Consider the following 57,671-nt stretch of genomic DNA (forward strand, 5'->3'; position numbering starts at 1 on the left):
TATTGATTCAGTAGTATCTGGTGAAGTAACTCAAGCCAATCGTGATACTGTGATTGATGATATTGAAATTCATAATAATGATTACTTAGGTATTGTAGATGGCAATATTCGTGTTGATAATCCAGATCTTATCAAAGCTACTGTTCAAATGATTGAAAAGATGCTTGATGAAGATTCAGAAATTATCACTATCATGTATGGTCGTGATTCGAATAAGAGTGAAGCTGAAGAAGTTGTAGCTCAACTTGAAGAAAGTCATGATGATTTAGAATTTGAAATTCATGATGGTGGCCAACCAGTTTATAATTTCTTAGTTTCAGTTGAATAAAAATGAGTAATGACGCATTATTTGCTCCTGTAACTGATTTAAAGGGTGTAGGAACAAAAACGGCTGCTTCTCTTGGAAGTTTGGGAATTTATAGTATTTATGACTTATTATTTTATTTTCCTTTTCGTTATGACGATTTAGAAGCATTACCTTTAGATCAAATCATGGATGGTCAAAAGGTAATGTTGAAAGGAATTGTGGCTACAGAAGCTTATGTGAGTCGTTTTGGCTATAAAAAAAGTCGATTAAGCTTTAAGCTGAGAATTGACCATGATATCGTCATGGTCAATTTTTTTAATCAGCCGTGGTTAAAGTCTAAAATTGAAGTTGGTAAAGAAGTAGCTGTATACGGTAAATATAGTGTTACAAAGCAAAGCTTGACAAGTTTTAAATTTGTTGCAGCTAAAGAAAATGATAGTGGAATGGCTCCAATTTATTCAGTGAATAAAAATATTCATCAAAAAACGTTGCAAAAATTAATTGATTTAGCAATTGATAAATATTTAGATGAATTGGTCGATATCGTTCCTGCTGAAATTAGAAAAAAATACCGATTAATGTCGGATCAAGAAATTGTTAAAAATATGCATCATCCTAATAATGGACAAATAGCAGAATTAGCTAAAAGAAGTGCAATTTTTAGAGAATTTTTTATTTTTCAAATGCAATTGGCACTTTTATCAAATACCAATTCTAATAACACTCATGGAATTGCTAAAAAATACGATTTAACTGAAATTGCTAAATTAACTAATTCTTTACCTTTTGAACTTTCTGATGATCAAAAGCATGTTGTAAATGAAATCTTTGCTGATATTCATTCAGATTTTCAAATGCAGCGTCTTTTGCAAGGAGACGTTGGCTCAGGGAAAACCATCGTTGCAGTTTATGCAATTTATGCTGCGATTACGGCAGGTTTTCAAGCTACATTGATGGTTCCAACTGAAATTTTAGCTACGCAACATTTCAAAAAAATTGATGAACTTCTTCGTCCTTTAGGAGTGCGCGTGGCACTTTTAACCGGAACAACTAAAAGCTTAGAAAAACGAGAAATATATCAAGAATTACAAGATGGAACTATTAATGTTGTAATTGGTACTCATGCTTTAATTCAGGATAATGTAATCTTTAAAAATTTAGGTTTAGTTATAATTGATGAACAACACCGTTTTGGGGTTGGCCAACGCAAGAGTTTGATTAATAAAGGACTTGCTCCTGATGTTTTAGCAATGACAGCAACTCCAATTCCAAGAACTTTAGCTTTGACTGTTTATGGAGAAATGACAGTTTCAGAAATTCGTCATTTACCAAAAGGACGCAAGCCAATAATTTCTACATGGAAGACAAGTAATCAAATGGATGAAGTTTATAATCAAATGAAGCAGCAACTAAATGCGGGTTTTCAAGTTTATATTGTTACACCATTGATTAAAGAATCAGAAAATCTGGATTTACGTAATGCAGAAGAAATTTTTGCAAAAATTAAGCATGATTTTCCAAAGCAAAATGTGGTACTTCTTCATGGTCAGATGTCGGGTGCACAAAAAGATGAAATTATGACTGATTTTTCTGCAGGGAAAATTAATATTCTGGTAGCGACTAGCGTGATTGAAGTTGGTGTAGATGTTCCAAATGCAAATATGATGGTAATTTATAATGCAGATAGATTTGGATTGAGTCAGCTTCATCAATTGCGAGGAAGAATTGGTCGTGGGCAAACACAAAGTTATTGCGTTTTTCTAGCTGATCCTAAAACTGAATCAGGAAAAGCAAGAATGAAAATTATTGCCTCAACCACTAATGGGTTTAAGCTTGCTGAAGAAGATTTAAAAATGCGTGGTGAAGGTGATTTATTTGGTAAAGCACAATCTGGTTTGCCAGAGTTTCAAGTTGGAAATGTGGTAAATAATTATAATACCTTAGTTGTTGCGAGAGAAGTTGCAAAAAGTTTAGTTAATTATGATCCACAATTGGATAAAGCAGAACATTTTGCACTTAAACAAATTCTTGATTATAATCAATTAAAACAAAATAGAAGTTAGAAGAGAAAAATTATGAAAAAAATAGCAATTGATGCAATGGGAGGAGAAAATGCTCCTAAGGCAGTAATTGATGCTGTCTTAAAAGTTAGAGATGAACTTCCAGATACCAAATTTATTTTATTTGGTGATAAAGAAGAACTTCGTAAACTTTTACCTGTTGATAAAATAAATAGTCAATTAGAAGTTGTACCTACTACTGAAATAATTGATGATGAAGATGAGCCTGTGAGAGCTATTAGAAGTAAGAAAAATTCATCAATGGTTGTAGCTGCAAATTATGTTAAAGAAGGTAAAGCAGATGCCTTATTTTCAATGGGAAATACTGGTGCGCTTTTGGCATGCGGGATTTTTATTATTGGTAGAATCAAAGGAATCAAGCGTCCGGGTTTAATGCCAACTTTGCCTACCGAAAATAATCATGGCTTTAATATAATTGATGTTGGGGCAAATGCTAAATCAAAGCCAGAATATATTTTGCAATGGGCTCAAATGGCAAGTTATTACGCAGAAAAAGTTCGTGGAGTAGAAAATCCAAAGGTCGCACTTTTAAATAATGGCTCTGAAAGTGATAAGGGTGATGAACTTCATCAAGAAGCTTATAAGATGTTAAAAGAAAGTAATTTGAACTTTATTGGCAATATTGAAGGAAATGAAATCATGACTGGTAAAGCTGATGTAGTTGCAAGTGATGGATTTTCTGGTAATATTGCTTTAAAGAGTGTAGAAGGGATGTCTAGCGTCTTACTTCATTCTTTAAAAGATAGTTTGCTTAATAATGGAATGATGACTAAGTTAGGTGCGCTACTTATTAAGAAAGCTATTGGGGATATTCGTACCAAATATGATACTGCAGTTCATGGCGGTGCCGTTTTAATGGGAATTAATGCTCCAGTTGTTAAAACTCACGGTAGATCTAATGAACGTCCAATTTATTACACGCTTAAGCAAATTGATAAGATTTTGGATGAAAAGTTAATTGATAATTTTAGAGAAGAATTTTCAAAATAAGGAGTAAAAAATGACAGAAGAAGAAATTTTTAATAAAATTGCTGGAATGATTGCTGATAACTTTGAAGTAGATAAAGCTTCAATTACTAAATCAACTAATTTTAATAATGATTTAGATGCTGATTCAATTGATTTAGTTGAATTCATTCTTCAACTTGAAGATGAATTTGGATCAGAAATTCCAGATGAAGATGCTGAAAAAATTAAAACAGTTGGTGATGCAGTCGCTTATATCAAGGCTCACCAAGAATAATTTTATAAAAAAGCCGGTTCTCAGTTTGCATGAGACCGGCTTTGTGTTTATAATTAGGAAATAAATTAAAAATATTAATTGTCTTTTAATAAAGATTGGTTTTGAAATGGGGGAATGACCTTTGGATAAACAGAGCGATCTCTTGTTAGATATTCAACATCTCCATACTGCATACCGTTTGCAAGGCAAATTTTATGATGCGGCAGATGATGTGAATCTAACACTCAAGCGTGATGAAATATTAGCCATAGTGGGAGAGTCAGGTTGTGGCAAAAGCACCATTGCTTCAAGTATTATTGGCTTATACGATCACAAAAATACAAAAGTTACTGGGGACATTCTTTATAATGAATTGAACCTGGTGGGATTAAACGAATCACTTTTTAATAAAATTCGTGGTGATAAAATCGGAATGATTTTTCAGGATCCATTGGCAAGCTTAAATCCCTTGATGAAAGTTGGAGATCAAGTTGCTGAAACCCTCTATTATCATACTGATATGAATGAAAGTCAGCGTCATAGTTGCGTGATTGAATTATTTAATCAGGTAGGGATGCCTCGTCCAGAAGATATGTATGAAATGTATCCTCATGAGTTGTCTGGCGGATTACGACAACGTGTGGTAATTGCGATGGCAATTGCATGTAAGCCAGAAGTAATTATAGCTGATGAACCAACTACAGCACTTGATGTTACTATTCAAGCTCAAATTTTGGACTTGTTAGAAGATATTCAAAAGCAAACTCATTCGGGAATCATTTTGATTACTCATGATTTAGGAGTTGTTGCTGAAACTGCTGACCAAGTAGCTGTTATGTATGCTGGTCAAATTGTAGAAAAGTCTGATGTTAAAACGATTTTTGAAAATCCACTTCATCCATATACTCGTTCTCTTTTAAATTCAATGCCACAATCAGATGATGAGACTGAGGATTTACATGTGATTCACGGTACAGTACCATCTCTTAAGAATATGCCACGTACAGGAGATCGCTTTGCTGCAAGAATTCCTTGGATTCCTGAAAGCGCGCATGAAAAAGAACCAACGATTCATGAAGTAGCACCCGGTCACTGGGTAAGATGTACTTGTTGGAAAGAATTCCATTTTGAAGATGATCCAAGTTCAAAAACAGAAGTTAAGAGAACGGGGGAATAGTTTATGTCTAAAGAAATAATTCAAATAAAAGATTTAAAAGTCTATTACCCTATTCGTTCTGGATTTTGGAATAGAATTACTGATTATGTCCGTGCAGTTGATGGAGTAAATTTTTCCATCAATGAAGGCGAGACTTATGGTTTGATAGGTGAATCGGGCTCAGGTAAGTCAACTACAGGTAAGGCTATAGTTGGTGTGGAAAAAGTAACCAGTGGTCAAATTATTTACAAAGGTATGGATGTAACTAAATCATCCAATCGTAAAAAATTAAATTATAACAAAGATGTTCAGATGATTTTTCAAGATTCAATGTCAAGTTTGAATCCAAGAAAGAGAATTGAAGATATTATTGCAGAACCAATTCGAAATTTTGAAAATTTAACCACTGATCAAGAACGAGATCGTGTGCAAGAATTACTAGATATTGTAGGAATGCCAAGTGATGCAATTTATAAATATCCTCATGAATTTTCTGGGGGTCAGCGTCAAAGAATTGGTGTTGCACGTGCAGTTGCAACTAATCCTAAATTAATTGTTGCAGATGAACCAACAAGTGCTCTAGATCTTTCTGTTCAAGCGCAAGTTTTGAATTTTATGAAGCATATTCAGCAGCAATATAACATTGCCTACTTATTTATTTCTCATGATTTGGGCGTTGTAAAGCATATGTCAGAAAATTTAGCAATTATGCACCGCGGACGATTAGTTGAGCTTGGTAGTCGAAAAGAAATTTATAAGCATCCAATTCATATTTATACTAAACGTCTTTTATCAGCAATTCCTGTAGTGGATGTTGCTAAGCGTGCTGAACATAAAAAGCATCGTCAACAAGTTGAAAAAGAGTTTGAAGAAAATCAAAGCAAATGGTATGACAAAAATGGTAGGGTATTTCCACTTCAAGAAATTACTCCTAAACATTTTGTTGCTGTGCCTAAAGATGAAGTTCAAGAAGCTGAGCTAGAAGAAAGAGAGGGTAATTAAGTATGTGGAAAACGATACTTAGACGTTTATTAATCATGATCCCTCAATTGATCATTTTAAGTATTTTAGTCTTTTTACTTGCTAAGATGATGCCGGGTGATCCATTTAGTGGTTCAATTAATCCGAATACTGATCCAAAACAAATTGCGGCACTGAGACAAGCCGCAGGACTAAATGATCCAGTATGGGTTCAATATTGTAGATGGGTAGGAAATTTATTCCATGGAGATTTAGGAACTAGTTATATTCAACATGTTCCAGTAAGTTCATTAATTGCTGATCGTGCGGTTAATACTTTCTGGTTATCCCTTTTAACTACAATTTTAACTTATGCAATTGCTATTCCAATGGGAATTACAGCAGGTCGCCATCAAGATCAATGGCAAGATACAGCAGTTCAAATTTTTAATTATATTACTTTTGCTGTACCAGGTTTTGTATTTTACATTTTAGGTCTTTGGCTATTTGGTTTTACTTTAGGTTGGTTCCCAATTTCAGGTTCTGTGTCTGCTAATGCGTCTGGTTTTTGGGGAGTCTTAATTAGTCGATTAGACCATATGATTTTACCAGCTATTCTTTATGCAGCAATTACTACAACTACAATTGTTCAATATTTAAGAACAGGAATTGTTGATAATAAAGTAGAAGACTATGTAAGGACTGCCCGTAGTAAAGGTGTTCCAGAAAATGTTGTTTTTCATAAGCATATTTTAAGAAATTCTCTTTTACCAATTGCGGCTTTCTTTGGTAATACGATTACAGGTCTTCTTAGTGGTTCAATGATTATTGAAACTGTATTTAGTTATCCAGGTATGGGTAAATTATTCCTTGATTCTATTGGACAACGTGATTATACAACTTTAACAGCCTTGATTCTTATCTTTGGTATTTTAACGTTAATTGGTAACTTGTTATCAGATATTATCATGAGTATTATTGATCCACGTATTAGAATCCAATAGAAAGGAAGAGAAAAATGGCTAAAGAAACTAAGAAAAATCAAGAAGTTAAAAATGACAAGCCAAAAGCGTCTCTTCCACCTTCTGGATTTAAAGTAGTGGTTAGAGAAATTGTTCGCGATAAAACAGCTCTAGTTGCGTTTATTTTAATCGTTTTAATATTATTATTTACTTTTGGTGGATCTTTATTTTTAAATAAAGCACAAATTACGGAAATTAATATTGTAGACGCTTACTATGGTTGGGGTGAAGGTGGTCACCTTTTAGGAACTGATGATGGTGGACGTGACATCATGAAATTGCTCATGATGGGCGGAAGAAACTCAATCTTGATTGGTCTATCAATTACTGTAATTACTGAAATTGCTGGATTAGTTGTAGGATTGGTATCAGGATATTATGGTGGAATTGTTGATTCAATTATTATGAGAATAGTTGATTTTGTGCAAATTTTACCAATGATGCCAATTATTATTGTATTGACCACAGTTATTCCAAATTATAATGCTATAACTTTAGTATGGTTGATTGCGATGTTTGGTTGGACAACGACTGCTCGTTATTATAGATCTTTCATCTTATCTCAAAGAGATCGAGATTATGTTTTAGCATCTAAAACCTCTGGTTCAAGTGATCTTAAGATTATGTTTAGAGAAGTATTGCCAAACATTACATCAATGATTATTATTGATGCTGTTTTAACAGTTGCAGGTAATATTGGTATTGAAACTTCATTATCATTCTTGGGCTATGGATTACCAACAACTACTCCATCACTTGGAACTTTGATTGGATTTGCTAATGATCCAGTTAATGTTATAAATCGTCCATGGTTATGGCTTCCGGCAACAATTTTACTTTTAGTAATTTCATTAAGTATTAATTATGTTGGACGAGCATTACAACGTGCAGGGGATGCAAGACAACGTCAAAATTAAATTATTAAAATTAATGAAGAGTCTTCTATTTGCAGAAATAGGAGACTTTTTATTATAAAAAATATTTAAGATAATAATAATATTAAAATTGTTCTCATAAATATGTTGATTTTCTCATAAAAAGTGATAATATTTAATTATTAAATTAATTTTAGAAGCTTAAAGACTTGTTTTTATCAAACGGGGGACTTAATATGAAAAAATCTAAATTATTGGGCTCAGTTGGCGTAGTTGCTGCTGCAGCTTTGGCACTTGTAGCTTGTGGTAAGAGTGGACAAAATAATAACTCTGGCGCAAGTGATGCTAAGAAGTTTCCATCCTCAACACCTAAAAAGGCAGTTAAACAAGGTGGTTCTGTAAATGTTGCTCTTGAAACTGATACTCCATTTACAGGTATCTTCTCAGATGAATTAGCTACTTCAGCTTACGACTCACAAGTAGCAGCTCCAGCATCAGAAGCACTTTTTGATACTGATGACCATTACCAAATTAATGACAAAGGTCCAGCAACTATGAAGATGGACCGTCAAAATAAAACTGTTACTATCACTGTTAAAAAGGGCGTTAAATGGTCTGATGGTAAGCAAGTTAATGCCAAAGATTTGGAATATCCATATGAAATCTTAGCAAATAAAAAGACTAATGCTCAAAGATATAGCAGTCAATTTGAAGAAATTGAAGGTATGAAAGAATACCATGAAGGTAAAGCTAGTTCTATTTCTGGTATTGAAATGCCAGATGGCGAAAATGGTAGAACTATTGTAATTCATTATAAAGAATTGAAGCCAGGTATGAAATTTAGCGGTAATGGCTACTTCTGGGAAGGAGCTGCTCCATATCACTATTTAAAGAATATTCCATTTAATAAGCTTCAATCTTCAGATGAAATTAGAAAGAAGCCCCTTTACTTTGGACCATATAAAGTTTCTAAAATTGTTCGTGGTCAATCTGTATCTTATGTTCCAAACAAATATTATTGGCGAGGTAAACCAAAGCTTAATAAAGTTACCATTCAAGTTGTATCTCAAGATTCAGCTTCACAAGCTATTAAGAGTCACAAGTTTGATATAGCTGAAGTAATCAATTCTCAATGGGATCAAGTTAAAGACACTAAGGATGTAAACTTTGTAGCTCAAATTCCGTTACAATATAGCTATTTAGGCTTTAAAGTTGGTAAGTGGGATGCTAAGGCTGGCAAAAATGTCATGGATAAGAATTCTAAGATGAATAATAAATCTCTTCGTCAAGCTATTGCCTACGCTATGAATGTTGATGCGGTTAATAAGCGTTATACTAATGGTTTAAACTTTAAGGTTAATACTTTGATTCCAAAAGGCTTTGGAGAATATCATGATAGTAGTGTGAAGGGTTACAATTATAACTTAAAGAAAGCTGAACAACTTCTTGATAAGGCCGGCTATAAGAAGAAGGGAAAATGGCGTGTACAACCAAATGGCAAGCCACTTAAGATTAAATTTGCTGCAATGAGTGGTAATCCAAATGCAGAAGCTATTGCTCAAAACTACTTACAACAATGGCATAAAATTGGATTAGATGTTTCACTTGTTGGAGGACGTTTAACAGAATTTAATTCGTTCTATGATAAAGTTCAAAATGATGATCCGGGTGTAGATATGTTCCAAGCTGCTTGGAGTTTAGCTTCTGAACCTTCACAAAACTCAATGTATGGAGAATATACTTCTTCAAATTATGAGCGTTTTGTAACTAAGAAGAATAATGAACTCTTGAAAGAAATGGATTCACAAAAAGCCTTCAATACTAAATATCGTGTAGAGAAGTTCCATGAATGGCAACAATACATGAATGATGAAGCTTATGTTGTTCCACTTTCTAATTCATATCAAATTCAAGCTGTTAATAGTAAACTTACTGGTTATTCAACTAAACCATCTCAACAAAATAAACTCTGGAGTCAAGTTGGCTATGTTAAGTAGTAGTTTATGAAAATAATAAAAATGAGGCAGGTTGCTCAAATGAGCGAACCTGTTTTTTCTTATAGTGTTACATCATTATTAGATAAGTAATCATAATAAAACTGGTATAATGTTAAACATAGGAGGGTTATTATGGTAAGCACAAAGTTTATTAAACAATTAAATGAAAAATATGGAATTAAGTTCCATTCAAAAAAGTTATTAGAAGAAGCGTTTACTCATTCATCTTATGCTAATGAACATCCGAATGATGGAATTAGAAATTATGAAAAGCTAGAATTCTTAGGAGACGCAGTTCTTGAATTAGCAGTGTCAGATTATTTATACCGTCATTTTCCTAATTTAAATGAAGGTGAATTGACTAGACTTCGTTCCAACATTGTTAGAACCGAAGGATTTTCTGAATTTGCCATTGAATGTGGTTTTCAAGATGAAATCAACTTAGGTAACGGTGAAGAAAAATCAGGAGCTCGTCATCGTAAAACACTTCTTGAAGATGTTTTTGAAGCTTTTAATGGTGCCTTATTTCTTGATCAAGGGATGCCAGCTGTGCAACACTTTTTACATTTAACAGTTTACCCATTAATTGATCAAGGAGAATTTACAGCTTCACGTGATTATAAGACCGATTTGCAAGAATTTTTGCAACAAGATGGTCCAGTTAAAATTGAGTATACTGTATTAGAAGAATCTCAATTGCCATCTCATTTCTTGGTTGAGCTTAAAGTTAATGGTAAAGTTCAATCAACTGGTGAAGGTAAGAATAAGAAAGCTGCTGAACAAGAAGCAGCTAAGGCTGCTCTTGAAAAATTGGAGTAGGAAGGTGACGACGTGCCATTAACAGAATTAATTATTGATGGTTTTAAATCATTTGCTGAAAAAACAACTATTCACTTTGATACAGGAATTACAGGGGTCGTTGGACCAAACGGAAGTGGAAAGAGCAATATTACTGAAGCTATTCGTTGGGCAATGGGAGAAACAAGAGCTAAGAGTTTGCGCGGAAGCAACATGAAAGATGTCATTTTTGCAGGAAGTGAATTTCGTAAGCCGCTTAATCGTGCAATCGTAACTTTAGTGTTTGATAATAAAAAACATGAATTAGATTCTAATCAAGAAAAAGTTTCTGTAACTAGAAGAATTTTACGATCAGGGGATAGTGAATATCTAATTAATAATCGTCCGGTTAGATTAAAAGATGTTAGAGAATTATTTTTAAATTCTGGAATTTCACAAAATAGTTTAGCAATTATTTCTCAAGGTAGAGTTGACCAGATTTTAAATTCTCGTCCTGAAGAAAGACGGGTAATTTTTGAAGAAGCAGCGGGTGTGCTTCATTTTAAAGAACAAAAAGAAACTGCAGCTCGTGAATTAGCTCGAACCAATGACAATTTGATTAGAATCAATGATTTGGTTAAAGAACTAGAAAAGAGAGTTGAACCACTTCATGAACAAAGTTCTCTTGCTAAAGAATATAAATTCCAAAAAGCTAGTTTAGATAAGAAATTAAAAACTTTATTAGCTTTTGAAATTGAAGATTTAGATAATAAAAAAGCTGAAATTCAAAAAAGTGCTACAAAAAATCAGGTTTTATTATCTAAGTTAGATAAAGAAGTAAAAGATTCTCAAGCGGCTGTTGCTAAAAAGCGTCAAGAATATCAAGAAGTTCAAAGAAAACGTGAAGTTGCTCAAAATCAATTGTTGCAGTTGACTGATCAAATTTCAAAATTAAATACAGATTTACAAGTTACTGAACAATCTAAGCAATTTGATGAAGCAACAAAAACTGAATATAAGAATCAAGTCGAAGAACTTAGTAAGCGAATTTCTAAACTAAATAAAGAAATTACTACTATTATAGAATCTAAAGAAGAATTAGATTCTGAACAAACAAAATTAAAGCTTGAGCGTGAAAACTTGCTTGGTCAATTAAAGGAAGATCCAGCCAGTCTTGAGCAAAAATTGGAAGACTTAAGAAATACTTATATCCAATCGTTACAAGACCAGACTACTAATAATAATCAAATTGTTTATTTGGAATCTGAATTAAAGAAAACTCAAGATGACCAAAGTTATAAAACTAACGATGTTTCTGAACAGTTAAAAAAATCTAATGAAAAATTAAAAAGCCTGAAAAAAGCAGGTAAGAATCTAACTATTAAACGTACTGATATTCAAAAAAAGCTAGATGGTTTATCTGTTAAGAAAACAAATATCGAAGAAAAACTATTTGCTTTGAGAAAGACTGTTAATGATGAACGCTCAAGCTTGCAAAAGATAACTGCTCGTTATGAGGCCTTAGTTAACATTCAAAAGCGTCACGAAGGTTACTATTATGGGGTCAGAAGTGTTTTAAATAATTTAGATGATTATCCTGGAGTAATTGGTGCGATAGGGGAGTTAGTAAGTTTTTCAGCAGAGTATGAAGCAGCAATGACTACTGCTTTAGGTTCTAGTGTTCAAGATTTGGTTACTGACTCACGTGTGAGTGCTAGAGATGCAATTAATAAGTTGAAACAGACTCATGCAGGACGTGCTACCTTCTTACCTCTTGATGGTTTGCGTCAATATAGTATTCCTGCTTCAACGATTATAACTTTGGAATCATTTGACGGTTTTAAAGGGGTAGCGAATCAATTAATTAAAAGCACTAGCAAATATGATATTTCTTCTGCTATTAATTATTTATTAGGTAGTGTGATAGTAGTAGATAATATTGATAATGCTTTGACAATTTCTCGTCGAGTAAATCGTTATCGAATTGTAACTTTAGATGGAGATATTATTTCTCCGGGAGGCTCAATGACGGGAGGGATGCGTAATCAGCGCAATAATTCTCCTCTCCAAACAACCGGTGAAATTAATCGCTTAAAAGTTAAAATTGCTAATTTAAAGAAGCAGTTTGCTAATGATCAAAAAATGCTCCAAACAGTCATTGAAGATAGTGATACTTTAGCTGATGAATACAGTAGAACTAATACAGAGTTGCAAACTGTTAACCAAGAATTCAATGAAGCAGCTCTTTCTTATCAAAATCAAGAAAAAGAAGTTAAGAGATTATCAGATGCAAACCACTTATTTGATTCACGAGTTAAAGAACGTGCAATTCAAATTAAAACAATTCAAAATCAAATTCAAGAAGCAAATAAGCGTAAAAAGGAATTGGCCAGTCAAGCTGATAGACAAAAGAATCAGATGGCAGAAGTTCAGAATGCAATTAAGGATTTCAATTCTCTTAATCAAAAAATTCAAAAACAACTATCAAATCTTGATCCTAAGTTGGCTGTTGTTTCAAATAAATATGAAAATTTGCATAATCAAGAAATTGAAAAGCAGCAACAATTAAAGAATAATCAAGATCAATTAGATGATTTAAAGCAAAAATTGTCTAGTTTAGGTCAAAACAATAAAATTTCTGAACAAAAACGTTCTGAACTTGAAAAGCAAGAAAAGAAAGCAAAAGCAAAAAAGTCGAGTTTAGAAGAAATATTAAGCAAGCTATCCTCTAGTTTGGGTCAAGTTGATGCTCAGATAACCCAATTAGATCAAGTGGCAACAAGAAATTATGATTTACGTAAAACTGCTGCAGAAGAACAAGAAGAGTATTCTGTTAAAATTGCCAAATTCAATACAGAAATCAATCAAAGATTGAATACATTAAGTGAAGATTATTCACTTACTTATGAAGCAGCTTTGAATCAAGCTAACTTAGAAAATAATTCAGAAAATAGAGCTGAATTAAAGAAAAATGTTAAGTTACATCGCATGTCACTTGAAGATATTGGTCCGGTCAACTTAAATTCAATAGATGAATATGAAGATGTAAAAAGTCGTTATGAATTTTTGCATGGTCAACAAGACGACCTTTTGAAAGCTCGTGAAGATTTAAAGCAATCAATGAATGAGTTAGATGTTGAAGTTAAAACTCGATTCCAAGAAACATTTACAGCAGCTAGTGAAAACTTTACCAAGATTTTCCCAGTTGTATTTGGTGGAGGAAATGCTAAATTAGTTTTAACAGATCCTGAGGATATGCTAAATACAGGAATTGAAATTATAGCACAACCACCTGGTAAAAAACTTCAAAGACTAAGCTTATTATCTGGTGGTGAAAGAGCCTTAACAGCAATTACACTTTTGTTTGCAATGCTACAGATAAATCCAGTACCATTTTGTGTACTTGATGAAGTTGAAGCTGCTTTAGATGATGCAAATGTAAGTAGATTTGCACAATTTTTACAAAAATATGATATGCATACGCAGTTCATTGTAATTACACACAGGCGAGGTACTATGCAACAAGCAGATCAATTATATGGGGTTGTGATGCAAGAATCAGGTGTTTCGCAGGTTTTATCGGTGTCATTAAAAGATATTAAGGATGAGGTGGATTAAATTTGGGTTTATTTGATAAAATTAAAAAATCACTTTTTGGAAATAAAGATGAAGAAAAACAAGAACAGCACGAACAAGAAACTTCTCAAGAAGAAGTAGAAGAACAAAGTAATGAACAAGAATCTGTTAGTCATGATAATGAAGAAAGCACAACAGAAAGTTTAGAAAAAACAGAAGATCCTGAAGTAGAAGAAAAGTCTGATGATTCAGAATCAACTCTGGACGTAGATGACAATAGTTCAGATCTTAATCAAACTGAAAATTCTGAAGATAAAATTGAAGAAGAGAGTAATTCTTCCGATGATACTGTTCTTGATAAAAAGCAAGAACAGAAAGCTCAAGATGAAAATCAAACGGAAGTTACTACTGAAGAAGAATCAGAAACTGATTTAGATGAAAAATCTAATGAGGATGAAGAAGAAACTTCCGAAGAAGACCAGACTAAGTTATATGAAAAAGGTTTGGAAAAAACTAACAAAGGCTTTGGAGCTCGTTTAAACGCCTTTTTTGCTCAATTTAGAAGCGTTGATGAAGATTTCTTTGATGATTTGGAGGAATTGTTAATTGAGTCTGATGTCGGTTATGAAACAGCAGAAGAATTAACTGAACAATTGCGTGATGAAGCTAAACTTCAAAAAGCAAAGACACATGATGACTTAAAACGAGTAATAGTTGAAAAATTAGTAGATGTTTATGACCAAAATGGTAACAGTAATGATGAAAAGTTAATTTATCATGATGATAATAATCCAAATGTTTATCTTTTTGTTGGGGTAAATGGTGCTGGTAAAACAACTACAATTGGAAAACTTGCTAAACGTTTTAAAGATGAGGGTAAATCGGTTATTATGGCAGCAGCAGATACTTTTAGAGCGGGTGCTGTAGAGCAATTAGTTGAATGGGGCAAGCGAGTAGATGTTCCTGTAGTAACCGGTGCTGAAAAAGCAGATCCTGCTTCTGTTGTATATGATGCAACTGAAAAGGCAATCAAAGAAAACGCTGATATTTTATTAGTTGATACCGCCGGTCGACTTCAAAATAAGAAGAATTTGATGAACGAATTGGAAAAAATTCAAAGAACAATTAAAAAATTGTTGCCAGAAGAACCTACTGAAACGTTACTTGTTTTAGATGGATCAACTGGACAAAATGCTCTTTTGCAAGCAAAAGACTTTGACAAAACTACTAAGTTAACAGGTTTAGTTTTAACAAAGCTTGACGGTTCTTCAAAGGGTGGGGTTGTCTTAGCAATCAGAAATGAAATGAACTTACCAGTTAAACTTGTAGGACTTGGTGAAAAGCCAGAAGATCTTGCAGATTTTGATGCAGGAAATTATGCTATTGGTTTATTCCATGGTTTGGTCTAAAATTAAGATAGTTATTGATTTTATATAAGGAGAAAATTATGAAAGAATACAGTGCTTGTACCACAATTTTAGTGGGAAAAAAGGCTTCAATTGATGGCTCAACAATGATTGCACGTAATGATGATACTTTCAGACCAATTACGCCTCAAAAGTTCATTATCGAACCTGCAGCTAAAGGTGAAAAGGGACGCCACATCAAGTCTTGGCTTAATAAGTTTGAAATGGACTTGCCAGAAGATGCACAAAGAGTTCCTGCAGTTCCTAATGTTGATTACAAAACTCAAGGTTACTATGATGAAAGTGGTATTAATCAAAAGAATGTCGCTATGTCATGTACTGAATCAACTTATGGTAATGAAAGAACTTTAGCTTTTGATCCACTTGTTAAAGATGGATTAGACGAAGATTGCATGCAAACTGTTGTTTTGCCATATATTGATTCAGCTAGAGATGGTGTTAAGCGTTTAGGTAAGTTAATCAAAAAGTACGGTTCACCAGCTGGCAACTCTGTATTATTCAGTGATAAAGATGAAGTATGGTATATGGAAATTGTTACTGGTCACCACTGGGTAGCACAACGTATCCCAGATGATTGCTATGCTGCAACAGGTAACCGTGTCGCAATTCAAGAAGTAAACTTTGATGATCCTGACAATTTTATGTGGAGTGAAGAAATTCAAGAATTTGTTGAAAAGCATCACTTGAATACTGATCATGAAGGTTGGAATTTCCGTCATATTTTTGGTACTTATACTGAACAAGATCGTCACTATAATACTAGTCGTCAATGGTATATTCAAAAACTTTTTAATCCTGAAATTGAACAAGATCCACAAGATCCTGATATTCCATTTATCCGTAAAGCTGCAAAGAAGATTAGTCGTGAAGATATTCAATATGCTTTAGGTAGTCATTATCAAGATACTCCTTATGATCCATTTGGTAAGGGTACAGATGAAGAAAAGCACATGTATCGCCCAATTGGCTTGAATAGAACACAAAATTCACATGTTCTTCAAATTAGAAGTGATGTTCCAGAAGATAAAGCAGCCATTATGTGGTTATGTATTGGTGGTCCAACCTTTACACCTTATGTACCATTCTTTACTAATATGAATGATACTGACCCTTCATATAACAATACTTCTATGGAGTATAATATGAATGACGCTTGGTGGTACTACAAGTCATTTGCAGCGCTTGTTGAAAGTCACTATCCACAATTTGTTCAACTTGATACAACTTATCTTACTGAACTTAACCGTTTTTACAGAGGTCGCGTTGAAGAAATTATTAAGGGTGCAGATGGTAAGCGGGGCGATGAGCTTACTGAATATTTAACTAAAGAAAACCAAAAGACAGTTGCACATACAAAGAAAGAAACTGAAAAACTTTGGGGTCAAATGTTTACCGAATCTATTAATATGTCTAAATTGACTTTTAATATGGACGAAAATCTTTAATAAACTTAAAAATAATCTTATCTTGTTAGGTAAGATTATTTTTTATTTATCTAAAAAAAGACTAAACTATAAGTAGTTAAGGAGGCATGATTTATGAAGATTGACGCATTTAGCCATATTTTGACGCCAAATTATTATCAAAAGATGTTGCAAATTGATCCAAATATTCCAGAAAAGTATCCCTTTGTAAAAAATAAGGCTCTCACTGATTTGCAATTTCGATTGAATAATTGGCCAGAAAATCATATGAAGCAAGTCTTATCTTTTGCAAATATTAGTCCAGAAGATTTTGTTATTCCTGCAGAAGCTGCTGATATATGTGAATTAGCAAATAATGAATTAGCTGCTATAGTTCATGATAATTCTGATAAGTTTGAAGCAGGAGTAGGGATGCTTCCAATGAATAATATTAAGGCTGCCCAAGAAATTTTAGAAAAAATTTCACAATCTAGTATTTTGGTCGGAGCACAAATTTTTACTCGTCATTTAGGAAAGAGTATTGCAAATCCTGATTTCAGACCTGTTTTAGCTAAAGCTGCTGAATTGAATGTTCCTTTATGGCTTCATCCTGTTTTTGATAAGCGTAAGCCTGATAACAATTTAATATTTTCATGGGAATATGAATTGTCTCAAGCGATGCTTCAATTAGTTCAAAGTGATTTATTTGAAGAATATCCAAATATGAAAATCTTAGTTCATCATGCAGGAGCAATGGTACCATTTTTTAGTGGTAGAATTGATCATATTTTGGATGAAAAACATGCTGAAGCTTTCAAGAACTTTTATGTTGATACGGCGATTTTAGGTAATACTCCTGCATTACAATTAACTTTGGATTATTTTGGTATTAATCACGTTTTATTTGGAAGTGATGCCCCATTTGGAGTAGAGCCGGTAGGAGCTGATAAAATCGTATTGAGAGCAATTGATAATTTAGATATTTCAGATTTATATGAAAATAAAATCCTGAAAACAAACTATGAACATTTTATAAGATAGGAGATTAAAATGAATATAAAAAATGCACCTATTATGAACTTTTATCATTTAACTATTAATCCCGACGAAAAAGATAAGTTTCTAAAGGCCGGTAAAGAAAATATGTTTACTTCTATTCAAAAAGAAGATGGAGTATATTTTATGTCTTCAGCTTCTGAAGGAAAAGATAGTAACTATATTTTTGAAGTTTATAAAGATGAAGAAAGTTATCAAAATCATGTTAATTCAAAGCAATTTAAGGATTATCAAGAAGTTGCCAAAGATATAGTTGATGAAACAGATTCATTTAATTTAACACCACAATTTATTGGTACTAATTATCAAGACTTACGAGTTGATAAAAATAATAATTATGTAGTTAATATGGCTAAGATTACATTAGTAGATTATGACTTGGAAAAGTTTGGTAAAATTGTTAAAAAAGAAATGACACAGTCACTTGAAAAAGAAGCTGGTGTGATTGCAATGTTAGCTGGAAATATGTTTGACATTGAAAATGAGTGGCGCTTTTTTGAGGTTTATCAGGATGAGGCTGCTTATGAAGCTCATACTCGAACAGAACATTTCATAAATTATATTACTCAGACTAAAGAAATGATTTATGAAAAGAATTTATTAAGTTTGCATGGGGATGTTATTGTCGATCGTTCTAATATGAATTATGAAGCATAAAAAAATAGTTAAGTACACAAACAAATGTACTTAACTATTTTTTTAGATAATATTATTTTTTAATTCCAGTTGTTGAATGACGCATTCCGTAAGTAAGATAAATAATTACACCAATAATAAACCAAGCTAGTGCGTAAACTTTAGCTTGAATATCTAAACCTAAAAATACTACTAGGGAAGCAAGAAAAGCTAAAATTGGTAAAATTGGATAAAGCGGCATTTTAAATGATGGATCAACTATATCGTTTCCTTCACGCTTTCTAAGTGGAATGATTGCGATAGAAACAAACATGAAGGCAATCAAAGTTCCCGCAGAAACTAATTGAGAAATTGCTGAGAATGGGAACAGAGTACCGATAATAATCGCAGCTACAGTAATGGCTAATACCGCATTATTAGGACGATGATCTTTGTCGATTTTACCAAGCCACTTAGGGAGCATTCCGTCACGACCAAATGAATAAATTAAACGAGACCCTGCCATAGTCATACCAATCAAAGCCGTGAACATTCCAAAGACTGCAATAGTTTGAACAATTACTGCAACTACAGGGTGTCCAGCATAGCGAAGAGCTAAACCAACTGGTTCAGCGTTTCCAGCATATTTTTGATAAGGAACTACTCCAACTAAAACTAAACTTACACTAACAAAAAGAATTACTGCAATGACTAATGAACCAATGATTCCACGTGGCATTGTTTTTTCTGGATCAATTGCTTCTGCAGAGTTTGCTGCAACTGAATCAAAGCCTATATATGATAAGAAAATCATTGCCACTCCTGCATAAATTCCTTGCCAGCCACCAAATGAACCGTTAGCAGTTTCATGATATTTAGGAATAAATGGAACAAAGTTTGAATGTTTGATGGCAGTGGCACCTACAACTACAAAAAGTAAAATTGCAATAACTTTTAAAACTACTAATGCATTTTCTACTCGAGCTACTTTTCCTAATCCATTAGAAACTAAGATAGAAACTAAAGCAATAGAAACAATAGAAATAATGTCAACTATTCCGCCATCAGTTCCAAAAGCATTTGAAAGTGAAGCTGGTAATTTCCATCCCAGTGGAGCAATTAAAGCGCGGAAGTTAGCCGATAAGCCGGAGCCCACAAAGGCTAAAGCAATAAAGTATTCTGCTAGTAGTGCCCAGCCTGCGACCCATCCCCAAAATTCTCCAAATATTACATTGATCCAGGAATAAGCACTTCCAGCAAAAGGCATTGCTGCTGACATTTCAGCATATGCAAATGCTACAAGTCCTGCAGCAATTGCCGCTAAAATAAATGAAATAGCCACTGCAGGTCCGGTATGCATTGCAGCAACTTCCCCTGGAAGAGTAAAGATTGATGCAGAAACTATAGTTCCAACACCTAGTGCTAAAATATCGCGTACCTTTAGTGAACGAACTAAATGGCCATCTTTATTTTCGTATACGCGTGGATCTTCTTTGCGGTTCATTTTTTTCCAAAGATTCACTAAAACGTCCTCCCTTATATTTTTAGAAATAATTTATAATTAAATCTAAGTTAAATGAATTATTAAAATCCATTTAATTTTAACAACAAAATCAAATATGGTCAATCGTCAATCAGTTATATTTTTGTTATACTAATAAACGGTGAAGTTTTATGGATGAACTAACAAAAAATGAAAAGTTAGGTGATCTTTATGCTTATTATGGGAAGTTATTAACCAAAGGTCAGCAGAGTTATTTTGAAGATTACTATTATAATGACTTATCTTTAGGTGAAATAGCAGATAATCATAATGTTTCAAGACAAGCAATCTATGATAATCTTAGAAGGTCAACTAAAAGTCTAAAAAAATATGAATCTACCCTGCATATGCAAGCAGATTATAATAAAATAGAAGATAATCTAGAATTGGTTGATACATTGCTTGATCAAGGAAAGATTACTCAAGCTAAAGAAAAAATTCAAAAATTATTAAATAAAATGAGAGGGGAATAAACCCATGGCTTTTGAAAACTTAAGTGAGCGAATTCAAAAAGCATTAAAAAACTTAACTGGTAAAGGTAAGGTTTCTGAAGAAGATATCAATCGTGCTAGTCGAGAGATTCGATTAGCATTATTAGAAGCTGATGTTAACTTTAAAGTTGTTAAGGATTTTATTAAAAAAATTAAGAAAGAAGCTCTTGGAAAAGAGGTTCAAGAAAGTTTAAATCCTGGTCAGCAAGTTATTAAAATTGTTAATGAAGAATTAACTGAGATGATGGGAGAAAGTGCTGTTGGTCTTAATAAGTCAAAGCACATTCCAACAATTATCATGATGGTTGGGCTTCAAGGTACTGGTAAGACTACAACTGTTGGTAAGTTAGCCTATCATTTACAAAAAACACAAAATGCTCGTCCACTTTTAATCGCTGGTGATATTTATCGTCCTGCAGCTATTGAACAATTAAAACAAATTGGTCAAGAATTAGAAGTTCCTGTTTTTAGTGAAGCTAATGAAAAAGATGTTGCCAAAATTGTTGAAGATGGGTTAGCTGAAGCTGATAAAAATAAGAATGATTATGTAATTATCGATACTGCTGGTCGTCTTGAAATTGATGAACCATTAATGGAAGAACTTGAAAGAGTTAAAAAAGTTGCAGATCCAGATAATATTTTGCTCGTTGTTGATGCAATGACTGGTCAGGCTGCAACTGATGTTGCTAAAGGTTTTGATGAACGCCTTAATGTTACGGGAGTCATTTTAACTAAGCTTGATGGTGATACTCGTGGTGGTGCAGCTCTTTCAATTCGTGCAGTAACTGGCAAGCCAATTATTTATACTGGTCAAGGTGAAAAATTAACTGACTTAGAAGACTTCCATCCAGATCGAATGGCATCTAGAATCCTTGGTATGGGGGATATGTTAACTCTTATTGAGCGTGCTCAACAAGATTATGATGAAAAAGAAGCCCAAAAAGTTGCTGAAAAAATGAAAGCAAATCAGTTTGATTTTAATGATTTTATTGATCAGCTTGAACAGGTACAAAAAATGGGACCATTAGATCAAATTATGAAAATGATTCCAGGAATGGCTAACAATCCACAATTGCAAAATATGTCAATTGATGATAAACAAATTGCTCATACTAAAGCTATTGTATATTCAATGACTGCAGAAGAACGTGAAAATCCTGATATTTTAAATCCTAGCCGTAGAAGAAGAATTGCAGCTGGATCTGGTCGTCCAATTGTTGAAGTTAATCGAATGATTAAACAATTTAAAACAGCACGTGATATGATGCAAAAAGTTACCAAAGGAAACTTTAAAGGATTAGGTAATTTACCAGGAATGGATTCTCCAATGGCCAAAATGGCAATGCGTAAAATGGGAAAAAGCTTTAAGAAAAATAAGAAAAAACGCATGAAGAAGATGAAGAGATACCATTCTTAGAATTTTTTTAATCTGTTAAGTAAAAACACTTTACACCTTTTATGTTTGGTGGTATATTATTAATCGTTAAGTTTTAGGAGGAAATTAATTTATGTCAGTTAAAATTCGTATGCACCGTATGGGTGCCAAGAGAAAGCCTTTCTACAGAATCGTTGTTGCAGACTCACGTATGCCACGTGATGGTCGCTTCATCGAAGAAGTTGGCTACTACAACCCAGTTTCAAACCCAAAGCAATTGAAGCTTGAAGAAGACAAGATTTTTGAATGGCTTCAAAAAGGTGCACAACCTTCAGATACTGTAAGATCACTTCTTTCAAACGCTGGTATCATGAAGAAGTTGCACGATGCAAAATACAATAAGTAATTATTACTTTGAAAAGTTTGGAGCAGTTGCTTCAAACTTTTTTTCTTAGCTAGATTTTGCAAGGAGAGAGAAATGCAATATTATGATGTAGCAAAAGTCTTAACTACTCATGGTTTAAATGGTGAAGTTAAAGTTAGCTTAATAACTGATTTTCCTGAAGAGAGATTTGCTCCAGGTTCTGTATTATCATTAAAAAATGATACAGAACGTACATTAACTGTTAAAAGTGGTCGTCCATTTAAGCAGTTTTGGTTGGTCCAATTTGAAGAAATTACTGACATTGAGCAAGCTGAAAAATTACGTGGTAAAATTTTAGTAGTAAGTGAAGAAAATCAACAAGAATTACCAGAAGGAGTATATTATTATCGGGATATTTTAGATTCAGATGTAATTGATGAAGAAACTGGCAATCGAATTGGTAAAGTTACTGATATTCAAGCACCTGGTGCTAATGATGTTTGGGAAGTAACTGAAGATGATGGCTCAACTTTTCTTATTCCATATATTCCTGACGTAGTTAAAAAAGTAGATGTTGAGAATAAAAAAATCTATGTTGAACTAATGGAGGGATTACGTTAATGAAAGTTAATGTTTTGACGCTTTTTCCAGATATGTTTACTCCGCTTCAAGTCTCAATGTTGGGAAGAGGATTAGAGGATGGAAAATGGGATCTTAATTTAGTTAATTTTCGTGATTTTACGACAGATGTTCACCATCATGTTGATGACTCTCCTTATGGCGGTGGTGCTGGAATGGTTCTTCAAATTATGCCAATAAAAAAGGCGCTCGATTCTTTGCCATCTAAGGGAAAAGTGATTATTACTGCTCCTCAAGGTAAAACCTTTAATGAAAAAATGGCTCAAGATTGGGCAAAAGAAGAAGAGTTAACTTTTATTTGTGGGCATTATGAAGGTTTTGACCAACGTGTATATGATTTAGCTGATGAAACTGTATCTATTGGTGACTACGTTTTAACTGGTGGAGAACTTCCTACAATGAGCATGATTGATGCTACTGTTAGACTCTTACCGGGAATTCTAGGAAATAGCGCTTCTTCAGTTGAAGAAAGTTTTTCTCATGGATTATTAGAATATCCACAATATACACGTCCGGCTGATTTTGAAGGACAAAAGGTTCCAGATGTATTAACTAGTGGAAATCATCAAAAAATTGCTGAATGGCGACATAAGGAAGCTTTAAGAGCCACTTACTTACATCGACCAGATATGTTAGAAAATCGTCAATTAACAAAGGAAGAGAGAAATTGGCTTAAAGAGTTTGAGCAAAATTAAACTTGAACTTATAATGAAAATTTGCTAGAATCGTAGAAGTGGTCAAATGACCAAATTAAAGTTATGGGCACTCCGCTGGGCGCTTAGCGTGATAAGAATGCCGTAGAAGGAGAAAATTATAATGGATCCATTAATTGCAGAATTAACTAAAGAACAATTACGTGATGATATTCCTGCTTTCCGTGCAGGTGACACTGTTCGTGTACACGTACGTGTTGTTGAAGGTAGTCACGAACGTATTCAAATTTTTGAAGGTGTTGTAATTAAGAAGAAGGGTGCTGGCATTGGTGCAACTTACACTGTTCGTAAGATTGCTTCAGGTGTTGGTGTTGAACGTACCTTCCCAGTTAACGACCCACGTGTTGCTAAGCTTGAAGTTGTACGTCATGGTCGTGTACGTCGTGCTAAGCTTTACTACTTACGTGACCGTCACGGTAAGTCAGCTAGAATTGCTGAAGCACGTCGTTAATTTAACGCGAATGCATACAAAGAAAGAACCTGTTCTAAAGAACAAGGTTCTTTTTTTGCATTTAAATACAATATACACTTTATTTTTTGTATAATTAATAAAAAGGGGGTTATTATTATGATTCATGAACATTCAGCAGGAAGTATTATTTATAGAAGAGACGGTGGAGATCTTAAATATCTCCTTGTTCAAAGTGTAGTTCACCATACATGGGGCTTTCCAAAAGGACATTTAGCACCGGGTGAAACTGAACAAGAAGCAGCTAAACGTGAAGTTGCAGAAGAAGTGGGCCTTCATCCTAAGTTTAATTTTGACTTCAAACGAAGTACTACTTATGAAACTGAAGAGCATACTATAAAAACTGTTACATTTTTTATTAGTGAATATATAATCGGTCAAAAGATAGTAGATCAAAAAGAAGAAATATTAAATTCAACTTGGGCAACTCTTCCAGAAGCTAAAGAATATTTAAAAAGACCCGGTTTGTACGATATTTTACAAGAAGCAGAAGCGTATATTCAATTGAAAGAATAGGTGTTTATTTTGCAATATCCTAAGAAATTAGTTGACGAAGTAGTACTACGTTCAAAAGGAATGCGCTTAGAAGGACTGAATGAAGGAGAAGGACCAGTTCATCCTCAGTTAATGATTATAGGAGAAGCACCGGGGAGAGATGAGCTTATTTCCCATAGACCGTTTTCTGGTAGTTCGGGTAAAGAACTAATAAAATTATTATCATCTATTGGATTAACAAGAGATGATGTTTATATTACTTCAGCTGTTAGAAGTCGCCCTTATGAGATTAAGGAAGTTTTCAGCAAACGTGAAAATAAAAATGTAATAAAATATCCAAATCGAAGACCGACTAAAAAAGAAATTTTAGCTCACGCACCATTTTTAGATTATGAAATTGCCAAAGTTGAGCCTAAGTTAATTGTTACTGTAGGAAATGTTGGATTAGAACGACTTTTAGGAGCAAATCATAAAATCTCTCAAGAACATGGTACTGTAATTGAGAATGTGCCAATTTTAGAGCTAAATGATAAAAAAGATGCTTATGTTTGGTCAAAAAAACGTTATACAATTTTTCCGCAATATCATCCGGCAGCTATTTTTTATAATCGAAAATTGACTGAAGATATAGAAAAAGACTGGCAGATAATTAAACCATATTTGGAGAATAATTAATAATGAGTAATGAAACTTTTTTAATTCCAATTAGGCAAAATAATGACTTATCAGATATTGCATTCGCAGAATTAAGACAAGATTTAGATTTGCATCCTTTGAATCAACGAATTTATACTAAATTGGCATACTTACCTGGAAATAGTCGAAAATTTAGTTTAAATTCACAAAAAACAGAGCTCGGTTTACTAACAGGTAAAAAAGTTCTCTTTTTAGGCTCATCAGTTACTTTTGGTTTTGGTGCGCTTGGAGAATCATTTGTTGATTTTCTTTGGAAAAAAGATGGTGTTGAAGCCATTAAAGATGCAGAAAATGGAACAACTTTAGTAGAACAGGATGTTAATTATCCGGGAGATTCCTATGTAGCTAGATTTAAAGAAAATTTAAAATATGAAGCTCCGGATATGTTAGTTATTCAACTATCAACTAATGATGCAAAACGAAATGAAAAATTGGGCAAGATTAGTGATAATGACTGTTTTGATACGAAAACAATAACTGGTGCGTTAGAATATATTATTTCAAATGCTCAAAAGAACTGGAAATGTCCAATTTTGATTTATACTAATCCATATTTTGAGAGCAATTTATACTCACAAATGGTGGAATTAAGTCACAAACTAGTTGAAAAATATAATATTGAAATTTTAGATTTTTATAATAACTCTAATTTTAAAAATCAAGATAAACTTTACATGGCTGATGAAATCCATCCTACTCGAGCAGGTTATAAAGAGAAATGGTTGCCTGAATTTGAAAATAAGTTAAGAGCAATTATAAAATAATAAAAACTGATAGAACTCCTAATATTAGAAATTCTATCAGTTTTTTAACTTATATGACTTCGATAAAGACTAATAACTTTACCGAGGATTTTAACGTTAGTTAATATAATTGGAGACATTGTATCATTTTCAGGTTGCAAACGATAATGATCTTTTTCTTTGTAGAATCGTTTAACTGTTGCTTCATTTTCATCAGTCATTGCTACAACAATATCACCATTTTCGGCAGTATTTTGTTTGCGAACAATAACTTGATCACCATTAAAAATTCCAGCGTTAATCATGCTGCAACCCTTAATAGTAAGCATGTATAAATCGCCTTTAAATCCTTCAAGATCTGGTGGAAGAGGGAAATAATCTTCTGGTTCAGTTTCTTCTACAGCTAAGATTGGTTGGCCTGCAGTAACAACTCCTAGAACAGGGATGTGTTTAGCAGCAATTCCAATTGCTTTACGACCTGCATCTGTTACTTCAATAGCACGAGGTTTAGTGGCATCTTTAATTACAAATCCCTTTCTTTGTAATCTTGAAATATGTCCATGAACAGTTGAAGTGGATGAAAGACCTACAGCAGAACAAATTTCACGAACAGTAGGTGGAAAACCATGCTTTTCAACAGCCTCATAAATATAGCGCAAGACCTCTATTTGCTTTTTATCATTTTTTACCATGTTAATTACTCCGTTTTACGATTAATTTGGTATATACTATATATTGTAGCAAATAAATAATAGTTTCACAAACGGGTGTTCAAGAAGAAATATCTTTTTTTCTAACTCTAAAAAGTGTAAACTTATTTTTGTATGTGAGGTGTAAAAAATGGACAAAGATGAAGAAAAGAAAGTTACAGATCGTATTAATGAACTTTATCACAAGAAGCAAAATGAAGGCTTAACTGAAGAAGAAGAAAAAGAACGTAAAGAACTTCACAAGAAGTTTTTAGCAAACTTTAGAGCCGGATTTAAACAACAACTTGAAAATACTGTTATTGTTGACAAAAATGGTAAAGAAGTAACTTCTGAAAAAGCAAAAGCTGCTCAAAGAAAAAAGGGTCTAAGAAAAGATTGATTTTACCTTTAAAAATTCACTGATTTTAGGTACAATAACCTTATTAGTTAATGGAGGATTTTTAAATTATGAATTTAGCATTAGCAATTGTATTGATTATCGCTGCACTTTTAATCGGTCTTGTTGGCGGATTTTATGGTGCAAGAGCATACATGAAAAAGTATTTCCAAGATAATCCTCCAATCAGTGAAGACATGATTGTTGCTATGATGTCACAAATGGGTCAAAAACCTTCAGCTAAGAAGGTCAACCAAGTTATGAACATGATGAAGCATCAACAAAGATAAAAGTCTTTTCATATCGATTGGACTCTTAAAGGACGAAGGATTACCTTCGTCCTTTTTGTGTAATTTGAGAAGGAGAACATATGAAAAAATATTTTGAAGTACGTGGTGGTGTTGGTGACCTCACTAAAGCTGATGAACATATAAGAGTACAAGATAATTTATATTTGGCTGTAAACTCCAAATGGCAAAAACAAGCTGTAATTCCAGCTGATAGAACTGAGACTGGTACAAATGCTAAAATTGATATTAAACTTGAAAAGTTAATGATTCAGGATTTTGATAATTTTGCTACTGGCAAGAAAGAACTACCAGAGGTTAAAAATTTTGAAAAAGCTGTTAAATTATATAAACTTGCTCTTGATTTTGATAAACGAAATAAAGAAGCAGCTCAGCCTATTCAAGAAGATTTGAATAAATTAGAAAAAATAGCTGGATTTATTGATTTTAATAAAAATGCGCATAATTTCTATTTTAAGTATTCATTGCCATTTAGCTTTGAAGTAGATGCTGATATGAAGAATACTGATGATAATGTTTTGTATTTTTCAGGACCAGGTACACTTTTACCTGATACTACTAGTTATCTAGATTCGGATGCAGATAAGTTATTAGGTATTTTGAAAACACAAACAATCAAATTATTGACTATGGCGGGGATGTCTGGAGAAGAAGCAACGCATGAAGTTGAGCTAGGTTTAAAATATGATGCTCGTCTTGCAAAAGTTGTCAAATCAACAGAAGAATGGTCGGATTATCCTAAAATGTATAATCCGATAGCCATAGAAGATTTTTTGGCAAAATTTAAGTCTTTTGATATGCAAAGATTTTTAAAGCAAGTTTTACCTGAACTTCCAGAAAAAATAATCATTACTGAACCTCGTTATTTAGATCATATTGATGAATTTGTTAACGAAGATAGTTTTGAAGAGATGAAAGGTTGGATGTTAATCAAGCTCATTAATAGTGCAGCTAATCTTTTATCGCAAGACTTTAGAACAGTAGCATTTTCATATCGTCAAGCAATTACCGGTGCTAATGAATTGCCAAATGCCCAAAAGCATGCATATCGTTTAGCAGATGGAGTATTTGATGAAGTTGATGGAATTTATTATGGAAAAACTTACTTTGGTAAAGCAGCCAAAGAAGATGTTACTAATATGATTCATACGATGATTAATGTGTATGAAAATCGTATAAAAAATAATACTTGGCTTTCAGAAAGTACTAAGAAAAAAGCAATTATTAAATTAAATTCTTTAGTTTTAAAAATTGGTTATCCTGAAAAACAAGAAAAAATATATGATCTTCTCCAAGTCTATCTTGATAAAAGTTTATATGAAAATATGTCACTGATTTCTGAAACTGAAATCAAGTATAATTTTGCTAAGTTAACTTCTAAAGTTGACCGTTCAGTTTGGTTGATGCCAGCAAATATGAATAATGCTTGTTATGATCCTCAAAGAAATGATATTACTTTTCCTGCAGGAATTTTACAAGCGCCATTTTATAGTTTGAAGCAAACTCGTGCTGAAAATTATGGTGGTATCGGTGCAACGATTGCTCATGAAATTTCACATGCGTTTGATAATAATGGGGCTCAATTTGATGAAAAAGGCAATATGAACAATTGGTGGAGTAAAGAAGACTTTAACGAGTTTGAAAAACGCACCCAAAAAGCAATTGATATTTATGATGGTTTACAATATGGACCAAGTAAATTGAATGGTAAGCAAATTGTTGCCGAAAATATTGCAGATTTAGGTGGATTAACTTGTGCGATTCAATCATGCAAGATTGAAAAAGGGGATTTAAGTCAATTATTTGAAAACTATGCCAAATCTTGGGCTCAAATTCAGCGTCCTGAAGCAATTAAAACTGAAATTGCAGTAGATGTTCATGCTCCGCAACCAACTCGAGTAAATATTCCAGCCCAGTGTCAAGATGAATTTTATGAAGTTTTCAATGTTAAAGAAACTGATGGAATGTGGCTAGAACCAGATAAGAGAGTCACTATTTGGTAAAAAAATAACGTTAAGCTAGAAAAACTAGTTTAACGTTATTTTTATTTATTTAACATATATTTACGAGTCATTGGTAAGCTTTCACCAGATGGACCTTTAGTTAATAGGTATTGGATAACATCAATGTTTCCAGATTCAAAACTTGCAGCACAAGCTTGTAAGTAAAGGTCCCACATGCGCGTAAAGCGTTCACCCATTTTTTCTTGAATTTGATCACGGGCATTATTGAAATTAGAATCCCAAATTTCAAGTGTTCGTTGATAATGACGACGAAGCATTTCCATATCTGTGATTTGTAAATTGTTTTCTACAATGTCAGTTACAATTTCTGGAAGTCCTGGAATATAGCCACCTGGGAAAATGTATTTATTGATCCAGGCATTAGTTGCACCACCTTGTTGACGAGTAATACCATGGATAAGTGCAATACCATTTGGTTTTAAGTATTTATAGACATCGCTAAAGTATTCACTTAAATTTTCTGGTCCAACATGTTCAAACATTCCAACAGAGGTTACATAATCCCATTGTTCATTACCGAGTTCTCGATAATCTTCAAGCTTAACTGTAGCTACATCTTCTAAGCCTTCATCGTAAATTTTCTTTTGAACTAATTCAAATTGTTCTTCACTTAAAGTTACCCCTGTAACTTTTAGACCGTATTCTTTAGCGGCAGTTAGCATTAATGTTCCCCATCCGCAGCCAATATCTAACAAAGTTTTGCCTTTTTGTGGGTGCAACTTGTTAAGAATATGATGAACTTTAGCAATCTGAGCTTGCTCTAAGTCGTTTTGATTATCATCTTCAAAGTAAGCACAAGAATAAGTTAAAGTTGGGTCAAGCCACATTTTGTAAAAATCATTACCAATATCGTAGTGGCTTTGAACATCTTCTTCACTTTGCTTTTCAGTATGTTTTTGTTTAGGTAAGAACTTTCTGAATTTTGATGATCTCATGAAACTATCAGCACTTTGATAAGCGCCCATGATTATTTTTTGAATAGCTCTTTCATCACCGGTAATTTCAATTTTTTTGTCCATGTAACCTTCACCAAGGGCTAAGGAAGCATTTTTGGTAATATCTGTTACTGGAATTTTTTCGTTAAAAATGATTTCAACATCAGGTTCGCCGTTACCGTAAACTTCACTTTTTCCATCCCAATAAGTTACTTTAACTGGGAATGGAAAGGATTTACTGAGCATCATTTTGTAAAATGGTTTTTCCAACAAGTTAGTTCCCTCCAATATATAAGCTAACACTTAATTTTAACACTCCTAAAATTAACTGGCTGAATAATTTTAAGAAAAAATAAAAATAAGCTAAGTTTTTGACTTAGCTTATTTTGCTACATAATGGAAGTTAGGATTTTGTTCTTTATCAAGCTTATCCCATGCTTCTTGCATTTTTTTATCATATTTTGCTTGATTTTCTTTAGTCATTTTAACTTTGCGGTCAATGTAAATTGGCTCACCAAAACAAACATTAAGTGGCTTTCGTTTTAAAAGTCCCTTAAAAGTAAGAGGACCTTGATAGACTACAGGAACTAAAGGCTTACCAGACATTTTAGCAATTAATAGCGCGCCGCCTTTTAATTCACTGGAGTGGCGAGTTCCAGATGGAAAAATGATTAATGACAATTTTCCCTGTTTTAATCCTTTAACTGGAATTTTTAGAGCAGATGGACCAGGATTTTTGCGGTCAACTGGAAAAGCATGAGCATGTTTTAAAATAAAACGTAAAACTGGATTTTTGAATAATTCAATTTTAGCCATAAACATGAACTCCATAGGACTAGCTGCTAATGCGAATAAAATTGGTTCCCACCATGTGCGGTGTGGAGCAACTAAAATATAATTTCCTTCAGGAATACGATCTTTATGATGAACGTGCAAATGACCATTTAATACCCAAACAATGAATCTAACTATTGGTCGAATAAAACGATAAAACATATTTTCCCTCCAAGTTGTTGTATGCTATTATAGCAGATATTTAGAAAGGATAAAATTTTTCATGGTCGAATTGAAAAATAATGAGCGAATTGATTATTTATATAGCGATGATATGAAAATCATTCAAGATAAGACTGCTTTTAGTGCTACGCTTGATACTTTATTTTTAGCACATTTTGCTAAAAACTTGATTCGTGATCGCTTTAAAGTGGCTGATCTTTGTTCTGGTAACTGCGCTGCAACAATGTATATGGCTTATTTTAATAGAGCAAAATATGATGCAGTAGAAATTCAAGAAGAGGCTTATTCACAAGCTGTGAGGTCAATTGAGCTTAATCATATGGAAAATAGGATTCAAGTTCATAAAAATAATGTAAAGCAGGCTCCAACTTTTTTACGAAAAGATAGTTATGATATGGTAGTAGTTAATCCACCATACTTTAAAGTTCCAAAGGGACATGAAGTAAATCCTGATAAGAAAAAGGCAATTGCAAGACATGAAATTTTGATTAATTTAGAAGAAATTATTGAGGTAGCGAGCGCTCTTTTAAAGATGAAAGGGAAAATGATAATGGTTCATCGTCCAGAGCGTTTAAGTGAAATAACTTACTATTGTATGAAACATGACTTAAGTATAAAAACAATTCAACCATTCGTATCCCATAGAGGGGAAGATAGTAATCTAGTGATTGTTGAAGCTGTAAAACATACTGCTTTTGATGGAACTGTATTAAAAGATGCAATTGAAGTTCATGATAAAGATGGTCATTTTTTACCAAATATTCAAAGAATTATTATAGAAAGTGAAGAAGACCGTAAAAAGCATCAAGAACAAGGGAAATATTATTTTTATGTATTATTATGCAATGATGGCAGTTTTTATGGCGGTTTTACTAATGATTTGGAGCATCGTTTGAAAATGCATAATCTTGGAAAAGGTGCAAAATATACTAAAACTCGCAGACCAGTAAAAATGATTTATCACGAAGAGTTTGATGATAAAAGTTTAGCTTTAAAAAGAGAATATTGGTTTAAGCATCATAATAGAGAATGGAAAGAAAAGTTTTTAAAAGAACATAATGTAGAATATTAAGTTTTTCTTGCAAAAATCACTTAAATTTAGTATCATGTTCAGGTGTGCTAACCGCACTTAAAAAACACATCAAGAGCGATCGGTATATGGTGCCTTTGAAGAAGGTCAATGCCGAAATGAACGCTTGAGAGGATTAAAACCATAGGAGGATTTTATTTATGTCAGTTGTATCTATGAAGCAATTGCTTGAAGCTGGTGTACACTTTGGTCACCAAACCCGTCGTTGGAACCCTAAGATGGCTCCTTACATTTTTACTCAAAGAAATGGTATCTACATCATTGATCTTCAAAAGACTATCAAGATGTTAGATGATGCTTACAACTTCATGAAGGCTGTAGCACAAGACGGTGGCGTATTCTTATTCGTTGGTACTAAGAAGCAAGCTCAAGATTCAATTGCTGAAGAAGCAACCCGTGCAGGTCAATACTACGTTAACCAACGTTGGTTAGGTGGTACTTTGACTAACTGGACTACTATCCAAAGTCGTGTTAAGAGATTAAAGCAATTGAAGGAAATGTCACAAGATGGCACTTTCGATGTACTTCCAAAGAAGGAAGTTGCACTTTTAACTAAGGAAATGGACAAGCTTGAAAGATTCTTAGGTGGTATCGAAGATATGCCTAGAATTCCAGATGTTATGTTCGTAGTAGATCCTAAGAAGGAAAAGATTGCTGTTCACGAAGCTAACATTTTAGGTATTCCAGTTGTTGCAATGGTTGACACTAACACTGATCCAGACCCAATCGACGTAGTTATCCCTTCAAACGATGATGCTATTCGTGCTATTCGTTTGATTGCTGGTGCTATGGCTGATGCCATTATCGAAGGTCAACAAGGTCAAGATGATGGTGAAACTCTTGAAGTTGACTTTAAAGAAAACGCAGACGGTTCAGAAGAAATCGCTAGCGCTGAAGAACACGACGAAGACTAGTTTTTACTATTAGTTCCATTAGGAGGACTCAATAATGGCACAAATTACTGCAAAACAAGTTAAAGATTTACGTGAACGTACTGGTGCAGGTGTTATGGATGCCAAGAAAGCATTAGTAGAAGTTGACGGTGACATGGACAAGGCAGTTCAATACCTTCGTGATAAAGGTATGGCTAAGGCTGCTAAGAAGGCTGACCGCGTTGCAGCTGAAGGCTTAACTGGTGTTTACGTTGATGGTAATGCAGCAGCTATTACTGAAGTTAACTCAGAAACTGACTTCGTTTCTCAAAACGACAAGTTTGTTAACTTGGTAAATGAAGCTACTAAGACCATTGCTGAAGGTAAGCCTGCTGACATGGAAGCAGCTCAAGAATTAAAGATGGCTGATGGTACTACTTTAGCTCAAACTTTTGTTAACGCTACTGCAACCATTGGTGAAAAGATTGATTTACGTCGTTTCGCTTTAGAAGAAAAGACTGATGATCAAGAATTTGGTGCTTACCAACACAATGGTGGCCAAATTGGTGTTATTACTGTTTTAGAAGGTGCTGATGCAGCAACTGCTAAGCACTTAGCAATGCACATCGCAGCTATGAGTCCTAAGGTTATTTCACCTGACGAATTGAGCGATGATTTTATTGCTGATCAATTGGCTCAAATGAACCACAAGATTGACCAAGACAATGAAAGTCGTGCATTGGTAAACAAGAAGCCATTACCACACCTTGTTTACGGTTCAGAAAAGCAATTAACTGATGATATTTTAGCTAAGGCTAAGGAAGACATCAAGGCTGAACTTAAAGAAGAAGGTAAGCCAGAAAAGATCTGGGACAAGATTATTCCTGGTAAGATGCAACGCTTCATTGATGATAATACTCAAGTTGATAAGCAATTTGCAGTTTTATCACAAAACTACATTATGGACGACAGCAAGACTGTTGGTGAATTCTTGAAGGAAAACGGTGCTAAGTTAGTTGCTTTCCAACGTTACGAAGTTGGTGAAGGTATCGAAAAGAAGCAAGAAGACTTTGCTGCTGAAGTACGTGAACAAATGAAGTAATTTCATTGTTTTAATTTAAAAAAAGAGGAGGAAAGCATTTCTTCCTCTTTTTTTATAGATTTTTTATCTTCTATCGTTCTAAATAGGGCATTGAAGTTGTTTCTATGGTAAAATGATTAAAGCTATAAGGAGGTTCATTATGAGTCAAGTTAAATATAAACGTATTATTTTAAAAATCTCAGGTGAAGCATTGGCCGGAGATAAAGGTACAGGAATTGATCCTACGGTTATTGGTCATTTAGCAAAAGAAATTAAATCAGTTCATGATTTAGGTGTTGAAATTGGTATCGTTTGCGGTGGCGGTAATATGTGGCGTGGTGAAACTGGCGCTAAGCTTGGAATGGAACGAGCACAAGCAGACTATATGGGTATGCTTGCTACTATTATGAATGGTTTGGCACTTCAAGATGGATTAGAACATGAAGGAGTTCCAACTCGTGTTCAAACATCAATTGAAATGCGTCAAGTTGCTGAACCTTATATTAGAAGAAAAGCAATTCGTCATTTAGAAAAGGGTCGTGTAGTAATTTTTGGTGGTGGTACTGGAAATCCTTACTTCTCAACAGACACTACTGCTGCTCTTCGCGCTGCTGAAATCAATGCAGATGTAATTTTAATGGCGAAAAATGGTGTTGACGGTGTTTACTCAGCAGATCCTAAACTTGATCCAAATGCAACTAAGTATGATGAATTAACCCAACTTGATGTTATTGCTAAGAACTTAAAAGTTATGGATAGAACTGCAAGTTCATTATCAATGGATACTGATATTCCTTTAATTGTATTTAACGTTAATACAGAAGGTAATATCAAGAAAGTTGTAATGGGTGAAAATATCGGTACTGTTATTGAAGGTGGTAAAAATGAATAACGAAACAATTACAAAAGCAAAAGAAAATATGGAGAAGTCAATTAAAGTTTATCAAAAGAACTTGGCTTCTATTCGTGCAGGTGTAGCTAACGCATCTCTTCTTGAAGGAATTAAAGTAGATTATTACGGTGCACCAACTCCTCTTACTCAAATGTCTAGTGTAACTATTCCAGAACCACGTGTTTTATTAGTTACTCCATATGATCAAAATAGTTTGGATGATATTGAACATGCAATTTTAGCATCTAATATTGGTCTTACTCCAGCAAATGATGGTAAGGTAATTCGTTTAGTAATTCCTCAACTTACTGGTGAGAGACGTGAAGAAATTGCCAAGGAAGTTGGAAAGATTGCTGAAGAAGCTAAGATTGCTGTTCGTAATGTTCGTCGTGATGCTATGAATAGCTTGAAAAAGCAACAAAAAGATGATGAAATTACTGAGGATGAACAACGTAATTTAGAAAAGCAAGTTCAAAAAGTAACTGACGATGCTACTAAGGAAATTGATAAACTTGCGGATGAAAAGCGTAAAGAAATTACTCAAGGTTAAAAATGAGTAAAAAAAAGAATGAATTAAATCATCTTGCCATTATTATGGATGGTAATGGTCGTTGGGCTAAGAAAAAGCATAAACCACGTTTTGTGGGACACCGTGAAGGAATGGATAATGTTGAACGAATTACTTTAGCTGCTAACAAGCTAGGAATTAAGGTTTTAACATTGTACGCATTTTCAACAGAAAATTGGGCACGTCCTAAAGAAGAAGTTGCTTATTTGATGAATCTTCCGGTACGTTTTTTCGATAAGTTTATGCCCACTTTGATGAAGAATAATGTCAAAGTAAATATTATGGGCTATTTAGATGAATTACCTAAGAAAACTTATGATGTTGTTCAACGTGCTATGGCTGAAACAGCTAATAATACTGGAATAATTTTAAATTTTGCTTTCAATTATGGAGCACGTAAAGAAATAACAAGTGCAATGAAAGAATTAGGCAAGTTAATTGAAAGCGGAGATTTAAATAGTTCAGAAATTACTGAATCTATGATTTCTGAGCATTTAATGACAGGAGATTTTGGTGAATACCAAGATCCTGATTTATTGATTAGAACTTCCGGTGAACAAAGAATTTCTAATTTTCTTTTATGGCAATTAGCTTATTCTGAATTAGCTTTTAGTGATAAAAACTGGCCAGACTTTACCGCAAGTGATTTAAAAGAATTTGTAGAAGAATTTCAAAATCGTAATCGTCGATTTGGAAAAGTGGATGAATCAGATAGTTAGATAAGAGTATTTATGAAACAACGTGTAATTACAGCAGTTATTGCTTTATGTTTATTTATTCCAATTGTTCTTTTAGGTGGACTTTGGATGGATTGGCTGACAGTATTATTTGCTGCAGTCGGAATTAGCGAAATCTTTTTAATGAAAAAGCAGATTTTAGTTTCTGTTGATTTCGTATTAGCATTGCTTGCTACTTTAACCATGACCGTTCCAGATGCATTTTTCAAAACAATGCCATGGGGCTGGAATAAGATGGGAATTTTTTATGCATTAGTAATGTTGCTATTAACTTGGACAGTATTGTCTAAGAATAAAACAACATTTGATGATGCAGGTGTTTATACTTTAGCTGCACTTTATATCGGAACTGGTTTTCACTATATGGCAGCTATTAGAAGTGACCACAATGGTTTAGCATTACTTTGCTATGTATTTGTTGTTGTATGGTCAACTGATATTGGTGCTTACATGATTGGTCGTAAGATTGGTAAGCATAAACTGTGGCCAGTAATTAGTCCTAACAAGACTTGGGAAGGTTCAATTGGTGCAGTAATTTGTGCACTTATTTGTTCAGCTATTTATGTTGCGTTTGTAAATGTGGGTTATCCACAAATTCAAATGATTGTTATGGCTTTCTTCTTGTCAATTGTTGGACAAATGGGTGATCTTGTAGAATCAGCATATAAGCGATTTTATGGAGTTAAAGATTCCGGTAAAATTTTGCCAGGACATGGTGGTATTTTAGATCGTTTTGATAGTATGCTTTTCGTTTTACCTGTTGTTGCAGCAATGTTAGGTATTGTTCATTAGGAGATATCTATTGAAAGGTATACTGATCTTTTTAGTTGTTTTTGGGTTGCTCGTATTCGTTCATGAATTCGGGCATTTTATCGTAGCAAAAAAGTCAGGTATTCTTGTTAGAGAATTTTCTATTGGGATGGGTCCAAAACTTTTTCAAATTAGAAGAAATCCAACTACTTACACTATTAGATGGCTTCCTTTAGGAGGGTATGTAAGATTAGCTGGAAGTGATGATGAAAGTAAGTTAGACCCAGGGATGACTGTTATTGTTCAGTTAAATGACAAAAATGAAGTGGTTAGAATTGATGCTTCTGAGTCTGATTTACCAATAGAAGGGATTCCAATTCAAGTAACTAAAGCTGATTTAGTTGATGCGTTAATAATTAGTGGATATGAAAATGGGGATGAAAATAAACCTGTTACTTATCATGTAAACCATGATGCAACTATTATTGATAAAAATAAAACTGAGTTAGTTATTGCACCTCGCGATACACAATTTCAACAAGCTAATGTTTGGCAAAAATTAGCAACTAATTTTGCTGGACCGTTTATGAATATTGTTTTAGGATTTGTGGTATTTTTAATTTGGACATTTACAATTCCTGGTCCAGCTACCACTACGATTGCAAAGGTTGCTAATAATTCACCAGCCCAATCAGCAAAAATTCAAAAAAATGATAAAATAGTTGCTATTAATGGCAAAAAAGTGAATAGTTTTGAGAATATTTCTGAACAAATTGATCAAAGTAAAGGTAAAAAATTAAATATTCAGCTTGAACGTAATGGTAAAATTAAAAATGTTACTTTAAAACCTCAAGAAAAAACTATTCAAAAACAAAAAATATATCAAATAGGTATTGTTGCTCAAAGCGATAATAGTTTACTAGCTAAATTAAGTAGAGGATGGCATACAGCAGTATCTACTACTGGAATGATATTTAATGCAGTAGGTAACTTGTTTAGTCACTTTAGTTTAAATAAATTATCAGGTCCAGTTGGGATTTATTCTCAAACTTCTCAAGTTTCAAATATGGGATTTAGTTATATTTTGGCATTTTTAGCTATGATTTCTATTAATTTAGGAATTGTTAACTTAATCCCGATTCCGGGTTTAGATGGTGGTAAACTATTATTGAACTTAATTCAATTAGTGCGTGGAAAGCCAATTTCTGAAGACCATGAAGCAATTGTGGAATTAGTTGGTTTTGCATTGTTGCTTATATTGATTATTGCAGTTACTGGTAACGATATTTATCGCTACTTTATTAAATAATTTAGGAGATAAAAATGCGTCAATCAAAGTTTTTTATGCCGACTTTAAAAGAAGCACCTGCTGATGCAGTGGCTGAAAGTCATAAATTAATGATTAGAGGAGGCTACATTCGCCAAGTTACTGCTGGTGTATATGCATATTTGCCATTAGGATATCGTGTTTTGCGTAAAGCTGAAGCAATCATTGAACAAGAAATGGATAATATTAATGTCCCTGAAATGATTATGCCTCATCTTTTGCCTGCTACTTTATGGCAAGAATCTGGTCGTTATGAAAAGTACGGTGCAGAAATGTTTAAGCTTCAAGATCGTCATGGTCGTGAAAGTTTACTTGGACCTACACATGAAGAAACTTTTACTGAAATTATTGCTAAGAATTTGAAGAGTTATAAGCAAATGCCATTAGCTCTTTACCAAATTCAAACAAAGTTCCGTGATGAAAATCGTCCTCGTTTTGGTCTTCTTCGTGGACGTGAATTTGTAATGCTTGATGGTTATAGTTTTGCGGCTACTCGTGAACAATTAGATGAACAATTTGAAGATCAAAAAGGTGCTTATAAGCGTATTTTTGCTCGTGCTGGTGTAACTGTTCACCCAGTAATTGCTGATTCAGGTACAATGGGTGGTAAAAATTCAACAGAATTTCAAGCTCCTGCTGCAATTGGTGAAGACACTATTGCAACTAATGAAAAAGGTACTTATGCTGCTAACTTGGAAATGGCAAAAAGTATTGATACTTTTAAGCAAGAAGCAGAAGAGCTCAAAGATATGGAAAAGGTAGCAACTCCAGATTGCGATTCAATTGAAAAATTAGCTAAGTTCTTAAATGTTCCTGCTACTAGAATTGTTAAAAGCATTTTGTTTATTGCAGATGATCAAAAGGTATTAGTATTAATTCGTGGTGATAAACAAATTAATGAAGTAAAGCTTGGACATATTTTGGATGCAAATGAAGTTCATGAAGCAAATGCTGATGAATTAGAATCAATTACTGGTTCTAGAAAAGGTGGCGTTGGTCCTGTTAATGCTGATTGGGCTGATAAAATTATTGCTGATGAAACAGTTAAGGATCTTTACAATGTAGTAGTTGGAGCTAATGAAACTGATTTCCAATTCCAAAATGCTAATTTAGATCGTGATTTTAAAGTAGATGAATTTGCAGACATTAGAACCGCTAATGAAGGTGAACCTGATCCAGTAGATCATTTGCCACTTAAATTTACTACTTCAATTGAAGTGGGTCACATTTTTAAGCTTGGTACTTACTACACTGATACTATGGGAGCTGACTTCTTAGATCAAAATGGAAAAGCAAAACCAGTTATCATGGGTTCATATGGTATTGGTGTAACTCGTATGTTATCAGCAGCTGTTGAACAGCACTTGACTGAACGCGGAGTTGCATGGCCTAAGGAAATTGCTCCATTTGAAGTTCATCTTATTCAAATGAAGATGAAAGATGAAGTTCAAACGGAATTAGCTGAAAAACTTGAAAAAGAATTATCAGCTAAATATGACGTTCTATACGATGATCGTAATGAACGTCCGGGCGTTAAATTTAATGATGCGGACTTAGTAGGTGCCCCAGTAAGAATTACTGTAGGTCGCGGTGCTAAAGATGGTATGGTTGAAGTTAAGCGTCCGCTTGATGAAAAAGCAACTGAGATTTCAGTTGATGAATTAAATGAATTTGTAAATAAAGAGTTAGGATAGGTTTTTCGTGACAAATAAAAACGAGTTATTCTTAAAACTTTTAAAGCAAATTAATTTTCCTGATCAATTTGAGGATAATGAATTACTTCAAAAAGGGGAAATTGAGAACGTGGATGTGTACGCTAAAAAACATAAGTGGGATATCCACGTTTTTTTTGCTACACCGTTAAAATATGATACGTATGTTGCTTTAAATAAAGCAATAAAAGAAACTTTTACAGGTTTTGTTGATACTGAATTAATTATTCGTACAGGTAATGGCTCAGATGAGTATCTTTTAGATTATTGGCATTATGCGGTTCAAAATTCTAATGTATTACAGCTTGTAGCCCGCGAATTTTTAGCTGATAAAAAGCCCAAAAAAGTTGATGGTCGTTGGATTATTCCAGTTGATAATTCAATAATTGATAACATGATTGAGCAAAAAGCTTTAGATGATTTAGCAGAGGAAATGCGTAAGTATGGATTCTTTAATCTGAAGTTTATTACTGAATTTGATCAAACTAGTTCACAAAACAATTTGGAAAGCTTGCAACAATTACAAGAAGAGCATGAAAAAAATATGCAGCAAGCTTATGCAACTGCTCCTGAAAAAACTAAGCCACAACCAGCTAAGAAATATCCTACTAAGAAGACTAGTTATGGTAATCGCAAACTTGATGAAAGCATCCCTGTTACTCAAATTAAAAATGTTGAAGATGGAAGTCGCAATGTTGTAATTGAGGGAAATGTTTTTAATATTGAAAGTCGTGAATTAAAGTCTGGTGCGGTTATTTTTACTGGTGAAATTACTGACTATAGTGATTCAATTGCGTTTAAGAAATTTGTTTCAAATAAAGAGCAAATTGAAAAAATGTCTGAAATTAAGCCAGGAACTTGGGCAAAAATGCAGGGCTCTGCTGCTGATGACCAATGGGAACATGATGTAGTCTTTACTATTAATGCATTCGAGACTGTAGAGCATAAAGGACGACAAGAAAAGTATGAAGGTGATCAAAAGCGAGTTGAACTTCACTTACATACCAACATGAGTCAACTTGATGCCACTAATACTGCTTCTGATTTTATTAATGCTGCTAAAAAGTTTGGTCAAAAAGCAATTGCAATTACAGATCATGGTGATGTACAAGCCTTTCCTGAAGCATATAGTGCTGGAAAAAAGAATGATATAAAGATTTTATATGGTTTGGAAGCTAATATGATTGATGATCATGCATTATTAGTTTTAAATCCAGCAGAAATGAAGTATGAAGATCAAGAATTTGTTATTTTTGACGTTGAAACTACAGGATTGTCTTCAGTTTATGATACTATCATTGAAATTGGAGCTGTAAAAATGAAGAATGGAGAAGTAATTGATAGATTTGATGAATTTATCAATCCTCACCATCCTTTAAGTGAGCAGACGATTAATTTAACTTCAATTACTGATGAAATGGTTAGCGAAGCTGATGATGAAGAAGAGGTAATTAAGCGTTTCAAAGAATTTTATGGCAACGATCCACTTTGTGGACATAATGTTCAATTTGATGTGGGTTTCATTAATGCTGCTTTGAAAAGAGCCAAGATGGATGAAATTACTCAGCCAGTAGTAGATACACTTGAAGTTTCAAGACTTTTACATCCTGAGCAAACACGTCATACTCTAGATTCTCTTGCCAAAAAATATAATGTTGTTTTGGAGCACCATCACAGAGCAAACCAAGATGCAGAAGCAACTGGATATTTAATGTTTAAGTTGTTAGATGCATTTTATGACCGCTTCCATGAAGATGATTTAGGTAAAATGAACGATTATGCTGAACAAGGACAAGTTTATAAACGTGCTCGTCCATCACATATGACTGTTTTGGCTAAAAATCAAGCTGGATTAAAAAATATGTATGAATTGGTATCAATTGCCAGCACTACAGATTTTTATCGTATTCCAAGAACGCCTAAATCAGATTTGCGTCGCTTGCATAAAGGGCTTTTATATGGTTCTGGTTGTGCTCAGGGTGATGTTTTTGTAGCCATGATGCAAAAAGGATATGATGAAGCACGTAAGAAGGCAAAGTTTTATGATTTCCTTGAAATTCAACCTCCAGCAGCCTATAAACAAATGATTAAAGACCAACTTATAAAAGATGAGGCTGAACTTGAAGAAATTTTGACTAATATTTATAAATTAGGTAAAGAGTTAAAAAAGCCTGTTGTAGCTACTAGTGATGCTCATTATGTTGATCCTCATGATTCAATTTATAGAACTATTTTGCTATCGGCTCAGCGTAGTAATCCTAATCGTAATAAACCTCAGCCAGATTTACATTTTTATACTACTCAAGAAATGCTTGATGCATTTAAGTTCTTAGGAGAAGAAGCTGCTAAAGAAATTGTAATTACTAATACTAATAAAATTGCTGATTCTTTAGAAAAAATTGCTCCAATTAAAGATGGTTTATATCCGCCACATATTGAAAATGCCGATCAAGAAATGAAAGATTTAACTTTCAATAAAGCATATGAATTATATGGCAAGCCTCTTCCTAAAATTGTTCAAGATAGAATTGATATGGAATTAAATTCTATTATTTCTAATGGATATGCAGTTATTTACTTGATCTCACAGCGTTTAGTAGCTAAGTCAAATAAAGATGGGTATTTGGTAGGTTCTCGTGGTTCTGTTGGATCTAGTTTAGTAGCAACTATGTCAGGTATAACTGAAGTAAATCCTTTAGCACCACATTATAGATGTCCAAAATGTAAATATTCACAATTTTTTGAAAATGGTGAATATGGATCAGGATATGACTTACCAGATAAAGAATGTCCAAAATGTGGAACTAATTTAGTAAAGGATGGTCAAGATATTCCATTTGCAACTTTTTTAGGTTTTCACGGAGATAAAGTTCCTGATATTGATTTGAACTTCTCAGGAGACTATCAACCAGTTGCTCATAACTTTATTCGAGTAATGTTTGGTCCAGATAATTCTTATCGTGCTGGAACGATTGCGACAGTTGCTGATAAGACGGCTTATGGTTATGCTAAACATTATGATGAAGAGCATGAATTAAAATTACGTAATGCTGAATTAGATCGGTTGGCTGCGGGAGTTTCAGGTGTAAAAAGGACTACTGGTCAACACCCGGCAGGAATTGTTGTAGTTCCTGATGATATGGATATTTATGACTTTACCCCTGTTCAATATCCTGCAGATGATTTAGATGCGGCATGGCTGACAACACACTTTGATTTCCATTCAATTCATGATAATATTCTAAAATTTGATATTTTAGGACATGATGACCCTACGATGATTAGAATGTTGCAAGATCTTTCTGGAATTGACCCACTAACTATTCCACCAAATGATCCAGGCGTTATGTCTTTATTTTCAAGTCCAGATATTTTAGGCGTGACTCCAGAACAAATTCAATCAAAAACTGGAACTTTAGGTGTTCCGGAATTTGGAACTAAGTTTGTAAGAGGGATGCTTGAAGAAACTAAACCAACTACATTTTCTGAATTATTACAGATTTCTGGTTTATCCCATGGTACAGATGTATGGTTGGGTAATGCGGAAGAGTTAATTAACAAGGGTACTTGTAGCTTGAAAGATGTTATTGGTTGTCGTGATAACATTATGATGGACTTGATTCACTGGGGAGTTAAACCAGAAGTAGCATTTTCAACTATGGAAAGTGTTCGTCATGGTCGAGGAATTAATGATGATGATATGGCTGTTTTAAGTAAAAATAAGAATATTCCTAAATGGTATATCGAATCATGCTTAAAGATTAAGTACATGTTCCCTAAAGCACACGCTACAGCTTATATTTTGATGGCACTTAGAATTGCTTGGTTTAAGGTTTATTATCCTGAAATTTACTATACTGCTTATTTCTCTGTGCGCGCAGATTTATTTGATTTAGTTGCTATGAGTCATGGGAAAAATACCGTTAAAGCAGCAATGAAAGCTATTCAAAATAGAGGTAATGATGCATCTGCTAAAGAAAAGAGTTTACTTACTGTTTTGGAAATAGCTAATGAATGTATTGAACGTGGCATTAAAATAAAAATGGTTGATGTTAATGAATCAGAAGCTTTGAATTTTAAGATTCTAGATAAGCACACCATTTTAGCTCCTTTCAATGCTGTTCCAGGTTTAGGAGATAATGCAGCTAAGCAAATAGTAGCAGCAAGATCAGAACAAAAGTTTTTATCAAAAGAAGATTTAGCAGTTCGTGGTAAAGTATCACAAACAATTATGGATTATTTTGAAGAAAATGGTGTTTTGGAAGGAATGCCAGATCAAAATCAATTATCTTTATTTTAAATAATGCTTGCTTTTTTTGAAAAAATAGGATAAACATGATATACTTATTCGTGAAGTTCGAATAGGTAAATTCGAGTGAGCAGTATTGCTCACTCTTTTTATTACGGAGGAAAACAATCTTTGTCTAAAGTTACAGATCTTGTTCGTTTAGAAATAGAACCAATTATTGCAAGCCGCAATGATGAGTTTGTTGATATCGAATATGTAAAAGAAAAAGGTCAGAATTATTTAAGAATTTATGTTGATAAGGAGCCAAATGGAATCGACATTGATGAAATTGCCGATTTAAGTGAATTAGTTTCTGAAAAGCTAGATACTCTTGATCCTGATCCGTTACCAGATCCATACGTTTTAGAACTTTCATCTCCTGGTGCTGAGCGACCAATTAAGACAGTTAAGGATTGGGAAAAGGCTCAAAATGATTATGTTCATGTTGGTCTTTACCAAAAAATCGAAGGCAAAAAAATGTATGAAGGAACTCTTAAATCATATAATGATGATGAAGTAGTTCTTGAAGTTAAGATTAAAACTCGGAAAAAGACAATTACTATTCCTCGTAAGCTGATTGCAAATATTCGCTTTGCAATCGAATTTTAGAAAGGCGAATCAAACTATGTCTAAAGAAATGCTGGAAGCGTTTTCTACCTTAGAAAAAACTAAGGGAATTGATCAAGAAACTATCGTTGATGCAATCAAAGCTGCTTTAGTAGCTGCTTATAAAAAGAATTATAATCAGGCTCAAAATGTTGAAGTTGACTTTGATCCACGTACTGGTAATTTCAAGGTGATGGCAGTCAAGACTGTTGTTGATGAAGTTCAAGATGATCGCCTTGAAGTTAGCTTAAAGGAAGCTTTGGCAATTAATGGTGCTTATGAAGTAGGAGATGAAATCCGCTTTGAAGTAACACCAAAGAATTTTGGTCGTATTGCAGCCCAAACTGCTAAGCAAGTTATTATGCAGCGTTTGCGTGAAGCTGAAAGAAGTCATATTATTGATGAATATTCTCAATATGAAGATGAGTTAATCACTGGTACAGTTGAACGTCGCGATAATCGTTTTGTATATGTTAAAATTGGTAATGTTGAAGCTGTTATGCCTCAACATGATCAAATGCCAAATGAGGTTTACAATCCACAAGATAAAATTCGTGTGCTTGTAACCCATGTAGGTTCAGATTCAAAGGGCGCTCAAATTACTGTATCAAGAACTGCTCCTGATATGGTTAAGCGTTTATTTGAACAAGAAGTTCCAGAAATTTATGATGGAACTGTTGAAATTGTGTCAATTGCGCGTGAAGCGGGCGATAGAACTAAGATTGCTGTTAAGAGTAGTGATCCTAATATCGATGCAGTTGGAACTTGTGTTGGTCAACGTGGTGCTCGTGTACAAAACGTAGTAAACGAGCTAGGTGGAGAAAATATTGATATTGTTCAATATGAAGATGATCCATCAGATTATATTGCCAATGCTTTGAACCCTGCAGAAGTAATTGCAGTTCAATTTAGTGGTGATGAAGATGATAAAAGCGCATTAGTTATTGTTCCAGATTATCAATTGTCATTAGCAATTGGTAAGAAGGGACAAAATGTGCGCTTAGCAGCTCGTCTTACTGGTTATAAAATTGATATTCGACCAGAATCAGAAGTTGAATTTGTAGATGAAGCAACTAAAAATTCAGAAAATACTGAAACTAATTCAGATTCCAAAGATTCAACTGCAGACGATGCCGAATCGAATTCATCAGAAGAATTGGCACAAGATAATGTAGAAATGAAAAATAATAAAGAATAAGGATTGGTGATCTTTTTGAAAAAAAGAAAAATTCCAATGCGCAAAGACCTGCTTACAAATACAATGCAACCTAAAAAGGAATTAGTTCGGGTTGTCATTGATAAAGAAAAGAATATTTCTGTTGATCCAACAGGGAAAAAGCCGGGTCGTGGTGCATATGTATCCCTTGATCCTGCCAAGATTGAAGCAGCTAAGGAAAAGCGTGCTTTAGAAAAAAGTTTAGGAACAGCAGTTCCTGAAAGTTTTTATGAAGAACTCTATTCTTATGTTGATCATCAAAAGGCTAGAAAAGAATTATTTGGTGATAAATAAGATTGCAGAATAAACAAAAAGCAATAAATTTACTTGGTTTAGCTGAACGTGCTCGCAAACTTATTACAGGAACTGAGACCGTTATTGGCTCAATCAAAAAAAGTAAAGTTGTAGCAGTAATTTTAGCTAATGATGTTCAAAAAAATACAGCTGAAAAAGTTATTCGAGCAGCAAATGCTAAAAATATTCCTATAGTTAGGGCTTTTAGTTATGAAGAACTTTCTGATGCTATAGGTAAAAAACGTAAAGTAATAGCTTTAACTGATGCTGGTTTTTATAAAGCATTAGCTAAAAAGATTAATGAAGGAGTGTGATTAGATGACTAAAAAACGAATTTATGAAGTCGCAAAAGAATTAGGCATCGATAATAAAGTTGTGGTTGATAAAGCGAAGGACCTCGGCTTTGATGTAAAGAATCATATGTCATCAATAGAGGATTCCCAAGCGAATCAATTAAAAGGCAGTTTTCAGAACTCCGCTCCCGCTAAGAAGCAAGAGAAGTCTTCTAATAAGAACAGCAAAATAAAAGTTTCAGTTTCTTCGATTCGTAAAAATGAAAAGAAGACTGAAAATAATAATAATTCTAATCATCAAAATAATAGAAGACGTAATAATCGCCGCAGTCAAAATCACGATAATGGTCAAACAAATAACCATAAAAATCGCAATTCTAAACCGGCAGCTCGCGATTTACTTAAGCAGTTTAAACAGAAGCAACGTGCTGAAGAAAGTTCATTAAATGAACAAGCACAGAAAATGAAAAAAGAATATCACGAACAATTGAAAAATCCAAATAAAGACACTCAACCCAAGAAAAATAATAAGACGAATGCAGCTAAGGTAACTCCTAAGGCTGAGAAGACAAAAAAGGTTATTGGACCTAAGATTTTAAAGCCATCACCTGCTAGACTTAAGCAAAATCAAGGTGATAATAAACCAGCTTCAAATAGAAATAACAATTCTAATAGAGGTTCAAATAGAAATTCTAGAAATAATACTCGTCCTAACACCAGTATTCCTAAAGTTGAATTAACCACTGAAGCTCCTAAAGATAATAAGCGCGGCAATGGTCATGGTAGAAATACTGGTAAGCCAGGACGCAAGGGTAAGAATCAATTCTTTAATAACCATAGTGATCATTCAGATCGCCAAGAACGTCGCAGACGTAAGAATAAGAAGCGTCAACATGAACAAGCTCCAAAGAAGCAACCTACTCAAAGAAAAGAACGCCCATTACCAGAAACATTAATGTATGATGAAGGTATGAATGCTCAAGACTTAGGTAAGTTACTTCACCGTGAACCAGCTGAAATTGTTAAAAAGCTCTTCATGCTTGGTATTATGACTAATCAAAATCAATCTCTTGATAAGGATACTATTGAACTTCTAGCAGCTGAATATGGTATTAATGCTGAAGAAAAAGTTCATGAAGATATTTCAGATATTGATAAGCTTTACAATGATAGAATGGAAGCGTCAAAAGCATCTACAAATCAAGTTAAGCGTCCACCAGTAGTTACAATCATGGGACACGTTGACCATGGTAAGACTACTTTGCTTGATCGTTTGCGTCATACCCATGTGTCAGCTCATGAAGCTGGAGGTATTACTCAAAAGATTGGTGCTTATCAAGTTCGTCTTGACGACCGTTTGATTACATTCCTTGATACGCCAGGACACGCTGCCTTTTCTAACATGCGTGCGCGTGGGGCAGAAATTACTGATATTGTTGTTTTGGTTGTTGCAGCTGATGATGGTGTTATGCCACAGACTGTAGAAGCAATTGACCATGCTAAAAGTGCTGGTGTTCCAATTATTGTTGCAATTAACAAGATGGATAAGCCAGGTGCAAATCCACAACACGTAACTGAAGAATTAATGAAATATAACTTAATTCCAGAAGATTACGGTGGTGACACTATCTTCGTTAATATTTCAGCCAAAACTGGTAAAAATGTTGATGACTTACTTCAAATGATTTTACTTCAATCAGATGTGATGGAACTTAAGGCAAATCCTACTGAAATGGCTATTGGTACTGTAATTGAAGCTCGTTTATCTCGTGGACGTGGACCTGTTGCCGACGTATTGATTCAACAAGGTACTTTGAATGTTGGTGATCCAATTGTAGTTGGTGACACTTTTGGTCGTGTACGTACTATGACTAATGATCGTGGTCGTCAAGTTAAGAAAGCAACTCCATCAGAACCTGTTGAAATTACTGGATTAAATGATGTTCCTGAATCTGCTGACAAATTAGTAGAATTTAAGGATGAAAAGACTGCAAGAAGTGTTGGTGAAGCTAGAGCACAACAAGCTTTGCAAAAGTCTCGTGAAAACGTTCAACATATTACTTTGGATAACCTCTTCGATACTATGAAGAAGGAAAACATGAAGGAAGTTGAAATCGTTCTTAAGGCTGATGTTCAAGGTTCAGTTGAAGCTTTGCAACAATCACTTGAAAAGATTGATGTTGAAGGCGTACGTGTAAATATTATTCACTCAGGTGTAGGTGCAATTAATGAAAGTGATGTTACTTTAGCTGGTGCATCTAATGGTTTCATTATTGGATTTAACGTAAGACCAACTGCTACTGCTAAGTCTCAAGCTGATAGTGAAGGTGTAGATATTCGTCTTTACAGTATTATTTACAAGGCTATTGATGACGTAACAGCAGCTATGAAGGGTATGCTCGAACCAACTTACGAAGAAAAAGTTACAGGTAACTTAACTGTTCGTGAAACTTGGAAAGTTTCTAAGGTTGGTACCATTGCAGGTGCATTCGTTGATTCAGGTTATGTAACTCGTGATTCTGGTATCCGTGTAATTCGTGATGGTGTAGTAGTTTATGATGGTAAAGTTGCATCTCTTAAGAGATTCAAGGATGATGTTAAGGAAGTCAAAGCTGGATTTGATTGTGGTTTAACTATTGAAAACTTCAACGATATTAAGCTTGACGATCAACTTGAAGCTTATGAAATGCAAGAAGTTAAACCTGAATAGGTTTAGATAATTAGGAGGAAAACATGAAACATAGAATTGGTCGTGTTGAAGGAGAAATCCTCCGCGAATTAACAAAGATCTTACGAAAAGATATTCGCGATCCTCGTTTAAGTGATGTTACTATCACTGCAGTTGAATGTACTAATGATTTATCATATGCAACTGTTTACTATAGTTTATTAAGTGAAGATCCTGAAAAGGAAAAAGAAGTAAGTGAAGCATTAGATAAAGCTAAAGGTGTAATGCGTCATTTACTTGGTCAAGTTTTGACAGTATATAAAGTGCCAGAACTTATTTTTAAGCGAGATAACTCAGTTAAATATGGTAGTAAAATTGATCGTTTAATTGCGGAAGTTAGAAAACAGGACGCTGAAAGAAACGATAAATAAAAAAAGACGCTGAGAAGCGTCTTTTTTCATAAGGAGAAATAATATGCTTAATGGAATTTTAGTAATTGATAAGGATAGTGGAATGACTAGTGCAGATGTTGTTTACCATCTTAGAAAAGCTCTCCATATCAGAAAAATCGGTCATGCTGGAACTTTAGATCCAGAAGTTACAGGAGTATTACCAATTGCGATTGGACAAGCTACTAAGTTGATAGAAATGATGCATACTCGTCCTAAAGCATATATTGGATCTGGACTCTTTGGTTATAGAACTGATAGTTATGACACTGAAGGGAAAGTTTTAGAAGAGAAAAAATTAACAGAAGCTTTTTCTGCTTCAGAAATTCAAGATAAGATGCATTCCTTTAAAGGAACCATTACACAAGTTCCACCAATTTACTCTGCAGTCAAAGTTAATGGTAAGCATTTATATGAATACGCGCGGGAAGGAATTGAAGTAGAGCGACCTAAGCGTGAAGTAGAAGTCTATAAGTATGATTTAACTAGAAAGCCTGAATTTGATTCTGAAAAGGGTGAAGAAAGTTTTAGTTTTCAAATCGAATGTTCAAAAGGAACGTATGTCAGAAGTTTAGTTAATGATTTAGGTGAAAAAATGAATACGCCAGCTGTAATGACTCATTTAAGAAGAGTAGCTAGTTCTGGGTTTGACATTAGTCAAGCAGTTAAACTTGATGAGATAATTAAGAATCCAGAAAAAGCAGCTGAATTAATTCAACCAATCGATGCCTTTTTTAAAGATTATGAGACTATTGATTTAAATGAAGGAAAATGGTTAAAAGTAAAAAATGGAGCACTTATCTCTTTGAAAACGGATGCAAAAAGTGTAGCATTAAGATACAATGGTAGAGTTAAGGCAATTTATCAAAAAACTGCTAAGGGGTATCGACCAAAGTTAATGCTCCTACAAAATGAATAAGTGAAACGAAGGAAATTATTGTGCAAGTCATCCATTTAACTTATCCAGTTAAAAAAGATATTATTCCAAGTAAAATAGTGTTAGTTTTAGGTTTCTTTGATGGAGTTCATCTTGGACATCAACATTTGATTAATGAAGCTAAAAAAGTCGCAAAAATTCAAAATCTTCCTGTAGTAGTAATGACTTTTGATCATCATCCAAGAGAAGTTTATGCCAAGAAGCATAATTTTGAATATATTGACACAATTGCAGAAAAAGCTCATAAAATGGAAAAATTGGGAGTAGATTATTTAATTGTAGCTCCATTTACGAAAGAATTTAGTGAAATTTCAGGACAACAGTTTGTGGATGAAGTTATTATGAAGTTAAATGCTAAAATTGTTGTAGCTGGATTTGACTATACTTATGGACCTAAGGATATTTCTAATATGTCAAATTTGCCAATTTTTGCTAAGGGGAGGTTTGATATTTTGAAGGTGCCTAAACAAACATTTGGTGGAAAGAAAATTGGTTCAACTGAAATTCGAAAAGCTATTAAAAATGGTGAAATGGAATTAGCTTATGAGTTGCTGGGGCACCACTATATAATGAGTGGTACAATTGGTCATGGTAAGAGAAATGGTCATAAGCTAGGCTTTCCAACTGCTAATTTAGTTTGGGAAGATAAAAAAGTTATTCCTAAAATCGGCGTATATGCTACTAAAACTAAGATTGATGATAAATGGTATAACTCAATGACAAGTGTGGGATATAATATAACAATTAATCAAGAAAAGAAAATTTATATTGAATCCCACTTGTTTGATTTTGATAAAGAAGCTTATGGCGAGAAGATGACTATTAAGTGGTATCATTATACTCGTGGAGAAATCAAGTTTGATAGTTTAGATGAATTACAAACGCAGCTAGAACTTGATGAGCAAGAAATAAAGGAATATTTTAAACAAATAAAAAATTAATTTGCAAAATGTAGTATATGTGTTATACTGCATATAATATTATTTTACGTTTAAGAAAGAAGGGTCGCCATTGCGTTCATTAATTTTCTAATAAGTGTAAGTTGAAATTCGTTGATTAACGGAGATTTTGTGCGCTTTTTAGAAAATTGTGGATCTTTGGTGCCCTTCTTTTTGTGTATTTAAATTTCCACTGTTATGTACAAATCTCCTTGCTTATTGAGGTGATTATTGTGAGTATTATAAAAATTACTAACTTATCATATGGTTATGAAAACAGTAATAGTGAAATTTTTTCTAATTTAAATCTAAACTTAGATAGTAGCTGGAAATTAGGATTAGTTGGAAGAAATGGAGCTGGTAAAACTACTTTTTTAAACTTATTAAGAGGAAAGTTAGGAACTAATAAACAAATTGAAACTAAAAATAGTTTTTCATATTTTCCAATTAAAATAGAAGATGAAAATAATTTAGCTATTTATGAACTACAAAAAGAAATAAATGTAGAACAATGGAAATTTGAACGAGAAATGAATTTATTAGGTCTTGATTCTAGTCATTTGTGGCAGCCATATAATACGTTGAGTGGAGGAGAAAAGACAAAGTTATTGTTAGCAGCGAGTTTTGCAGATCAAAATAGTTTTCCACTGATTGATGAACCAACTAATCATTTGGATGAGAATAGTCGCAAGGAAATTGCGCAATATTTAAAAAATAGTAAATCTGGATATATAGTTGTTAGCCATGATCGAGATTTTTTAAACCAAGTTACAAATCATATTTTGGCAATCGAAAATACTGAAATTCACTTATATCAGGGTGATTATTATAGTTATGAAGATACGAAAGAAAAAAGGGATGCCTTTAATCAAAATAAAAATGCTAAATTGCAAAAAGAAATTAATTCGTTAACTAAAAGTGCACAACGAGTTAAGCAATTTTCTGAAAAATCTGAAAAACAAAAGTCTGCTGCTAGTCATAAAAATGAAATTCATGTAAATATTGACCGTGGATTTGTTAGTCATAAAGCTGCTAAAGTAATGAAAAAATCTAAAAATATTGAAAGGCGTGTTAATAAAAATATTGATTCAAAAGTGGGACTTTTGCAAAATATTGAGCATGCACCAGAATTAATAATGAATTTTGTTCCCGATTATCATCATGAGTTAATCAATTTACAAAAATTTGGTATCAAGTTTGATGATGGAACTAATCTATTTGATAATTTAAACTTAAGTATTTCAAATAAAGAAATACTTGCACTTCAAGGAAAAAATGGATCAGGAAAAACAACTTTAGTAAATTATTTATTAGGTAAAAATCAGCAAATTAAAACAAGTGGAAAAGCCATAATTCAATCGGGCTTAAAAATATCTTATTTACCACAAAATTTTAATGAATATCATGGTAATTTGAAGGATTTTGCACAAGAACAAAAAATTTCATACGAAAAATTATTAAATAATTTGCGAAAGATGGGGTTTAAAAGAGAGACTTTTAATAATCCAATTGAAGATATGAGTATGGGGCAACAAAAGCGAGTTGCAATTGCAAAATCTCTTGTAGAAGAAGCAAATCTTTATATTTGGGATGAACCTGCAAATTATCTTGATATTTATAATCAAAATCAATTAATTGATTTACTTAAAACTGTTAAACCTACAATGCTTTTAATTGAGCATGATAAACACTTTATTGAGCAAGTAGCTGATGAACAGATAAATTTATAGGTTAATTTTTGCAACTTATGTTACTTAAAGAACCGTTTGTGTTAAAAGGTAATACAAAAAATCCTCTTCTTAGTATTCTATTTATGAATCGAAAGGAGAGGATTTTTATGTTGATTGAAGTTCAAAATTTGACTAAAAAGTATGGTGAGAAGTTTGCATTAAGTAATGTGAACTTAAAAATCAATGAGGGGCAACTTCTTGCATATCTTGGAACTAACGGAGCTGGTAAATCAACAACTATCAATATTTTGACAGGGATGCTTGCTCCAACTGCTGGAATAATTAAAATGAAGAAAAATTTGAAAATAGGAGTAGTATTTCAAGATAGTGTTTTAGATGAAAGCTTGACAGTTAAAGATAACTTATTTTTACGCGCAAAAATGTATTCCGAATATTCTAAAGATTGGTTAAATAAATTGATTGAACTGATTGGAATTAAAAACTTTTTAAATCAGAAATATGGTATGCTTTCAGGAGGTCAAAGACGACGAGTAGATATTGCTCGAGCATTGATAAACAAACCAGATGTATTATTTTTAGATGAGCCTACGACTGGGTTAGATTTGCAAACTAGACAAGTTATTTGGAATTTACTTGAGAAATTACGTAAGGATGAACATCTAGCCATTTTCTTAACAACGCACTATTTAGAAGAAGCGGAAAACGCAGATCAAATGTATATTTTAGAAAATGGAAAAATCTTAGCTTCGGGTTCAGCTACTGAAATTAAAGAAAAATATACTTCTACTGAGTTAAGAGTAACGAGTCAAAATGATGTAAATGTGTTGAAAGGACTGTCTGATAAAGAGGCATTTGATTGGCTAACTCAGCATAAAAAACAGGTTGAAGAGTTTGAATATCAGCATGGCTCAATTGATGATGCATTTATAAATATTACTGGTAAGGAGATCAAATAAAATGTTTGCATTTATTAAACGAAATATTAAAATATATTTTTCTAATATTTCAGGCGTGATAATGTCATGTCTTGGAGCATTAATTGCATTTTTTATTTATATTGGTTTTCTTCAGGAAAATTTAGTTTCTTCTTGGAAAAATGTAGCCGATGCAACTAAATTACTTGATTTGTGGATGATGGCAGGAATTATTACTATTGGAGGTATTACTACTTCATTTCAAGCACTAGGACAATTGGTTAAAGATAAAGAAAGTCAAAAATTTGATGATTTTACGTTAACGGATATTCCAATAATGAAGCAATATTTAAGTTATCTTTTGTCTGCGAGTTTTATTAGCTTTTTTATGCAATTTTTTACTTGGATAATAATGGGAATATATTTTAAAATAGTTAATCAAGTTAATATTCCTAAATCAGTAATTTTACCAGGAATTGGATTTATTATATTAGGAGCAGTAGCTTCAACTTTTGTAAATTTGGTTTTAGTTCTATTTATTCATTCTTCAACTACTTTTAGTCGGTTGTCAGCAATCTTAGGTGCTGCAGCAGGATTTATGATTGCAACTTATATGCCTTATGGCACTTTAAATAAGTGGGCACAGAATATGGTAAAATTAATACCAAGTAGTTATGAAGCAGCCAGTCTGCGTAGCTTATTTTTGAATAAACTAAGTGAAAAGTTACCGGTAGGGATGCGTCAATCAATGATTGAATATTTAGGTATTCATTTTAGGATTGAAAATCATCAATTAACTAATTTAGATAATGCAATTGTAATGATAGTTATGATTTTGATTTTAGTTATTATTTTAAGTAGCATAATTTATTTAAGTCAAAGAAGGAAGACGAATAGTGAAAGTCGATTTTCTAGAAGATAGAAGTTTAAGAGAAAAGGAAATAGTAGTAGAAGTTAAGGCTTGCCTTGAAAATGAAGAGGTTGACAGCCTTATTTCTTTTATTCAAAAATTTAAACAAAAAAGTAAAAAATTGTTACCAGTTAAATCTGAAGATAGAATCGTTACTATAAAAATAAAAAATATTATTAAAATTGAGGTACAGGGTACAGAATTAACATATTATTTGCCCGAAGAAACTATTAAAACTAAGGGAAGATTGTATCAGGTATTTAATAAATTGAATATGGATTTTGTTCAAATTTCTAGACATGCAATAGTTAATATTAATTACTTAGAGAGTTTAGAAGCCGGATTTGCAGGAAATATGGTTGCAAAGCTAGATTATGGTTATAAAACAGAAGTTTCAAGACGATATTTGAGAGATTTGGAAAAGAAGTTGGGATTATAAATGAAGGTATTGCAAAGAAGTATTAGAAATTTTGTTACAGGGATGGGTTTTGGAGCAATCATTTATTTATTGATTCTCGGTTTTGCATATAACAACGTTAATATTTCTGTTTCTAAGTGTAGTGTATTAAGTGTTTTGATAATTAGTGGCTTAATTGGAGAGCTAACATGGCTTTTTAAGTTAGATATACCATTTTTATTAGCTATGGTTATTCATGCTGTTGCTACTGTTAGTTTATATATTTTGATGATGATAATTAACCATTGGTACATAAATATGATTACAATAATGATATTCGTTTTATCTTATATTGTTATTTGGGTAATTGAAGAAATTATTAGAATTAGAGAAGTAAATCATATTAACATCCAAATTAAGAAAAGAAGAAAAAATACTAAAATCTGAAATAAGTTAGCACTCGTCTTGACTTAATGAAGATAGGAAAATATAAAAACAAGGTTTAGCTAAAATCCTTATAGTATCAATATTTTGGCATTGGTGGCTATTACAAGTTAATTCTAGTTTTAGGTAAAAAGGTAACAAAAAAGGTAGCAAAATTTTTAGGGTGTGTATTGTGTTAATCAAAAGTTTTTAATGCAATAAGTTGTGATATAATAAATAAGAATTCTTGATTTTACTATTCATGGCTTAGCGCCTATATTCATACAATAAAAATAAGACGGATTAACCATATTTTGGTTAGTTCGTCTTTTTTAGTAAGTCTGGCATTCTTTGAGGGTGTCAGACTTATTTTTTTACTTGTATACGTGCAGATCTAGAATCTTATCAACTGGCACGCCTAGCTTCATTTGTTCAAGTAGGAATATATCAGCAAAATTTATTAGTGCTTTCTTATGTATTTCATTTGTTTGTGATAGTCCATAGCCTAACTTATTGCCAACTTGCCAAATAAGATAGTGTTTCATATAGCGTAAAGTCATAAGAGTTTTATACGGCTTTCGTGGGCGTTCTACCAAGTTCTCTATTGCAGATTTTACGCAATCTATAATATTTTTTGCTTGCATTGCCTTAATATATAAGTCTGATACTTTATCAGTATTTAAAGAGCTATTAACCTTGGTATTATCATAATTTACGCCTTTGAGGTCGGTGGAATATTTACTTAGTGTCTCATATTTTTCATAGTCATATTTAAAGAATTCTTTTACCTTGTTAACTGTTTTTCTAACGTCCACTTTATCCAATTTGTACCGCTCCTTATGCTTAATTGTATGTTTATTGTATATATTATCTTAGCATATCTAAAAAGGGCAGACAGGGCTATTTATTGCTTTTCTGCCACAACTGGCAGAAGTAAAAACAAAAAAGTTTAGAACAATCTGTTTTGCTACTGTTATAAACAGGGGTCACTTAAATGTGAACCCTAGTAAAGTGGGTTTTACTATCCTGTTAACTCTTACTGGTGCAACATTTCCTAAAAATGGCTTAGCATTTCCAAAAATTATGAAATGAGTGTTCAAGCCTATTAGCTCCATGCGTGTGGGTGTGACACAAAATTGATGGGGTAACGATTCGTGACGCCACTATTAGCTCCATGCGTGTGGGTGTGACTTCTCACATATCATTACTATTTGGATTTTAATGCTATTAGCTCCATGCGTGTGGG

At 33.3% G+C, this 57,671-nt stretch carries 55 protein-coding genes (1 of these 55 only partly in view); 50 read left to right on the forward strand and 5 right to left on the reverse strand.

Features of this window, described 5'->3' with window-relative positions:
- From ACTHPI_RS06080 to ACTHPI_RS06150, 15 genes are all read left to right on the forward strand, one after another.
- Positions 1-328: the final stretch of a DAK2 domain-containing protein gene (locus ACTHPI_RS06080; protein ID WP_445353277.1), read on the forward strand. It extends 1,334 nt beyond the left edge of the window; the window shows 328 of its 1,662 coding nt (coding positions 1,335-1,662); its start codon lies beyond the left edge, outside the window; it ends in the stop codon at positions 326-328.
- A gap of 2 nt (positions 329-330) precedes the next feature.
- On the forward strand, positions 331-2,370 hold the full coding sequence (recG, locus tag ACTHPI_RS06085) for an ATP-dependent DNA helicase RecG (RefSeq protein WP_445353278.1): 2,040 nt from the start codon (positions 331-333) through the stop codon (positions 2,368-2,370).
- Between the two features lie 12 nt (positions 2,371-2,382).
- Entirely contained in the window at positions 2,383-3,378 is a 996-nt protein-coding gene (gene plsX / locus ACTHPI_RS06090; protein WP_445353279.1) for a phosphate acyltransferase PlsX, read from the forward strand.
- A gap of 10 nt (positions 3,379-3,388) precedes the next feature.
- Positions 3,389-3,631, forward strand: a complete 243-nt coding sequence (gene acpP / locus ACTHPI_RS06095; protein ID WP_445353280.1) for an acyl carrier protein — start codon at positions 3,389-3,391, stop codon at positions 3,629-3,631.
- 121 nt (positions 3,632-3,752) lie between these two features.
- The gene (locus ACTHPI_RS06100) at positions 3,753-4,787 is read left to right on the forward strand and encodes an ABC transporter ATP-binding protein (protein WP_445353281.1); all 1,035 of its coding nucleotides are present in this window, start codon (positions 3,753-3,755) and stop codon (positions 4,785-4,787) included.
- 3 nt (positions 4,788-4,790) lie between these two features.
- Positions 4,791-5,768 carry an ATP-binding cassette domain-containing protein gene (locus ACTHPI_RS06105; protein ID WP_445353282.1) on the forward strand — a complete coding sequence of 326 codons (978 nt, stop codon included), beginning with the start codon at positions 4,791-4,793 and terminating at the stop codon, positions 5,766-5,768.
- 2 nt (positions 5,769-5,770) lie between these two features.
- The gene (gene opp4B / locus ACTHPI_RS06110) at positions 5,771-6,730 is read left to right on the forward strand and encodes an oligopeptide ABC transporter permease (RefSeq protein WP_445353283.1); all 960 of its coding nucleotides are present in this window, start codon (positions 5,771-5,773) and stop codon (positions 6,728-6,730) included.
- Between the two features lie 14 nt (positions 6,731-6,744).
- Positions 6,745-7,665: an ABC transporter permease gene (locus tag ACTHPI_RS06115; protein ID WP_445353284.1), complete on the forward strand. Its 921-nt coding sequence runs from the start codon at positions 6,745-6,747 to the stop codon at positions 7,663-7,665.
- Between the two features lie 194 nt (positions 7,666-7,859).
- Positions 7,860-9,620, forward strand: a complete 1,761-nt coding sequence (locus tag ACTHPI_RS06120) for an oligopeptide ABC transporter substrate-binding protein (protein ID WP_445353285.1) — start codon at positions 7,860-7,862, stop codon at positions 9,618-9,620.
- A 132-nt stretch (positions 9,621-9,752) separates the two neighbouring features.
- A complete protein-coding gene (rnc, locus tag ACTHPI_RS06125; RefSeq protein ID WP_445353286.1) occupies positions 9,753-10,439 on the forward strand; it encodes a ribonuclease III in 687 nt (228 codons plus the stop codon).
- A gap of 12 nt (positions 10,440-10,451) precedes the next feature.
- Complete coding sequence (gene smc / locus ACTHPI_RS06130; RefSeq protein WP_445353287.1) at positions 10,452-14,015, forward strand: chromosome segregation protein SMC; 3,564 nt, start codon at positions 10,452-10,454, stop codon at positions 14,013-14,015.
- Positions 14,016-14,017: 2 nt separating this feature from the next.
- A complete protein-coding gene (gene ftsY, locus ACTHPI_RS06135) occupies positions 14,018-15,382 on the forward strand; it encodes a signal recognition particle-docking protein FtsY (RefSeq protein WP_445353288.1) in 1,365 nt (454 codons plus the stop codon).
- Between the two features lie 38 nt (positions 15,383-15,420).
- Positions 15,421-16,845 carry a C69 family dipeptidase gene (locus ACTHPI_RS06140; RefSeq protein WP_445353289.1) on the forward strand — a complete coding sequence of 475 codons (1,425 nt, stop codon included), beginning with the start codon at positions 15,421-15,423 and terminating at the stop codon, positions 16,843-16,845.
- A 93-nt stretch (positions 16,846-16,938) separates the two neighbouring features.
- Entirely contained in the window at positions 16,939-17,844 is a 906-nt protein-coding gene (locus tag ACTHPI_RS06145) for an amidohydrolase family protein (RefSeq protein WP_445353290.1), read from the forward strand.
- 9 nt (positions 17,845-17,853) lie between these two features.
- Positions 17,854-18,516, forward strand: coding sequence for a putative quinol monooxygenase (locus ACTHPI_RS06150; RefSeq protein WP_445353291.1), 663 nt, complete (start codon positions 17,854-17,856; stop codon positions 18,514-18,516).
- A 52-nt stretch (positions 18,517-18,568) separates the two neighbouring features.
- Here the strand turns inward: ACTHPI_RS06150 and ACTHPI_RS06155 are convergent, their stop codons facing one another.
- On the reverse strand, positions 18,569-19,996 hold the full coding sequence (locus tag ACTHPI_RS06155; protein ID WP_445353292.1) for an APC family permease: 1,428 nt from the start codon (positions 19,994-19,996) through the stop codon (positions 18,569-18,571).
- Between the two features lie 152 nt (positions 19,997-20,148).
- On the opposite strand from ACTHPI_RS06155, the gene ylxM reads away from it, so the two are divergent.
- The 9 genes from ylxM to ACTHPI_RS06200 all read left to right on the forward strand — a co-directional run bounded on the left by ylxM (position 20,149) and on the right by ACTHPI_RS06200 (position 26,023).
- Positions 20,149-20,490 (forward strand): YlxM family DNA-binding protein, encoded by a 342-nt coding sequence (ylxM, locus tag ACTHPI_RS06160; RefSeq protein ID WP_445353293.1) that lies wholly within the window; start codon positions 20,149-20,151, stop codon positions 20,488-20,490.
- A 4-nt stretch (positions 20,491-20,494) separates the two neighbouring features.
- Positions 20,495-21,925: a signal recognition particle protein gene (gene ffh, locus ACTHPI_RS06165; RefSeq protein ID WP_445353294.1), complete on the forward strand. Its 1,431-nt coding sequence runs from the start codon at positions 20,495-20,497 to the stop codon at positions 21,923-21,925.
- Between the two features lie 91 nt (positions 21,926-22,016).
- Complete coding sequence (gene rpsP, locus ACTHPI_RS06170) at positions 22,017-22,289, forward strand: 30S ribosomal protein S16 (protein ID WP_144355445.1); 273 nt, start codon at positions 22,017-22,019, stop codon at positions 22,287-22,289.
- Positions 22,290-22,361: 72 nt separating this feature from the next.
- Entirely contained in the window at positions 22,362-22,868 is a 507-nt protein-coding gene (gene rimM, locus ACTHPI_RS06175) for a ribosome maturation factor RimM (RefSeq protein ID WP_445353295.1), read from the forward strand.
- Positions 22,868-23,581 (forward strand): tRNA (guanosine(37)-N1)-methyltransferase TrmD, encoded by a 714-nt coding sequence (gene trmD / locus ACTHPI_RS06180; RefSeq protein WP_445353296.1) that lies wholly within the window; start codon positions 22,868-22,870, stop codon positions 23,579-23,581. The genes rimM and trmD overlap by 1 nt, the downstream gene beginning before the upstream one ends.
- Positions 23,582-23,702: 121 nt before the next feature.
- Entirely contained in the window at positions 23,703-24,050 is a 348-nt protein-coding gene (gene rplS / locus ACTHPI_RS06185) for a 50S ribosomal protein L19 (protein WP_144355442.1), read from the forward strand.
- A gap of 117 nt (positions 24,051-24,167) precedes the next feature.
- The gene (locus ACTHPI_RS06190) at positions 24,168-24,584 is read left to right on the forward strand and encodes a bis(5'-nucleosyl)-tetraphosphatase (RefSeq protein ID WP_445353297.1); all 417 of its coding nucleotides are present in this window, start codon (positions 24,168-24,170) and stop codon (positions 24,582-24,584) included.
- Between the two features lie 9 nt (positions 24,585-24,593).
- Complete coding sequence (locus tag ACTHPI_RS06195; RefSeq protein ID WP_445353298.1) at positions 24,594-25,238, forward strand: uracil-DNA glycosylase; 645 nt, start codon at positions 24,594-24,596, stop codon at positions 25,236-25,238.
- A gap of 2 nt (positions 25,239-25,240) precedes the next feature.
- The gene (locus tag ACTHPI_RS06200) at positions 25,241-26,023 is read left to right on the forward strand and encodes an SGNH/GDSL hydrolase family protein (protein WP_445353299.1); all 783 of its coding nucleotides are present in this window, start codon (positions 25,241-25,243) and stop codon (positions 26,021-26,023) included.
- Positions 26,024-26,067: 44 nt separating this feature from the next.
- On the opposite strand, the gene lexA is transcribed toward ACTHPI_RS06200, so the two are convergent.
- Positions 26,068-26,694: a transcriptional repressor LexA gene (gene lexA / locus ACTHPI_RS06205; RefSeq protein WP_445353300.1), complete on the reverse strand. Its 627-nt coding sequence runs from the start codon at positions 26,692-26,694 to the stop codon at positions 26,068-26,070.
- Between the two features lie 148 nt (positions 26,695-26,842).
- Between lexA and ACTHPI_RS06210 the strand changes: the two genes are divergently transcribed.
- The 3 genes from ACTHPI_RS06210 to ACTHPI_RS06220 all read left to right on the forward strand — a co-directional run bounded on the left by ACTHPI_RS06210 (position 26,843) and on the right by ACTHPI_RS06220 (position 29,399).
- The gene (locus ACTHPI_RS06210) at positions 26,843-27,091 is read left to right on the forward strand and encodes a DUF896 domain-containing protein (protein ID WP_445353301.1); all 249 of its coding nucleotides are present in this window, start codon (positions 26,843-26,845) and stop codon (positions 27,089-27,091) included.
- 68 nt (positions 27,092-27,159) lie between these two features.
- Complete coding sequence (locus tag ACTHPI_RS06215) at positions 27,160-27,378, forward strand: YneF family protein (protein WP_144355436.1); 219 nt, start codon at positions 27,160-27,162, stop codon at positions 27,376-27,378.
- 80 nt (positions 27,379-27,458) lie between these two features.
- Positions 27,459-29,399, forward strand: a complete 1,941-nt coding sequence (locus tag ACTHPI_RS06220) for a M13 family metallopeptidase (protein ID WP_445353302.1) — start codon at positions 27,459-27,461, stop codon at positions 29,397-29,399.
- A 41-nt stretch (positions 29,400-29,440) separates the two neighbouring features.
- Here the strand turns inward: ACTHPI_RS06220 and ACTHPI_RS06225 are convergent, their stop codons facing one another.
- Together ACTHPI_RS06225 and ACTHPI_RS06230 are read right to left on the reverse strand one after the other, a co-directional pair.
- Positions 29,441-30,628, reverse strand: a complete 1,188-nt coding sequence (locus ACTHPI_RS06225; protein ID WP_445353303.1) for a class I SAM-dependent methyltransferase — start codon at positions 30,626-30,628, stop codon at positions 29,441-29,443.
- A gap of 108 nt (positions 30,629-30,736) precedes the next feature.
- Complete coding sequence (locus ACTHPI_RS06230; RefSeq protein WP_445353304.1) at positions 30,737-31,351, reverse strand: lysophospholipid acyltransferase family protein; 615 nt, start codon at positions 31,349-31,351, stop codon at positions 30,737-30,739.
- Between the two features lie 61 nt (positions 31,352-31,412).
- Here ACTHPI_RS06230 and ACTHPI_RS06235 point away from each other — a divergent pair, with 61 nt between their 5' ends.
- The 23 genes from ACTHPI_RS06235 to ACTHPI_RS06345 all read left to right on the forward strand — a co-directional run bounded on the left by ACTHPI_RS06235 (position 31,413) and on the right by ACTHPI_RS06345 (position 56,449).
- Complete coding sequence (locus ACTHPI_RS06235) at positions 31,413-32,444, forward strand: GIY-YIG nuclease family protein (RefSeq protein ID WP_445353305.1); 1,032 nt, start codon at positions 31,413-31,415, stop codon at positions 32,442-32,444.
- Between the two features lie 158 nt (positions 32,445-32,602).
- Positions 32,603-33,376 carry a 30S ribosomal protein S2 gene (gene rpsB, locus ACTHPI_RS06240; protein WP_144355431.1) on the forward strand — a complete coding sequence of 258 codons (774 nt, stop codon included), beginning with the start codon at positions 32,603-32,605 and terminating at the stop codon, positions 33,374-33,376.
- Between the two features lie 34 nt (positions 33,377-33,410).
- A complete protein-coding gene (gene tsf / locus ACTHPI_RS06245; protein WP_445353306.1) occupies positions 33,411-34,436 on the forward strand; it encodes a translation elongation factor Ts in 1,026 nt (341 codons plus the stop codon).
- 139 nt (positions 34,437-34,575) lie between these two features.
- Positions 34,576-35,307 (forward strand): UMP kinase, encoded by a 732-nt coding sequence (pyrH, locus tag ACTHPI_RS06250; protein WP_445353307.1) that lies wholly within the window; start codon positions 34,576-34,578, stop codon positions 35,305-35,307.
- Positions 35,300-35,857 (forward strand): ribosome recycling factor, encoded by a 558-nt coding sequence (frr, locus tag ACTHPI_RS06255; protein ID WP_445353308.1) that lies wholly within the window; start codon positions 35,300-35,302, stop codon positions 35,855-35,857. Before pyrH ends, frr begins: the two co-directional genes overlap by 8 nt.
- Before the next feature lie 2 nt (positions 35,858-35,859).
- Positions 35,860-36,594 carry an isoprenyl transferase gene (locus ACTHPI_RS06260; protein ID WP_445353309.1) on the forward strand — a complete coding sequence of 245 codons (735 nt, stop codon included), beginning with the start codon at positions 35,860-35,862 and terminating at the stop codon, positions 36,592-36,594.
- Between the two features lie 12 nt (positions 36,595-36,606).
- Positions 36,607-37,404: a phosphatidate cytidylyltransferase gene (locus ACTHPI_RS06265; RefSeq protein WP_445353310.1), complete on the forward strand. Its 798-nt coding sequence runs from the start codon at positions 36,607-36,609 to the stop codon at positions 37,402-37,404.
- Positions 37,405-37,414: 10 nt separating this feature from the next.
- On the forward strand, positions 37,415-38,671 hold the full coding sequence (gene rseP, locus ACTHPI_RS06270) for an RIP metalloprotease RseP (RefSeq protein ID WP_445353311.1): 1,257 nt from the start codon (positions 37,415-37,417) through the stop codon (positions 38,669-38,671).
- Positions 38,672-38,685: 14 nt separating this feature from the next.
- Entirely contained in the window at positions 38,686-40,383 is a 1,698-nt protein-coding gene (locus tag ACTHPI_RS06275; RefSeq protein ID WP_445353312.1) for a proline--tRNA ligase, read from the forward strand.
- Between the two features lie 7 nt (positions 40,384-40,390).
- Positions 40,391-44,701, forward strand: a complete 4,311-nt coding sequence (locus ACTHPI_RS06280; RefSeq protein WP_445353313.1) for a PolC-type DNA polymerase III — start codon at positions 40,391-40,393, stop codon at positions 44,699-44,701.
- Between the two features lie 120 nt (positions 44,702-44,821).
- A complete protein-coding gene (rimP, locus tag ACTHPI_RS06285) occupies positions 44,822-45,298 on the forward strand; it encodes a ribosome maturation factor RimP (protein WP_445353314.1) in 477 nt (158 codons plus the stop codon).
- A gap of 16 nt (positions 45,299-45,314) precedes the next feature.
- Positions 45,315-46,493, forward strand: a complete 1,179-nt coding sequence (gene nusA, locus ACTHPI_RS06290) for a transcription termination factor NusA (protein ID WP_445353315.1) — start codon at positions 45,315-45,317, stop codon at positions 46,491-46,493.
- A 15-nt stretch (positions 46,494-46,508) separates the two neighbouring features.
- Positions 46,509-46,805, forward strand: a complete 297-nt coding sequence (rnpM, locus tag ACTHPI_RS06295) for an RNase P modulator RnpM (protein ID WP_445353316.1) — start codon at positions 46,509-46,511, stop codon at positions 46,803-46,805.
- A gap of 2 nt (positions 46,806-46,807) precedes the next feature.
- On the forward strand, positions 46,808-47,119 hold the full coding sequence (locus ACTHPI_RS06300) for a L7Ae/L30e/S12e/Gadd45 family ribosomal protein (protein ID WP_445353317.1): 312 nt from the start codon (positions 46,808-46,810) through the stop codon (positions 47,117-47,119).
- A 4-nt stretch (positions 47,120-47,123) separates the two neighbouring features.
- Positions 47,124-49,808 carry a translation initiation factor IF-2 gene (infB, locus tag ACTHPI_RS06305; RefSeq protein WP_445353318.1) on the forward strand — a complete coding sequence of 895 codons (2,685 nt, stop codon included), beginning with the start codon at positions 47,124-47,126 and terminating at the stop codon, positions 49,806-49,808.
- Positions 49,809-49,831: 23 nt separating this feature from the next.
- Positions 49,832-50,197 carry a ribosome-binding factor A gene (locus ACTHPI_RS06310; protein ID WP_445353319.1) on the forward strand — a complete coding sequence of 122 codons (366 nt, stop codon included), beginning with the start codon at positions 49,832-49,834 and terminating at the stop codon, positions 50,195-50,197.
- 43 nt (positions 50,198-50,240) lie between these two features.
- A complete protein-coding gene (truB, locus tag ACTHPI_RS06315) occupies positions 50,241-51,134 on the forward strand; it encodes a tRNA pseudouridine(55) synthase TruB (protein ID WP_445353320.1) in 894 nt (297 codons plus the stop codon).
- A gap of 20 nt (positions 51,135-51,154) precedes the next feature.
- A complete protein-coding gene (gene ribF, locus ACTHPI_RS06320; RefSeq protein ID WP_445353321.1) occupies positions 51,155-52,093 on the forward strand; it encodes a riboflavin biosynthesis protein RibF in 939 nt (312 codons plus the stop codon).
- A 230-nt stretch (positions 52,094-52,323) separates the two neighbouring features.
- Entirely contained in the window at positions 52,324-53,820 is a 1,497-nt protein-coding gene (abc-f, locus tag ACTHPI_RS06325; protein WP_445353322.1) for a ribosomal protection-like ABC-F family protein, read from the forward strand.
- A gap of 107 nt (positions 53,821-53,927) precedes the next feature.
- Complete coding sequence (locus tag ACTHPI_RS06330) at positions 53,928-54,737, forward strand: ABC transporter ATP-binding protein (protein WP_445353323.1); 810 nt, start codon at positions 53,928-53,930, stop codon at positions 54,735-54,737.
- 1 nt (position 54,738) lies between these two features.
- Positions 54,739-55,617 (forward strand): ABC transporter permease, encoded by an 879-nt coding sequence (locus ACTHPI_RS06335; RefSeq protein ID WP_445353324.1) that lies wholly within the window; start codon positions 54,739-54,741, stop codon positions 55,615-55,617.
- A complete protein-coding gene (locus ACTHPI_RS06340) occupies positions 55,592-56,044 on the forward strand; it encodes a LytTR family DNA-binding domain-containing protein (RefSeq protein ID WP_445353325.1) in 453 nt (150 codons plus the stop codon). Before ACTHPI_RS06335 ends, ACTHPI_RS06340 begins: the two co-directional genes overlap by 26 nt.
- A complete protein-coding gene (locus tag ACTHPI_RS06345) occupies positions 56,045-56,449 on the forward strand; it encodes a DUF3021 family protein (RefSeq protein WP_445353326.1) in 405 nt (134 codons plus the stop codon).
- Between the two features lie 350 nt (positions 56,450-56,799).
- Here ACTHPI_RS06345 and ACTHPI_RS06350 read toward each other — a convergent pair whose 3' ends face one another.
- Positions 56,800-57,249: an ArpU family phage packaging/lysis transcriptional regulator gene (locus ACTHPI_RS06350; RefSeq protein ID WP_445353327.1), complete on the reverse strand. Its 450-nt coding sequence runs from the start codon at positions 57,247-57,249 to the stop codon at positions 56,800-56,802.
- Between the last annotated feature and the right edge of the window lie 422 nt (positions 57,250-57,671).

It is taken from the genome of Lactobacillus sp. PSON (genome assembly GCF_052615405.1).

Excerpts from the sequence above, each read along its gene's own strand:
- ACTHPI_RS06140 (WP_445353289.1), top strand. The coding sequence starts at position 15,421 with ATGAAAGAATACAGTGCTTGTACCACAATTTTAGTGGGAAAAAAGGCT.
- ACTHPI_RS06220 (WP_445353302.1), top strand. The coding sequence starts at position 27,459 with ATGAAAAAATATTTTGAAGTACGTGGTGGTGTTGGTGACCTCACTAAA.
- rpsB (WP_144355431.1), top strand. The coding sequence starts at position 32,603 with ATGTCAGTTGTATCTATGAAGCAATTGCTTGAAGCTGGTGTACACTTT.
- trmD (WP_445353296.1), top strand. The coding sequence starts at position 22,868 with ATGAAAGTTAATGTTTTGACGCTTTTTCCAGATATGTTTACTCCGCTT.
- ACTHPI_RS06235 (WP_445353305.1), top strand. The coding sequence starts at position 31,413 with ATGGTCGAATTGAAAAATAATGAGCGAATTGATTATTTATATAGCGAT.
- ACTHPI_RS06345 (WP_445353326.1), top strand. The coding sequence starts at position 56,045 with ATGAAGGTATTGCAAAGAAGTATTAGAAATTTTGTTACAGGGATGGGT.
- ylxM (WP_445353293.1), top strand. The coding sequence starts at position 20,149 with ATGGATGAACTAACAAAAAATGAAAAGTTAGGTGATCTTTATGCTTAT.
- ACTHPI_RS06265 (WP_445353310.1), top strand. The coding sequence starts at position 36,607 with ATGAAACAACGTGTAATTACAGCAGTTATTGCTTTATGTTTATTTATT.
- ACTHPI_RS06145 (WP_445353290.1), top strand. The coding sequence starts at position 16,939 with ATGAAGATTGACGCATTTAGCCATATTTTGACGCCAAATTATTATCAA.
- rplS (WP_144355442.1), top strand. The coding sequence starts at position 23,703 with ATGGATCCATTAATTGCAGAATTAACTAAAGAACAATTACGTGATGAT.
- ACTHPI_RS06215 (WP_144355436.1), top strand. The coding sequence starts at position 27,160 with ATGAATTTAGCATTAGCAATTGTATTGATTATCGCTGCACTTTTAATC.
- ACTHPI_RS06330 (WP_445353323.1), top strand. The coding sequence starts at position 53,928 with ATGTTGATTGAAGTTCAAAATTTGACTAAAAAGTATGGTGAGAAGTTT.
- infB (WP_445353318.1), top strand. The coding sequence starts at position 47,124 with ATGACTAAAAAACGAATTTATGAAGTCGCAAAAGAATTAGGCATCGAT.
- ACTHPI_RS06150 (WP_445353291.1), top strand. The coding sequence starts at position 17,854 with ATGAATATAAAAAATGCACCTATTATGAACTTTTATCATTTAACTATT.
- ACTHPI_RS06260 (WP_445353309.1), top strand. The coding sequence starts at position 35,860 with ATGAGTAAAAAAAAGAATGAATTAAATCATCTTGCCATTATTATGGAT.
- plsX (WP_445353279.1), top strand. The coding sequence starts at position 2,383 with ATGAAAAAAATAGCAATTGATGCAATGGGAGGAGAAAATGCTCCTAAG.
- ACTHPI_RS06310 (WP_445353319.1), top strand. The coding sequence starts at position 49,832 with ATGAAACATAGAATTGGTCGTGTTGAAGGAGAAATCCTCCGCGAATTA.
- truB (WP_445353320.1), top strand. The coding sequence starts at position 50,241 with ATGCTTAATGGAATTTTAGTAATTGATAAGGATAGTGGAATGACTAGT.
- ACTHPI_RS06275 (WP_445353312.1), top strand. The coding sequence starts at position 38,686 with ATGCGTCAATCAAAGTTTTTTATGCCGACTTTAAAAGAAGCACCTGCT.
- frr (WP_445353308.1), top strand. The coding sequence starts at position 35,300 with ATGAATAACGAAACAATTACAAAAGCAAAAGAAAATATGGAGAAGTCA.
- opp4B (WP_445353283.1), top strand. The coding sequence starts at position 5,771 with ATGTGGAAAACGATACTTAGACGTTTATTAATCATGATCCCTCAATTG.
- rpsP (WP_144355445.1), top strand. The coding sequence starts at position 22,017 with ATGTCAGTTAAAATTCGTATGCACCGTATGGGTGCCAAGAGAAAGCCT.
- ACTHPI_RS06200 (WP_445353299.1), top strand. The coding sequence starts at position 25,241 with ATGAGTAATGAAACTTTTTTAATTCCAATTAGGCAAAATAATGACTTA.
- pyrH (WP_445353307.1), top strand. The coding sequence starts at position 34,576 with ATGAGTCAAGTTAAATATAAACGTATTATTTTAAAAATCTCAGGTGAA.
- recG (WP_445353278.1), top strand. The coding sequence starts at position 331 with ATGAGTAATGACGCATTATTTGCTCCTGTAACTGATTTAAAGGGTGTA.
- ACTHPI_RS06120 (WP_445353285.1), top strand. The coding sequence starts at position 7,860 with ATGAAAAAATCTAAATTATTGGGCTCAGTTGGCGTAGTTGCTGCTGCA.
- acpP (WP_445353280.1), top strand. The coding sequence starts at position 3,389 with ATGACAGAAGAAGAAATTTTTAATAAAATTGCTGGAATGATTGCTGAT.
- nusA (WP_445353315.1), top strand. The coding sequence starts at position 45,315 with ATGTCTAAAGAAATGCTGGAAGCGTTTTCTACCTTAGAAAAAACTAAG.
- ACTHPI_RS06210 (WP_445353301.1), top strand. The coding sequence starts at position 26,843 with ATGGACAAAGATGAAGAAAAGAAAGTTACAGATCGTATTAATGAACTT.
- lexA (WP_445353300.1), bottom strand. The coding sequence starts at position 26,694 with ATGGTAAAAAATGATAAAAAGCAAATAGAGGTCTTGCGCTATATTTAT.
- ACTHPI_RS06105 (WP_445353282.1), top strand. The coding sequence starts at position 4,791 with ATGTCTAAAGAAATAATTCAAATAAAAGATTTAAAAGTCTATTACCCT.
- rimM (WP_445353295.1), top strand. The coding sequence starts at position 22,362 with ATGCAATATTATGATGTAGCAAAAGTCTTAACTACTCATGGTTTAAAT.
- tsf (WP_445353306.1), top strand. The coding sequence starts at position 33,411 with ATGGCACAAATTACTGCAAAACAAGTTAAAGATTTACGTGAACGTACT.
- ACTHPI_RS06190 (WP_445353297.1), top strand. The coding sequence starts at position 24,168 with ATGATTCATGAACATTCAGCAGGAAGTATTATTTATAGAAGAGACGGT.
- rnc (WP_445353286.1), top strand. The coding sequence starts at position 9,753 with ATGGTAAGCACAAAGTTTATTAAACAATTAAATGAAAAATATGGAATT.
- ACTHPI_RS06115 (WP_445353284.1), top strand. The coding sequence starts at position 6,745 with ATGGCTAAAGAAACTAAGAAAAATCAAGAAGTTAAAAATGACAAGCCA.
- ACTHPI_RS06230 (WP_445353304.1), bottom strand. The coding sequence starts at position 31,351 with ATGTTTTATCGTTTTATTCGACCAATAGTTAGATTCATTGTTTGGGTA.
- ACTHPI_RS06335 (WP_445353324.1), top strand. The coding sequence starts at position 54,739 with ATGTTTGCATTTATTAAACGAAATATTAAAATATATTTTTCTAATATT.
- ffh (WP_445353294.1), top strand. The coding sequence starts at position 20,495 with ATGGCTTTTGAAAACTTAAGTGAGCGAATTCAAAAAGCATTAAAAAAC.